The organism is Citrobacter sp. S46_ASV_140 (assembly GCF_018919545.1).
Taxonomy (GTDB): Bacteria; Pseudomonadota; Gammaproteobacteria; order Enterobacterales; family Enterobacteriaceae; genus Citrobacter; species Citrobacter braakii.
Map to the genome: position 1 here is coordinate 1 of NZ_JAHLRC010000031.1, position 44,510 is coordinate 44,510.

The window sequence follows — 44,510 nt, forward strand, 5'->3', positions numbered from 1 at the left end:
GTAGCCAGGATGCTTTCGTCGGCCTGATGAACAGCTATGTGAATGCGCTGGGCCTGAAAAACACCCACTTCCAGACCGTTCATGGTCTCGATGCTGACGGTCAGTACAGCTCGGCTCGCGACATGGCGATGATTGGTCAGGCTCTGATTCGCGACATGGCGATGATTGGTCAGGCTCTGATTCGCGACGTGCCTAACGAATACTCTATCTATAAAGAAAAAGAGTTCACCTTTAACGGCATTCGTCAGTTAAACCGCAACGGCCTGCTGTGGGATAACAGCCTGAATGTCGACGGTATCAAAACCGGTCACACCGATAAGGCTGGCTATAACCTCGTTGCATCCGCAACCGAAGGCCAGATGCGTCTGATCTCCGCCGTTATGGGTGGTCGCACCTATAAAGGCCGAGAAACCGAAAGTAAAAAACTGCTGACCTGGGGCTTCCGTTTCTTCGAAACCGTGAACCCGTTGAAAGTGGGTAAAGAATTTGCCTCAGAACCCGCCTGGTTTGGTAACACCGATCGTGCGTCGTTAGGCGTTGATAAAGACGTCTACCTGACCATTCCGCGCGGCCGCATGAAAGATCTGAAAGCCAGCTATGTGTTGAACACCACTGAACTGCACGCCCCGCTGCAGAAAAACCAGGTTGTCGGCACTATCAACTTCCAGTTGGATGGCAAAACCATTGAACAGCGTCCACTGGTGGTGCTGCAGGAAATCCCTGAAGGCAACTTCTTTGGGAAAATCATTGATTACATTAAATTAATGTTCCATCACTGGTTTGGCTAAAAATCGAACACTTGAAAGTGTGATTTACGTCCCCATATACTAGGTATCCAGATAACTCCCACGCGCAGTGGGAGTTATTATTTTTTGATGTAACGCCGGAGCTGACATGAAAACCAAACTTAACGAACTGCTTGAATTCCCTACTCCATTTACTTACAAAGTAATGGGGCAGGCGTTGCCTGAGCTGGTTGATCAGGTGGTTGAAGTGGTACAGCGCCATGCGCCAGGTGATTACTCTCCGACGGTAAAACCGAGCAGCAAAGGCAACTACCACTCGGTCTCAATCACCATCACTGCTACACACATTGAGCAGGTTGAAACGCTGTACGAAGAATTAGGCAATATCGATATCGTACGCATGGTGCTGTAAAAACCTGTCGGTTACCCGCTGCATCCCCGCTCGGGTAACCCCTCCCCCCTGTGATATACTTTTCCCTCTTTAACATTCTCTACGGAGATGCCGTTTTGTATCAGGATAAAATTCTGGTCCGCCAGCTCGGTCTTCAACCTTACGAGCCAGTCTCTCTGGCCATGCATGAATTTACCGATACCCGTGATGAAAACAGTCATGATGAAATCTGGCTGGTAGAGCATTATCCTGTCTTCACCCAGGGTCAGGCAGGTAAAGCTGAGCACGTATTGATGCCGGGAGATATTCCGGTGATCCAGAGCGATCGTGGCGGTCAGGTGACCTACCACGGGCCAGGCCAACAGGTCATGTATGTGCTGTTGAACCTGAAGCGTCGTAAACTTGGCGTTCGCGAACTGGTTACGCTGCTGGAGCAAACCGTCGTGAATACCCTTGCCGAAATCGGCATTGACGCCCACCCGCGAGCCGATGCGCCTGGCGTATATGTGGGTGAGAAGAAAATCTGTTCTTTGGGATTACGTATCCGTAAAGGATGTTCATTTCACGGCTTAGCGCTCAACGTGGATATGGACTTGTCACCTTTCCTGCGAATCAATCCTTGCGGTTATGCCGGAATGGAGATGGCGAAAGTATCGCAGTGGGATAGCACAGCCACGACCGAGAGCATTCGCCCCCGCCTGCTGGCCAACATCTTCGCGCTATTGGGTAACCCACCGCACGAGTACATCGCGGACTGAAAATACGGTCATACTTTGCCACGGCATATGTTGTGGCAAATGGCACAAAACAACAACTATTTTACATTTTGCCAGCCTGTCAGGCTGCTTTCTGGCCCGTTTCAATGATATACTGCGTATCACTAATTCAAAAATAGTTGATAAATGCAACATTCCCTTGAATTGAAACGCTTTCCTTCGTAATTCGCAACTGGAACACGCAAGCTATGAGTAAACCCATTGTGATGGAACGCGGTGTTAAATACCGCGATGCCGATAAGATGGCTCTTATCCCGGTAAAAAATGTGGCAACAGAGCGTGAAGCCCTGCTGCGTAAACCGGAATGGATGAAAATAAAACTGCCAGCGGACTCCACTCGCATCCAGGGCATCAAAGCGGCAATGCGCAAAAATGGCCTGCACTCTGTCTGCGAAGAAGCTTCCTGCCCTAACCTGGCTGAATGTTTCAATCACGGAACAGCAACCTTTATGATCCTCGGCGCAATCTGTACTCGCCGTTGCCCATTCTGTGACGTTGCCCATGGCCGTCCAGTTGCTCCTGACGCCAACGAGCCGTTAAAACTGGCTCAGACGATTGCAGACATGGCGCTGCGCTATGTCGTGATTACCTCCGTTGACCGCGACGATCTGCGTGACGGCGGCGCTCAGCACTTTGCTGACTGCATCACCGCGATTCGTGAGAAAAGCCCGTCGATTAAAATCGAAACGCTGGTGCCTGACTTCCGTGGTCGTATGGATCGCGCGCTGGATATCCTCACAGCCACGCCGCCGGACGTGTTTAACCACAACCTCGAAAACGTACCGCGTATTTATCGTAATGTACGCCCTGGGGCTGACTACAACTGGTCACTGAAGCTTCTGGAACGCTTCAAGGAAGCACACCCTGAGATTCCGACCAAATCGGGTCTGATGGTGGGTCTGGGTGAAACTAATGCTGAAATCATTGAGGTCATGCGCGACCTGCGTAGCCATGGCGTGACCATGCTGACGCTGGGGCAGTATTTACAGCCAAGCCGCCATCACCTCCCGGTTCAACGCTATGTAAGCCCGGATGAGTTCGATGAGATGAAAGCAGAAGCCATGGCTATGGGCTTTACCCACGCTGCTTGCGGTCCATTCGTGCGCTCTTCATACCATGCTGACATGCAGGCCAAAGGGCTGGAAGTGAAGTAATCGTGTAATACTCACTTACATATCAGCAATAAAAAACCGGCAAATCGCCGGTTTTTTTCATGCAGAGTTTGCAGAATTACTCTTTATGAGAAAGCTTCTCAGCCTGAACGCTACCATCAGCCTCTTTCTTGGCATCGGCATTATCGTCGTTCATTGCTTTCTTGAAGCCCTTGATTGCCGTCCCCAGGTCTCCACCCAGAGTACGTAACTTCTTGGTACCAAACAGCAGAACAACCAGTGCGGCAACCACCAGCAGTTTGGTAATACTAATCTCACCCATAGATACCTTCTTGACTTAAACCAGGCTACATAAAGCGCCATATTAACCTGAGAATATTAACGGCCTTTCGACGCGCGCACACAATAGCAATCTGTAACAAGGTGAATCAAGCCTTGTTTAAAAAAACGTCATAATAATTGCGGTGGCGCAAAGCGTCGGTTACTTAACACCGGAAGTTGTGCCCTGACCTGCCTGACCCGCTCGGCGGAAACCTCGGCCATAATGAGCGCGGGCGTTTCAGCCGCCGCCGCAATAGTCACGCCAAAGGGATCGATGACCCGGCTTTGGCCGATATTCTTGTTGCCGCACTCTCCGGCCGCAACCAGATAACACGTGGCATCCAGCGCTCTTGCCGCCAAAAGCGTGGCCCAGTGATGCTCTTTTAACGCTCCCCGCACCCAAGCCGCAGGTAAAACGAGAATCTCAGCCCCCTGCAACGCGAGCGCCAGCGCCAGCTCAGGGAAGCGCAGGTCATAGCAGGTCATTAGCCCTACTTTTAATCCGCCTACGTCCAGCAGCGGCGCTATGGCGTCCCCTGCATCGACATTACGTGACTCCTGAATCGAAAAGGCGTCATAGAGATGTAATTTAGCGTAATGGGCCACTACCCGACCAGCCCGTAGCGCCACCAGCATGTTAAATGCCCGGCCTGGCACAGAGGGAACATGAATCGTCAGGATTGTCGTCATCTCATTTTGTGCGCTTTCTCGCAACAAACGCGTCAGAAACCCACCTTCCAAAAGCTGAGCTGATTTCACTGACAGGTCAGGGTCTAAATCGTCACGCGCCAGCAATGCCTCCGGTAATACCAGTAGCGACGCCCCCTCTCCTGCAGCCTGAGACATCAGTAAGGCGCAGGTTTCTGCATTTTTTTCCCATGAAGGTCCCACGGCAAATTGCCCTGCTGCAACGAACATATTCCCTCCAGAAAACTTTGTTAAGCTCGCCAACAACAATTATTCAGCGTTACACTCACCCTCTATACAATCAAATAGCAGGATTACGCAGTGTTACAACTCCTTTTAGCGGTTTTTATCGGTGGTGGCACAGGTAGCGTAGCAAGATGGATGTTGAGTATGCGGTTTAACCCGCTGCATCAGGCCATTCCATTCGGTACGCTGGCTGCAAACTTACTTGGCGCATTTATCATTGGTATGGGTCTGGCATGGTTTAATCGCATGACAAATATTGACCCAATGTGGAAGGTGCTGATTACTACTGGCTTTTGCGGGGGACTGACAACGTTTTCCACTTTCTCTGCTGAGGTAGTGTTTTTACTGCAGGAAGGACGCTTTGGTTGGGCTATGGTGAATGTACTGGTTAATCTGTTGGGATCATTCGCGATGACCGCCCTGGCATTCTGGTTGGTTTCTGCCTCTCCCGCACATTGAAGCGAAAAAAACCCGCAATTAAGCGGGTTTTGAATGCTTGCTGTCGTATGCTTACAGAGCGATTACGTTTGCAGCAGAAGGGCCTTTGGCACCGTTAGTGATTTCGAACTCTACACGCTGACCTTCAGCCAGAGTTTTAAAACCATTGGTCTGGATTGCAGAGAAGTGTACGAACACATCTTTGCTGCCATCTTCCGGAGTAATGAAACCGAATCCTTTGGACTCATTAAACCACTTAACGTTACCTTTAATCTTAGACATCAAAATTACCTTTACATGAAAAATAGACACAAATGCTGTGTCGGGTATCAGTACAACAATTGTGGTGCACTTTGTCCAGTCGAACTTTATCAAAAAGTGATAAATGTCGCGTTATTTTTCAGTTAAACTTCCTATCACTATGTTTTTAAAAGACTTTACAATAAACCACCTGACAATACAGGTAGTCCATCAAAACTGGAACCGCATCCACGCAAAGTAGACGTTGCCGTTGTTATACGTTCCAGGAATGTAGGTCATCTGAAACGTTGCCGGACCATAACCAATTGATGCCAGCGGTAACAGCACCGGTACCGGAATGTAGTTCCAGTTATCACGCGCGGTGAAACCGGCGGTAAAGCCGAGACCTGTATGGAAGTTTTCATCAGCCAGCGGTCGCCAGGTTTTTTCCCAGCCATAGCCGCCAATGGGTTCCCATTTATTGTAGGAATCCTTAAACGCCATGATATAAAGTCCGTGCCAGTTACCTTTATCATCCCAACGGGATTGACCAAATCCTGCACCCCACGGCCGTTCATTGTAGCGATCCGTTTTTTCTTTATCGTAGGCAAAACGCGCATGCCAGGTAATAGCAGGTACATACAGATCATAATGTTCCGGCTGCTGCCAGGTTTCACTGACATTATCTTTAAAAGTAGCAAACCAGCCTTTATCTTCAGCAGCAGCCTGGGAAGTGAAAGCTAACTGAATAAAAGTAAATGAAAAAATGAGAAAATATCGTTTAGCGAAAATCACAACTTAATTACCATCCTGGGATTTATTATTAATTTTAGCAAACCCAACCTTAATGTCAGCTTAACAAAAATGCGCAAATAAAAAATCAGAATATTCCTCAGCCTATAAGTTATCCCTTTATTTACTGAGCCATTTCATAGGAACTATTTTCTCTTTATTGCCAATAAATTGTGCTTTCCTGCGGCGAGAGTTAAATAACATCACAATAAATTAACAATAAGTCATCAATATCACCACAAAACACACACACCAACGCTGCGCTTCACAGTTTTTTATTGTGATATTGTTTTTTTAATCGCGATGCTGAAAAAACGGCTTAGCCATCGCTTGAATCCGTATTTTTATTGATTTCAATCAGCAAGAGTTATCGGTTTATTAGGCACATTCTGTCACCACTTTTTACTTTTTTTAGTTTTTTAACTTTCTGGGCAGCAATGCGACAGGGGAAACAATGTTGACATTTATTGAACTCCTTATTGGGGTTGTGGTTATTGTGGGTGTAGCGCGCTACATCATTAAAGGTTATTCCGCGACAGGCGTACTGTTTGTCGGCGGTCTGGTTTTGCTGATTATCAGTGCGTTGATGGGCCATAAAGTTTTGCCGTCTAGCGCAGCAACGACGGGCTATACGGCAACAGACATTGTTGAATATATTAAAATTTTGCTGATGAGCCGTGGCGGCGATCTCGGCATGATGATTATGATGCTGTGTGGTTTTGCCGCCTACATGACGCATATTGGCGCGAATGATATGGTGGTTAAGCTGGCCTCTAAGCCGCTGCAGTATATCAATTCACCTTATCTGCTTATGATTGCCGCCTATTTTGTCGCCTGCCTGATGTCCCTGGCGGTCTCTTCAGCAACCGGTCTGGGCGTATTGCTGATGGCGACATTGTTCCCGATCATGGTTAACGTTGGGATTAGCCGTGGCGCCGCAGCGGCCATTTGCGCCTCCCCAGCCGCTATTATTCTTTCGCCAACATCCGGTGATGTAGTGCTGGCTGCAAAAGCCGCGGAAATGCCGCTGATCGATTTCGCGTTTAAAACCACGTTGCCAATTTCCATTGCCGCCATCATTGCTATGGCGATTGCCCACTTTTTCTGGCAGCGTTATCTGGATAAAAAAGAGAACATTTCTCATGAAATGTTAGATGTGGCTGAAATTACCACTACCGCCCCGTCGTTTTACGCCATCTTGCCATTTACCCCGATCGTTGGCGTCCTGATTTTCGATGGAAAATGGGGCCCACAGCTGCATATCATTACGATTCTGGTGCTGTGCATGCTCATCGCTGCTGTGCTGGAGTTCGTACGAGGATTCAACACCCAGAAGGTTTTCTCGGGTCTGGAAGTCGCCTACCGTGGTATGGCGGATGCCTTTGCTAATGTGGTGATGCTGTTAGTCGCGGCGGGCGTTTTTGCCCAGGGTCTGAGCACAATCGGCTTTATTCAGAGTCTGATTTCTATCGCCACCTCGTTTGGCTCCGCGAGCATTATTCTGATGCTGGTACTGGTGATCCTGACTATGCTGGCGGCAATGACCACGGGGTCCGGTAACGCACCGTTCTATGCCTTCGTTGAGATGATCCCGAAACTGGCGCACTCTTCTGGTATTAACCCGGCTTACCTGGCTATCCCGATGCTGCAGGCATCAAACCTTGGACGCACAATCTCTCCGGTCTCCGGTGTGGTTGTCGCTGTCGCAGGGATGGCAAAGATCTCTCCGTTCGAAGTAGTGAAACGTACCTCGGTTCCGGTTCTGGTTGGACTGCTGGTTGTGATTATCGCAACTGAAGTGATGGTGCCGGCGACGTCCGCCCTGATTGGCGGTTAACGATAACTGTCAGTATCTGACCTTGATACGCAAAATCATTTAAGCTGCATCAAGGCGGCAAGTGAAGACATCCCCAGTACCATAGATAATTATGTGCCTGGGGTTTCTTCACGCAGCCCACAAAGAGGCAGCTTCAAGGATGACGTGAATTAGCCGCCGTGATAAATACGCTGCGGCCTCCCCACCTTACCGTGAATAATCTCCGCAATAATCAAATGACGGCTGGCACAGTACTCCAGGTAGCGCCTGGAGGTGGTACGGCTGATAGTGAGCGCCTGGGCGATCGTTTCCGCAGTATGATGTACCGTCGGATCGGCAAATAATTTCAACACCGCATTCAGCGTTAACGCATCAATTCCGGTCGGCAAATCGCCTTTCGGTTCGCCGCGCGCATAAGCATTAAACATTTCATCAATCTGCTTTTGACTGGCGCTGTCATTACCGGCCAACATGCGTCTGCGCTGTTGATAACGCGTCAGCGTCTGTCCCAGGCGCTCGTAGGCAATGGGTTTAACCAGATAATCAAACGCGCCGCTGCGCACGGCCTCGGAGACCGTTTCCATGTCGCTGGCCGCCGTGGTAAACACCACGCCGCCCGGATAACGCGTCTGGGTTAGTTCATGCAACAACGTAATTCCCTTGCCGTCCGGCAAGTAGTTATCGAGCAGAATCAAACCGGGCTTAAAACGCTCAATCATCATCCTCGCTTGCGCAAGATTACCCGCCAGCCAAATCTGGCTGAAGCCGGGTATATGGCGGATATATTCAGCATGCATTTCCGCCAGTAGCGTTTCATCCTCAACGATCAATAGCGTTAATGGTTCCGTCATTATTTTTTTTCACTTTCGGAAGAAATAAAGAAAATAAGGTGCCGCAGGGGGAGTTATCTTCGAGTGTAATCACCCCGTTACAGCGCCTCACATAACTTGCAATCAGATACAAACCGATGCCATGTTCACCTGGTTCATCGGTACGGGTGCTCACACCCTGTTCAAATATTTTTTCACGCAATGCTTCCGGTACACCGCATCCCTGATCGGCAACTTCGATGATCACGTCATCCCCTTCATCGCTCAAATAGAGTTCGACGATCTTGTTGCCTTGCTGGGTGCGCAAGCTCGCTTCAAATGCATTATCAAGCAGATTGCCAACAATTGCTGCAAACTCTGTGCTATCCAGCCCCTCAGGGAGTTGATGCAGTTGACTGCCAGGAACGATAGTCATAGTGAGGCCCAGTTCACGTGCACGCTGCACCTTGCCAAACAACAGACCGGCTACCTGACGATCGGCAAACGCGCCACGCAGGCTGTCAATCAGTTGCTGTTGCGCCTGCGACTCCCCCTGCACCATTGCCAGCACCCGGTCATACTCTTTCATTTGCAGCAGGCCATTAATGGTCGACATCCAGTTAAGGTGTTCATGACGCAGCGTTCTCAGGCTCTCTACATACTGTTTGATCTGCGTTAATTGCGCATTAAGAGTAGCAATTTCATCTTTACTACGAAAACTGATGATTGCCCCAAGCAGTTCATCGCCGGAGCGAATCGCCTCACGGTTAGCGATAACGCTCAGGCCATTAAAGTTCACCATCGCGTCCTGTCGTTTTTCCGCAATCTGCTGGGTGAAAAAGTCAGTCGGCTGAACCACCTCACTAACCGGTTTTCCAAGCCACTTTCGTCCAGGCGAAGACAGTCCCAGCATTTTCCTCGCGCTGCGGTTTATTGCGGTGATATACCCATCAGGGTCCACGGCGATCAAACCTTCATATACCGAGCTGAATAGCGCTTCCTGCTGACGCACTACCCGCGCAATTTGCTTAGGCTCCATCCCCAACATCTGCCGGCGAATATGGGCGGCAAATAACCAGGAGAGCAGCATAAGTACCAGCAACAGCAGGATAAACACCCCTGCCATTGGGAGTAAAAAATCCGATCGCCAGCTATCGATTTTACTGATCAGATAGCCAATTGAGACCACGCCAATAATTTTGCCATCGTCATCAAAGATGGGCGTTTTGGCGCGCATCGCCATCCCAATCGACCCTTTGCCGGTAATAAAGTAACTTTCCCCTCTTTCCAGCGCGCCGGGTTTAGTGAACTGCATCGGGTAGCCAATTTTTTCCGGATTTGGGTGGTAAAGGCGGACAGAGTTGGTATCCCCGATCACCACATAGTCGAAGTCAGTCCCGCTCTGCAGTTTGTCGGCAATGGTCGCCAGACGCTTGTAATCACGATGCTTCACCGCCGCGATGATACTGTCGTTAGAGGCGATGATTTTGGCCTGGTTCATCGCCATATCGCGGACATGTGTTGCCAGATAATCTTCAAAGCTGGCGGTAAAGTATTGTGCTAACGCGGCGATAATAAAAACAGAAACGACCAAAATAAGCAGAAAGATACGCAATGGAAACGCCAGACTGCGAAAAAAAGGAAACCGTGTTTTATTTTTCTGCTCTGCCATATTTCTTCCTCAGCGACGATACCCGAAACTTATTTCTCATTGTAGTTGTAATAAAAATGTTTTATTTGCAAGTTGCGGTATAAAACAGGATCGTTGCAGATTCCCCACCTTAAATCAATTAAACAAATTAAAACCACACGCTATTTCGGAGTTAAATTAATTAAAAAACTTAAAACCATAAAACACATTAAAACCTTCTAACTTATTGTGAAATAAATCAAAAATTACCTCCAAAATACTCCTTACGATGTATGCAGCAGGGAAAAAAAGAAATACTCCGTAATAAAAAAACATTCCCTTCAATTGCAAACAAGAAGTTATCAGGTTGCTAAACAGAGCAACAAAAACAGAAACCCAGTAACAAATATAGCATCGGGGCTCTATTCACTATGTTCGGTAATAATATATTCACGCAAGTTAAACGCTCAGAAAATAAAAAGATGGCGGCTATCGCGCAATTTCTGAAAGAGAATGATTTGAGCGTTGATACAACTGTCGAAGTATTTATCACCGTCACCCGTGATGACCGCCTGATTGCCTGCGGCGGCATTGCCGGCAATATCATAAAGTGCGTCGCCATCTGCGAATCCGTAAGGGGTGAAGGCTTAGCGCTGACGCTGGCGACCGAGTTAATCAACCTCGCCTATGAGCGCCACTGTACGCACCTCTTCATCTATACCAAAACCGAGTACGAGTCGCTGTTTAAGCAGTGCGGTTTTTCTACGCTGACCAGCGTTCCCGGCATTATGGTGCTGATGGAAAACAGCACCACACGTCTGAAACGCTACGCTGAATCACTGGCGAAACAGCGCCATGAAGGGAAAAAAATTGGCTGTATCGTCATGAACGCCAACCCCTTCACCAACGGACATCGTTTTCTGATCCAACAAGCAGCCGCGCAATGTGACTGGCTGCATCTGTTTTTGGTGAAAGAAGATACCTCGCGTTTTCCGTATGAAGACCGACTGGATCTGGTGCTTAAAGGGACAAAAGACATTCCACGTTTAACCGTTCATCGCGGTTCGGAATACATCATTTCCCGCGCCACATTCCCGTGCTACTTCATCAAAGAGCAGAGCGTTATTAACCACTGCTATACCGAAATAGACCTGAAAATCTTCCGCCAGTATCTGGCCCCGGCTCTTGGCGTCACGCACCGCTTCGTCGGTACCGAGCCGTATTGCACCGTCACCTCCCAGTACAACAACGATATGCGCTACTGGCTGGAGACCCCAACGCTTCCCGCCCCACCGATTGAACTGGTGGAAATTGAGCGGCTGTGCTTCCAGGAGATGCCGATTTCTGCCTCCTGGGTGCGCAAGCTGCTGGTTAAAAAAGATCTCACGGCTATCGCATCCCTGGTCCCTGACGCCACGCTGCACTATCTGCAAAGCATGGTTGAGCGGGCCTCATCGGGTGCGGCAGTCCGCCAAAATACCCCCGCATTAGCAACAGGTGAAAAATGAAAATAAACCAGGCAGCCGTCGCAGGCACACTCGAGTCCGGTGATGTGATGATTCGCATCGCCCCACTCGATTCGCAGGATATTGACCTGCAGGTTAACAGTAGCGTCGAAAAGCAGTTCGGTGATGCCATCCGGGCCACCATTCTGGACGTTCTGTCCCGCTACAACGTACGCGGCGTGCAATTAAATGTTGATGATAAAGGCGCACTGGACTGCATTTTACGTGCGCGACTGGAAGCACTACTGGCCCGCGCTGGCGGTATTCCTGCACTGCCATGGGAGGATTGCCAGTGATTAGTAAATCTTTGCAGCAACGTAAAACCCGTACCCGCCGCAGCATGCTGTTCGTACCGGGCGCCAATGCCGCCATGGTCAGCAACTCGTTCATCTATCCGGCAGATGCGCTGATGTTCGACCTGGAAGACTCCGTCGCGCTGCGCGAGAAAGATACTGCTCGCCGTATGGTGTACCACGCGCTGCAGCATCCGCTGTATCACGACGTTGAAACTATCGTGCGCGTAAACGCCCTCGACTCCGAATGGGGCATTAACGATCTCGAAGCCGTGGTACGCGGCGGCGCTGACATCGTGCGTTTACCGAAGACCGATACCGCGCAGGACGTCATCGACATCGAAAGCGAAATCCTGCGTATCGAGAAAGCCTGTGGCCGTGAGCCCGGCAGTACCGGTCTGTTAGCCGCCATCGAATCGCCGTTAGGCATTACCCGCGCGGTAGAAATTGCCCACGCTTCCGAGCGCCTGATCGGTATTGCACTGGGTGCGGAAGATTATGTGCGTAACCTGCGCACTGAGCGCTCTGCGGAAGGGACTGAACTGCTGTTTGCCCGCTGCTCTATTTTGCAGGCGGCACGCTCTGCCGGCATTCAGGCGTTCGACACCGTTTATTCCGATGCCAACAACGAAGCGGGTTTCCTGCATGAAGCCGCACACATCAAGCAACTGGGTTTTGACGGTAAGTCGCTCATCAACCCGCGCCAGATCGAGCTCCTGCACAACCTGTATGCGCCGACACGCAAAGAGCTGGCTCACGCGCGCCTGGTCGTGGAAGCCGCTGAAGCCGCCGCTCGCGAAGGCCGTGGCGTAGTTTCCCTGAACGGCAAAATGGTCGACAGCCCGGTTATCGAGCGCGCCCTTCTGGTTATCTCCCGTGCAGAACTTTCCGGCATTCGCGAAGAATAAGGCAAAAAAATGACGCAGAAAATCGAACAGTCTCAACGCCAGGATCGCGTGGCGACCTGGAGCCGTCATGCAGAAAGTGAGCTTTCCGCTTATCAGAGCACCGCAAAAGTAGAATTACAGGCGCAAAAACCGCGCGACAAAAAGCTGTGCGCTAACCTGGAAGACGCCATTCGTCGTTCAGGTTTACAGGATGGCATGACCATCTCTTTCCACCACGCTTTTCGCGGTGGCGATCTGACGATTAACCTGGTGATGGACGCCATCGCCAGAATGGGCTTTAAAAATCTGACGCTGGCCTCCAGCTCCCTGAGCGACTGCCATGCTCCGCTGGTTGAGCACATCCGTCAGGGCGTGGTCAGCCGTATTTACACCTCCGGGCTGCGTGGCCCGCTGGCGGAAGAGATCTCCCGTGGCCTGCTGGCCGAGCCTGTGCAGGTCCACTCCCATGGCGGCCGTGTACACCTGGTGCAAAGTGGCGAACTCAGCATTGATGTGGCGTTCCTCGGCGTACCGTCCTGTGACCAGTTTGGTAACGCTAACGGCTATACCGGTAAAGCGTGCTGTGGTTCACTGGGCTATGCCCGCGTCGATGCCGAAAATGCAAAACAGGTTGTCCTGCTGACTGAACAGCTGCTGACCTATCCGCATAACCCGGCCAGCATTACGCAGGATCAAGTGGATCTGATTGTACAGATCGATCAGGTCGGCGATGCGGACAAAATCGGTGCTGATGCGACACGCATGACCACCAACCCGCGAGAACTGTTAATCGCCCGTAGCGCGGCAGACGTCATTGCTAACTCCGGTTACTTCAATGAAGGCTTCTCACTGCAGACAGGAACCGGCGGCGCTTCTCTGGCCGTTACTCGTTTCCTGGAAGACAAGATGCGCAGCCGCGATATCCGTGCTGACTTCGCGCTGGGCGGCATCACCGCTACCATCGTTGACCTGCACGAAAAAGGCCTGATTCGCAAACTGCTGGACGTACAGAGCTTTGACCGTAACGCGGCTGAGTCGCTGGCCCGTAATCCAAACCACATTGAGATCAGTGCCAACCAGTATGCCAACTGGGGCTCAAAAGGCGCCTCCGTCGATCGTCTGGACGTCGTGGTGCTGAGTGCGCTGGAAGTTGATACCAGCTTCAACGTTAACGTACTGACCGGTTCTGACGGCGTACTGCGCGGCGCATCCGGCGGTCACTGCGATACTGCGGTTGCCGCTGCGCTTTCTATCATTGTCGCTCCGCTGGTTCGCGGACGCATCCCGACGCTGGTTGATAACGTCCTGACCTGCGTAACCCCGGGCTCCAGCGTAGACATCCTGGTCACTGACCACGGTATCGCCGTTAACCCTGCGCGTCCGGAACTGGCTGAACGTCTGAAAGAAGCCGGTATGAAAGTGGTGTCCATTGAATGGCTGCGCGAACGTGCACAGCAGCTCACCGGTCAGCCACGCGCTATCGAATTCACCGACCGCGTGATTGCCGTTGTGCGTTACCGCGATGGCTCGGTGATTGACGTTGTGCATCAGGTGAAGGAATAAGCCATGCGCCTGCTCCCTGAACACGCCACCCAAAACGCGGTTTCGATTCCCGAGCTGCTCGCCAGCCGGGATGAGAGACAAGCAAGGCAACATGCCTGGCTGACGCGTCATCACGCGCCACTGGTCTCATTTACCGTGGTCGCACCGGGTCCGATTAAAGACAGCGCATTAACCCGTCGCATCTTTAATCACGGCGTCACCGCCCTGCTCGCGCTGGCGGAAAAATTCGCCTGGATTGTCAGGGAGCAAACGGCGCTGGTTTCTGCCAGCGGTCCGGAAGGTCTTTTGTCTATTGAGGCCCCGGCCCACGATCTCAAGCTCGCCACGATTGAACTTGAGCATTCACATCCGCTGGGACGGCTATGGGACATCGATGTCCTGACCCCTGAAGGGGAAATTCTGTCCCGGCGTCATTTCGCACTCCCAGCCCGCCGCTGTCTGCTGTGCGAGCAAAGCGCTGCCGAATGTGCGCGGGGTAAAACCCACGCGCTTTCCGACTTACTCTCTCAGATGGAGGCTCTGCTGCATGATGCCGATTCCCGCAACATCAACCAATAACGCAGTCCTTCCTCTGGATCTGCCTGACGCTTACGCAACGCTTGCGTGGCGGGCCATGTTGACTGAAGTCAACCTGTCGCCCAAACCAGGTCTGGTGGATCGTATTAACAACGGCGCACATAAAGATATGGCGCTGGAAGATTTTCATCGCAGCGCTGAGGCAATTCAGGCCTGGCTGCCGCGTTTTATTGAATATGGGGCGTTTAGCGCACAGCTGTCGCCCGAAGATGTGTTGAAAGGACTGCGCCCACTGGGCATGGCCTGCGAAGCCGATATGTTTCGCGCCACCGAGGGGGTAAACACCCATAAAGGGAGCATCTTTTCACTGGGGCTGCTGTGTGCCGCCATTGGCCGCCTGCACCAGCTCCAACTGACTGTTACCGCTGAAACCCTTTGCTCTACGGCAGCAACATTTTGCCGTGGCCTGACCGAGCGCGAACTGCGCCAGAACAATCAACAACTCACGGCTGGCCAACGTCTTTATCAGCAACTGGGATTAACCGGCGCACGGGGCGAAGCCGAAGCGGGATACCCGCTAGTCATCCAGCATGCCCTGCCGCACTACCGCGCACTGCTGACTCAGGGCCGCGATCCTGAACTGGCGCTACTCGACACATTATTGCTGCTGATGTCTATCAATGGCGACACCAACGTGGCTTCACGTGGCGGCGCAGAAGGTCTGCGCTGGCTACAGCAGCAGGCTACAACTCTATTGCAGCAAGGGGGGATTCGTACCCCTGCCGATCTCGAATACCTGCGCCAGTTCGACCAACAGTGCATTGAACGCAACCTCAGCCCAGGAGGCTGCGCCGATCTGCTGATCGTCACCTGGTTCTTAGCTCAGATTTCACAAGTTCATCATTATCACAATTAAAGATCCTTTCCGGAGAATCACACACATGTCTTTAGCAAAAGATAAAATATGGAAATTACTGGCCCCATTGGTCGTAATGGGCGTCATGTTTCTTATCCCTGTCCCTGATGGAATGCCCCCGCAAGCCTGGCACTATTTTGCCGTTTTCGTGGCAATGATTGTTGGGATGATCCTGGAGCCAATCCCGGCAACAGCGATAAGCTTTATCGCCGTAACGATCTGCGTCATCGGCAGCAACTATCTGCTGTTTGATGCTTCAGAGCTGGCAGACCCGGCGTTTAAAGCGGGTAAGCAAGCGCTGAAATGGGGTCTGGCAGGCTTCTCCAGCACGACCGTGTGGTTGGTGTTTGGCGCGTTTATCTTCGCGCTGGGCTATGAAGTCACCGGTCTGGGTCGTCGTATCGCGCTGTTCCTGGTAAAATTCATGGGTAAGCGCACCCTGACACTGGGCTACGCGATTGTCATCATCGACATTCTGCTGGCGCCGTTTACACCGTCCAACACCGCGCGTACCGGTGGTACCGTATTCCCGGTTATCAAAAACCTGCCGCCGCTGTTTAAATCATTCCCGAACGATCCGTCCGCGCGCCGTATCGGCGGATATCTGATGTGGATGATGGTAATCAGTACCAGCCTGAGCTCCTCTATGTTCGTTACCGGTGCTGCACCTAACGTGCTGGGTCTGGAATTCGTCAATAAAATTGCCGGTATTCAAATCAGCTGGTTGCAATGGTTCCTCAGCTTCCTGCCGGTTGGTATTATTTTGCTGATCGTTGCTCCGTGGCTGTCCTATGTTCTTTACAAGCCAGAAGTTACTCACAGTGCTGAAGTTGCCGCGTGGGCTGGTGATGAACTGAAAACCATGGGTAAACTGACGCGTAAAGAGCTGACCCTGATCGGTCTGGTTCTGCTCAGCCTGGGTCTGTGGGTCTTTGGCGGTAAACTGATTGATGCGACCGCTGTGGGTCTGCTGGCAGTCTCGCTGATGCTGGCGCTGCACGTTGTCCCGTGGAAAGACATCACCCGTTATAACAGCGCATGGAACACCCTGGTTAACCTCGCCACGCTGGTCGTTATGGCGAATGGTTTAACCCGCTCAGGCTTCATCGACTGGTTCGCCAACACGATGAGCTCGCACCTGGAAGGCTTCTCGCCTAACGCGACCGTGATCGTTCTGGTGCTGGTGTTCTATTTTGCTCACTACCTGTTTGCCAGCCTTTCCGCACACACCGCCACCATGCTGCCGGTTATTCTGGCCGTCGGCAAAGGCATCCCGGGCGTTCCGATGGAACACCTGTGTATCCTGCTGGTACTGTCCATCGGTATCATGGGCTGTCTGACTCCGTATGCAACTGGCCCTGGCGTTATTATCTACGGCTGTGGTTATGTGAAGTCCAAAGACTACTGGCGTCTGGGTGCTATCTTCGGCGTTATCTACATCTCTATGCTTCTGCTGGTCGGCTGGCCGATTCTGGCAATGTGGAGCTAATCATTCGGGTTCCCGCCTGATGAAAATGATGCCAGTCAGCTAAACCTAACTGGCATTTTTTATGATTAAATAGATGATATTCAGAATTTATATAAGTTTCCGAAATCATCATGACATCAACATGGCGTTATTCTTCGCTGCTGGCAGCACTTCTGCTCCCATTTTCTGTAGCTCAGGCCGACGAACTTCAGGCAAAACAGTACGCTGATTTTGACAGCTACGTGCTGGCCCTCTCCTGGCAAACCGGATTTTGTCAGAGCCAACACGAGAGAAATCGTCAAGAGCCCGACGAATGTCGTCTGCAAAAAGAGAGCGCGGATAAAGCAGATTTCCTGACCGTTCACGGTTTATGGCCCAGCCTGCCAAAATCCATCGCCGCCCGTGGAGTAGACAACCGCCGCTGGATGCGCTTTGGCTGCGCGACTCGCCCTATTCCCAACCTGCCTGAAGCGCGCGCCAGCCGTAAATGCGCGGCTCCCGAAACGGGCCTGTCGCTGGAAAGCGCGGCAAAACTCAGTGCCGTAATGCCCGGTGCCGGCGGGAGATCCTGTCTGGAACGTTACGAATATGCCAAACATGGCGCCTGTTTCGGTTTTGATCCCGACGCGTACTTCGGCACGATGGTACGGATGAATAATGAGGTTAAGAACAGCGAGGCTGGCAAATTCCTCGCGGAAAACTACGGCAAAACCGTCAGCCGCAGCGCATTTGACGCCGCCGTCGCTAAAAGCTGGGGCAGAGAGAACGTTAAAGCCGTGAAGCTAAGCTGCCACGGCAATCCGGCCTATCTCACAGAAATCCAGTTGTCCCTGAAAGCCGACACCATTAACCAGACGTTATCCGCACAGTCATTCTTACCGCAACCACATCCGGGTAACTGCGGTAAACAGTTTATTATCGACAAAGTGGGATACTGAAAATAACGACCGGCGCGGCAAGCTGGCGTCGGTCCATATGGTTAGCGTTTTGAACGGGCATCCGGGCGAATTAAATCAAAGCGGTGTGTTTCACTTATCGAATAATACGCCGTTGGCCCGCCCGCACGCAGTACCGGTTTTGCTTTCGCCGTCTGGTAGATGCCGCCTTCCAGTAGCGTTTCATCAATATGAATACCCACCACTTCTCCCAGCACCAGCCAGGTTTCAACAGGCGAACCATCAGCGGTGGTCAGTTGCAGACTTTGCGATAAGCGACACTCAAAATTGACCGGGCTTTGCGCCACCCGCGGCACGCTGACTATCCGACTATCTGCTTTGCTAAGCCCGGCGGCAAAAAACTCATCCTCGCCGTGAGGCAAGCTGGCTGACGTTTCGTTCATCGCACTGGCCAACTCAAGAGTCGTCAGATTCCAGACAAACTCACCGGTGTCGATAATATTCTGCACGCTGTCTTTCCAGCCGCTGCTGGCGAAACCAATAATCGGCGGGTGATAATTAAAGCAGTTAAAGAAACTGTACGGTGCAAGGTTATGCCGACCATCGCTGTCGCGGGAGGCAATCCAGCCAATAGGGCGCGGTCCAATGATGGCATTCAGCGGGTCATGCGGTAAGCCGTGTCCTTGTGATGGTTGATAGAAATACATAGTGTTCTCTGTTGAAGTTAACATCAGCGCAGCACAAATTATGCTTCGCTCATCTCCCTGGAAAAAGAAGATCAGCGTAGAACAATCCGCTAAAGATTACGATTGAATAAAGTTGAGCAGATCGCCGTTGATCTGTTGTTTATGGGTAGTGCAAATGCCATGCGAACCGCCAACATACACCTTCAACTGCGAGTCCGGCAGTATTTGCGCCGCAACCTTTCCGCAGGTTTCAAACGGGACAATCTGATCGTCATCACCATGGATCACCAGCGTCGGGATAGTCATCCTTTTGAGATCCTCACGCAGGTCAGTTTCTGAAAACGCGTGAATACAGTCGTACAACGCTTTGATGGAACCTTGTAAGCCCTGTTCAACAAAGCTTTCACGAACGGCTTTCGACGCATTTACGCCCGGGCGGTTGTAGCCATAAAATGCAGCGGTCAGTTCATAGAAGAAAGCAGCGCGATCGTTTATCACTCCCTCACGGATGCCATCAAACACCTCTTTCGGCACACCATTTGGGTTAAAGTCGGTCTTGATCATTATGGGCGTCACCGCGCCGATTAACACCGCTTTGGCTACCCGCTGCGTTCCATGGCGACCAATGTACCTCGCCACCTCCCCGCCCCCGGTAGAGTGTCCGACATGTACGGCATCTTTAAGATTGAGATGCGCGGTAAGTTCAGCCAGATCGTCAGCATACTGATCCATATTGTGACCATCCCAGGGTTGGGCTGAACGCCCATGCCCACGCCTGTCATGGGCGATCACCCGAAATCCTTTCGACCCGAGGAACAGCATCTGATCCTCAAACGCATCTGCCGTCAGCGGCCAGCCATGGCTAAAGACAATAGGCTGCCCACTTCCCCAATCTTTAAAATGCAAATAGCTGCCGTCTTTCAAGGTAAGTTTGTCGTACTGGCTCATGAGATCTCCTGTCGCGGAACACTGAGTTGTTTGACGCGCCCGCAGCGAGCGCTTAAAAAGCATAATGCAAATTGGAGAACGATCGCGTTTTTCGGCTAAAATCACACCATACGCAACAATATTGATGATTTGCCTGAATGTGAACTAAATCACTTCAAACCAGGGGTAAGTCTCAGTATCATCATAAAAGCTAAACCCTTGCCGCCTGACGGTGAGGGTTTTCTTTTGGGATTATTTACCTGCGCACCCGCAGTATCGACGACATGGAGTAACAAATGTCCAGACCAACTATCATCATTAACGACCTCGATGCGGAACGCATTGACCGCCTGTTGGAGCAACCTGCGTTTGCTGGTTTACCGATTGCCGACGCCCTGAACGCCGAGCTGGATCGTGCCCAAATGTGTTCACCAGAAACCATGCCGCACGATGTCGTGACCATGAACAGCCGCGTGAAATTCCGCAATCTGAGTGATGGCGAAGTCCGTGTGCGTACCCTGGTGTATCCGGCCAATATGACTGACAGCAGCACACAGCTTTCGGTAATGGCACCTGTTGGCGCTGCACTTCTGGGCCTGCGCGTTGGCGACACCATTCACTGGGAACTACCAGGCGGAACCTCAACACACCTCGAAGTCATTGAGCTTGAGTACCAACCTGAAGCTGCGGGCGACTACCTGCGCTAACTCTGTCTTATCAAAGCCACTCGCTTTATCTTACAGGGGATGCATCCGCATCCTCTTTCCGGTTAGTCCTCTGCTCCTGACTCTCACCTTATCTCCTGTTCGCAAAACATAAATCTGTGTCGTGACTGACAGAATCATTTTTAATACTATGCTGATATGTGTTCATGTAATGACAAGGAGAATGTTTATGTACAACACAATCATAATGCCTGTTGATGTATTCGAAATGGAACTGAGCGATAAGGCTATTCGCCATGCAGAATTTCTGGCACAGGAAAACGGGGTTATCCATCTGCTGCATGTGCTGCCAGGCTCAGCAAGCTTAAGCCTGCACCGCTTTGCAGCCGATGTCCGTCGTTTTGAAGAGCATCTACAACATGAAGCGGAAACCCGTCTGCAAACGATGGTCGGTCACTTCAGCATCGATCCTTCCCGTATTAAACAACACGTCCGCTTTGGCAGCGTACGTGACGTCGTCAACGAGTTGGGTGAAGAGTTGAATGCGGATGTGGTCGTCATTGGATCGCGCAACCCATCAATCAGCACTCATCTGCTCGGCTCAAACGCTTCCAGCGTTGTTCGCCACGCTACTCTGCCAGTGCTGGTTGTACGTTAATAGCCTCTAATTTGCTAAAGAAAACCCCTGCCAGGTTTATGCCTGACAGGGGTGACCATGAAAACGTAATGCAGGTTGATATAATAAAGAAAACGCCTCATCTTTCTTTGCTGAAACTAATGGTCAGACTCATTAAATGAATGTGTTATGCGGTTTATTGTTTCAAGAATTGACAATCTGAAAGCGTGGAAATAAAAAACCGCCAGCGGATGGCTGACGGTTTTGGCATTGCAGGTGTGTCTTACTTTTTTTATGCTACAGTCGTGCGAATCAGATAATCAAACGAACTCAATGAGGCCTTCGCGCCTTCACCAGTCGCGATGATGATCTGCTTATACGGCACGGTGGTGCAGTCACCAGCGGCGAAAACCCCCTTCACGCTGGTTTCGCATTTGGCATCGATGATGATTTCACCCATGCGATTACGCTCGACGGCACCTTCCAGCCAGTTGGTGTTTGGCAGCAGACCTATCTGTACAAAGATACCCGCCAGTTCCACACTGTGAACGTCGCCACTCACGCGGTCACGATACTCCAGGCCGGTGACTTTGCTGCCATCGCCTTTCACTTCTGTCGTTTGCGCATTCAGAATAATATCGACGTTTTTCAGACTGCGAAGCTTATTCTGCAGCACCTGGTCAGCCTTCATTTCAGGTGCGAACTCCAGCAGCGTCACATGTTCAACAATGCCTGCCAGATCAATAGCAGCTTCAACACCAGAGTTACCACCACCAATCACCGCAACGCGCTTGCCTTTAAACAGCGGGCCATCGCAGTGCGGGCAGTAGGTTACGCCTTTGGTGCGATACTGATCTTCGCCCGGAACGTTCATGTTGCGCCATTTCGCACCGGTGGCAATGATAATGCTGCGTGCTTTAAGCACCGCGCCGGATGCCGTTTCAATCTGATGTAAACCGCCTTCCTGAGCCGCCGGAACCAGTTTACTTGCGCTCTGGCTGTCGATCACATCAACATCATAGTCATCAACGTGTGCTTTCAGCGCACCCGCCAGTTTCTGGCCTTCGGTTTTCGGTACCGAGATGTAGTTTTCAATATCAACGGTATCAAGAACCTGACCGCCAAAACGTTCGCCCATCAGACCGGTGCGAATACCTTTACGTGCAGAGTACACTGCCGCTGCCGCCCCCGCAGGACCGGAACCGACAATCAGCACGTCATAAGCATCACGTTTGTTCAGCTCTTGTGCCGCACGTTTTTCTGCGCCGCTATCTACTTTCGCCACGATCTCAGTCAGCGTCATACGCCCCTGACCGAACTCTTTGCCGTTCATATACACCGCCGGAACGCCCATCACGTTGCGATCGGTAATTTCGTTCTGGAATGTACCGCCGTCAATCGCCGTATGCTTGATGCGTGGATTCAGTACCGACATCAGGTTCAGCGCCTGTACCACGTCCGGACAGTTATGACAGGAAAGCGAATAATAGGTTTCAAACTCAAAATCACCGTCGAGATCGCGGATCTGCTCCAGCAACGCCTGCGCCTCTTTTGACGGATGACCACCGGTCCACAGCAGCGCCAGCACCAGGGAGGTAAACTCATGGCCCAGCGGAGAACCGGCAAAGCGCGGCCCCTGGTGAGAACCTGGATTGGTGATCAGGAACGATGGCTTGCGTACCGCCAGAGTATTGTCTTCTTTAAAGGTGACTTTTTCTGACAGTTCAGCAATTTCAGTCAGCAGTTCCTTGATTTCTGCCGATTTAGCGCTGTCATCCAGCGTAGCAATCAGCTCAACAGGTTTGGTCAGTTTCTCAAGATAAGCCTTGAGCTGGGTTTTCATATTTGTGTCGAGCATTCTTCTTCCCTCTCTGAAAACATCATCATGCAAGCCGACTTTGCGGGACTGCATTAATGCAACTTGCGTCATGGTGCTGGAATGAAACAGGCGCAAACTTGCGCCTGTGGAATGGCCGGATGCACTGCGTTTATCCGGCCTACAAATTATGCGACTTAAATCTTACCGACCAGATCTAAGGATGGAGCCAGGGTCGCTTCGCCTTCTTTCCATTTCGCCGGGCAAACTTCACCTGGGTGAGAGGCAACGTACTGTGCGGCTTTAATTTTACGCAGCAGGTCAGACGCATCACGGCCGATACCTTCAGCGGTAACTTCGATTGCCTGGATGATACCCTGCGGGTCTACAACGAAGGTTGCGCGGTCAGCCAGACCTTCATCTTCACGCATGTTGTCGAAGTTACGGGTCAGGGCGCCAGTCGGGTCGCCGATCATCGCGTATTTGATTTTCGCGATGGTGTCAGAGCTGCTGTGCCATGCTTTGTGGGTGAAGTGGGTGTCAGTAGATACGGAATAGACATCTACGCCCAGTTTCTGCAGTTCTTCGTAGTGGTCAGCCACATCACCCAGCTCGGTCGGGCAAACGAAAGTAAAGTCAGCCGGGTAGAAGAAGAAGACGCTCCAGCGACCTTCGGTATCTTTCTCGGTTACTTCGATGAACTCACCGTTTTTGAACGCCTGGTTTTTGAAAGGTTTAATTTTGGTATTAATCAAAGACATCTGTACTTCCTCCGTGTTTTCGTTGAGAGATAAGTTAACGAAAATCTCTTCGCAGGGCTAATGCGTTTCCTTTATCAAATCAATAAGCGTTAACTAACAACCCACTCAAACTCATGTTGTGAACCTAAAGATAAAAGTAAAAAAGGCCCCCTTTGCAGGGAGCCTCATTACCCGAGCTACCCGCAGGTAACGTCAGTGCCAGCAGGGCTGGCTATGTGTTGCGCTCTACATTACCTTAACAAAGGTCGTAACAGCGATTGGGATTACATCACCCCACTCAAGAAAGGGCAATCGACAGACGGTCGATCTTACCTATGGCTGCGATAGGTTTTGCAACTTAGCCCCCTTTCCTTCTGATTTTATAAGGAAAATCAATGTTTAAACGTACCTTACTCTTAACCCTGCTTCCTGCCGTGGTGCACGCCGAAGAACTTCCTGCTCCCGTTAAAGCTATTGAGAAACAGGGCATTACTATTCTGAAACCCTTCGACGCGCCCGGTGGAATGAAGGGCTACCTGGGAAAATACCAGGATATGGGCGTTACTATCTATGTTACGCCTGACGGCAAACACGCCATTTCCGGTTATATGTATAACGAAAAAGGCGAAAACCTCAGTAATACGCTGATAGAAAAAGAGATCTACGCCCCTGCCGGGCGCGAAATGTGGCAGCGAATGGAAAAAGCATCCTGGATTCTGGACGGGAAAAAAGAGGCTCCGGTCATTGTCTACGTGTTTGCCGATCCCTTCTGTCCCTATTGCAAACAGTTCTGGCAAAAGGCTCGCCCGTGGGTAGACTCAGGTAAAGTTCAGTTGCGCACAATACTGGTTGGCGTAATTAAACCCGAAAGCCCGGCTACCGCCGCTGCGATTCTGGCCGCAAAAGATCCGGCCAAGACCTGGCATGACTATGAGGCATCCGGTGGGAAAATGAAGCTACAAATCCCGACTTCCGTCTCACCGGAGCAGATGAAAGTGTTGAATATCAATCAAAAGTTGATGGATGATTTAGGCGCCAACGTCACGCCGGCTATCTATTACATGAGTAAAGACGATACGTTACAACAGGAAGTCGGCTTACCGGATAAGGAGAAATTAAACATTATCATGGGTAATAAATAAATGTGAAAAAATGAGTGGTTGTTATCATTCCCATGTCAATCACTCATTTAAATTAACTTTTTTGGTCAAAATTACGCAACATGTGCTATTTTTAGTTTAAATTAATCATTCATTAAGCACACAAACATAAATCACAAGAATATTCACAACTTAAAATATTTCAGAATTAAATTTTTCAAAACATGACCATCACAGGAAGGTATGTATGGCTAACCTCTATGACCTTAAAAAGTTCGATCTCAATCTATTGGTTATCTTTGAGTGTATTTATCAACATTTGAGTATCACTAAAGCTGCCGAAACTTTGTATATCACCCCCTCTGCCGTTAGCCAGTCACTGCAACGGCTACGCACACAATTTAATGACCCACTGTTTATCCGCTCCGGAAAAGGCCTAACGCCAACGATTATGGGGATTAACCTCCATCATCATCTTGAGAAAAACCTCAACAGTCTGGAGCAGACACTAAACATCATGAATAACTCCAGTCTGAAGAAAAAATTCGTTATTTACTGTCCACAACTGCCAACCATTATCAACATCGAGGAAGTTATTCATTTTCTCAGAGAAGACTCGCATGTCGAAATTGAGCACCATAACATACTCATCACTGCTGAAAGTACGGAAAATCTGTTGGCTTACAGAAAAGCAGATTTAGTCATTGCTACCGCTCCAGTGAGTAATCGTTCGATAATATGCTCGCCATTTAAAACTGCTGAAACAATATTAGTTTGCAACAAAAACCATCCGAGAATTAATGGAGAAAGTACGCTTGAAACAATATTAAAAGAACAGTTCACGCAACTTATCTCTGAAGATCCTGGCGTTAAAGAATACTGGCAAAAAACCAGCGCATTGCTGGCTAATCGAGATATTGGCTTCCGCAGCGACTCATTAATAACGATCATTAATATTATTTCAAACACAGATATCATAGGTCTGTTACCAAGAGATGTTTACGAACAATATATCGGCTCATTTAATTTAAAAGAGATCCGTATCGATATCCCCTTACCCAAAATAAATTTATTTTTGATGTATAACAGAGCGTCACTCAACAATACTGGCTTCGTTAATTTAATTAATAAAATAAATGATAAAAATGACCAAAGGACTAACAAGTAGAGCTTTACCTATTCATTTTATATTTTTATGAATGAAGGCAATTCAAAATAACCATGAATGTATTAAAACGTTGCACCTGGAAAAAATTAGCATATCTTATTGTCAGCATTTGTTATTGTTTTAAATAATAATTTTGATATGAGTTTAATATGTCTATTTATAAAATCCCGCTTGATCAAAACGTGCTGGACGCCGCTCTGGAGCGCATAACCTGGGCGCTGGAAACTCTGCCTCGGGTTTGTGTCTCTTTCTCCGGCGGGAAAGATTCAGGACTGATGTTACATCTGACAGCTATGCTTGCACGCCAACTGCATAAAAAAATTGACGTACTATTTATCGACTGGGAAGCCCAGTTTTCCTGCACTATTGATTATGTTGAGGCGCTTCGTGCACGTTATTCTGATGTCATCGAGCGCTTTTATTGGGTGGCTTTACCGCTCACCACCCAGAATTCACTCTCTCAATTTCAGCCAGAATGGCAGTGTTGGGAACCAGGTACTCCGTGGGTTCGCCAGCCTCCCACGGATGCCATAACCGATCCAGAGTATTTCTCCTTCTATCAACCCGGCATGACCTTTGAACAATTTGTTCGCGAGTTCGCTGACTGGTATTCAGAGAAACGTCCAGCCGGCATGATGGTCGGGATCCGCGCCGATGAGTCATATAATCGTTTTGTCGCCATTGCCAATTCGCAAAAGCAGCGCTTTGCCGATGATAAACCCTGGACCACCAGCGCCCCCGGCGGGCATACCTGGTATATTTACCCGATTTATGACTGGAAAACTGCCGATATCTGGACCTGGTTCGCAAAAACCAGAATGTCGTGCAATCCCTTATACAATCTCATGTATCAGGCCGGTGTCCCAACACGTTACATGCGTATTTGTGAGCCCTTTGGCCCGGAACAGCGTCAGGGATTATGGCTATATCACGTCATTGAACCCGAGCGTTGGGCAACCATGTGCGCCCGTGTCAGCGGTGTAAAAAGTGGCGGAATTTATGCCGGTCAGGACAACCATTTTTACGGGCACCGCAAAATATTGAAACCCGAACATTTAAACTGGCAGGAATACGCCATGCTGCTGCTCAACAGCATGCCGGAAAAGACCGCTGAGCATTATCGCAATAAAATCGCCATCTATTTGCAGTGGTATAAGAAAAAGGGCATGGACAATATCCCGCAAACTCAGGAAAAAGATATTGGCTCAGCGGATATTCCGTCATGGCGGCGTATCTGTAAAGTCCTGCTGAATAACGACTACTGGTGCCGGGCGCTGTCATTCAGCCCCACAAAACCCAAAAACTACCAACGTTATAATGAACGCATGAAAATAAAACGCCAGCAATGGGGAATCTTATGCAACACCGACTAACTCAAGAACTCACTGGTTTTCTTTCTGGGCTGTCAGAAGAAGAACGAATTGAAGCAATCAACCAATTCAGAATGGCTATCCACAGCGTCAGCCCTTTTCGTGAAGAGCCAGTAGACTGTGTACTATGGATTAAAAACGAGCATATCTCACCCAATGACTATAACCCCAATAACGTTGCGCCTCCGGAGAAAAAGCTGCTGCAGAAATCCCTCGAAGCAGACGGATTCACGCAGCCCATCGTGGTAGTTCACTCCACGGAGGAAGAATACGAAATTGTCGATGGTTTCCACCGTCATGAGCTAGGTAAAAGCAAACCGTCGCTGAAATCACGCCTGCATGGCTACCTGCCGGTCACCTGTTTACAGCGTGAGCGCCATGAACGCATGGCAGCGACAATTCGTCATAACCGTGCCCGTGGGCGGCATAAAATTCATGCCATGTCGGAAATCGTTCGTGAATTATCGCTACTGGGATGGAGCGCAGAGAAAATCAGTAAAGAGTTAGGCATGGACGACGATGAGGTTTTACGTCTGAAACAAATTAACGGTCTGCAAGAGTTGTTTGCCGACCGTCGCTTCTCCAAAGCCTGGACAGTAAAATAGCTACAGCGCAACCAGACGTTCGGCTGCCGCCAGCAGCGTCGATTCTTGCTTGGCAAAACATAGGCGAATCAGCTTATGCGGGAAAGGATCGGCGCAGAAAACCGACAACGGGATCGCGGCAACGCCTACTTCTTTGGTCAGCCACTGGCAAAACTCAACGTCGTTAAGCGTGGAGACGGCACTGTAATCGACCAGCAGAAAATAGGTGCCTTCACACGGCAAAATTTCCAGCCGGCTGTCACGCAGCGCGTTCACCAACACATCGCGTTTTTTCTGATAAAAGGCTGGCAACTCACGATAGTGTGTTGGATCCTCCCGCAGCATATCCGCCAGCGCCAGCTGAGCCGGCGTATTCACTGAGAACGTCAGATACTGGTGTACCTTGCGTAATTCAGCGCTAATGGCGGCAGGCGCAACGCAGTAACCGACTTTCCAGCCGGTCATATGGTAGGTCTTCCCAAACGATGAAACGGCAACGGCGCGTTCGCGCAGCTGTGAATGCGCCAGCACGCTGGCATGTCCTTGTCCGGCGAAGCAAATGTGCTCATAAACTTCGTCGCTGATGACAAAGATCTCGCGTTCTCTAATCGCCTGCCACAGGGCATCAAAATCGGCGTGATGCCATACGGTGGCGGAAGGATTGTGCGGCGTGTTAAGGATCACCAGTCGGGTGCGTTCGCTGAGTACAGCGCTAAATTCCTGCCAGTCGACGCGAAAAGACGGCGGTTGCAGCGCGATACGTTTAACTACGCCGCCGGATAATTCGACCGCGGGCGCATAGCTGTCGTAGCTCGGGTCAAAACAAATCACCTCATCGCCAGGACGCACCAGCGCCGTAATTGCGGCGAACAGCGCTTCTGTGGCCCCCGCCGTCACGGTCACTTCACTATTCGCATCAGGTTTATAGCCGTACAACTGCGCGGTTTTATCCGCAATGGCTTCGCGCAGCGGCTGTACGCCCGTCATCGGCGCATACTGGTTTGCGCCATGCGCGACGTGATACGCCAGACGTTCCTGCAAAAAGAGTGGCCCGTCAAAATCAGGAAATCCCTGCGAGAGGTTAATGGCCTGATGCTGCTGCGCCAGCGCGCTCATTTGCGTGAAGATAGTGGTGCCAAGATTAGGCAGTTTGCTTTGCGGAATCAGCGGGTTATTACTCATTATTGTTATCCCAGCGGGTGATGTTGTGGTTGAAGCCACTATAGCACGATGCTAGTATTTGGCAATCAAGACGTTCAGACGTCTATATAAAAATAACCTGCATTGACAGGACAGCCAAAAGGACAACACAACATGAGTAATACCGAGATTCGCGTCGTCACCGGCCCGGCCAACTATTTTTCCCATCCCGGCAGCCTGTCAAGACTCAACGATTTTTTCACCGCAGAGCAACTCTCACGCGCCGTCTGGGTGTACGGTGAACGCGCCATCGACGCGGCCCGCCCTTATCTGCCTGAGGCATTTCATCTTGCCGATGCCAGGCACCTGCTGTTTACGGGACATTGCAGCGAAACCGATGTTACTCAACTGGCAAAAGAGTCAGGAGAGAATCGCAGCGTGGTGATTGGTGTGGGCGGCGGGACATTGCTCGACACAGCCAAAGCGCTGGCTCGTCGTCTGGGTCTGCCTTTTGTCGGTATTCCTACTATCGCAGCGACCTGCGCCGCATGGACACCGCTCTCCGTCTGGTACAACGATGCAGGCCAGGCGCTGCATTTCGAAATTTTCGCTGACGCCAATTTCCTCGTGCTGGTCGAGCCAGAGATCGTTCTCAATGCGCCTGAAGAATACTTACTGGCAGGGATCGGCGACACGCTGGCGAAATGGTACGAGGCCGTCGTGCTCGCGCCTGAGCCGGAAAACCTGCCTCTGACCGTACGTCTGGGTATCCATGCTGCGCAGACGATCCGCGACGTCCTGTTGGAAAGCAGCGAGCAGGCGCTGGTCGATAAGCAACAAGGCACGTTGAGCCGCACATTTTGCGATGTGGTGGATGCAATTATTGCCGGAGGCGGCATGGTCGGCGGTCTGGGTGAGCGCTACACCCGCGTGGCGGCGGCGCATTCGGTACATAATGGCCTGACCGTGCTCCCGCAAACGGAGAAGTTTTTACATGGCACCAAAGTGGCGTACGGCATACTGGTGCAAAGCGCGCTGCTGGGACAAGATGATGTGCTGGCGCAGTTAATTACCGCCTATCAGCGCTTCAACCTGCCAACCCGGTTGGCTCAACTGGAAGTGGACATCAACAACCGCGCCGAAATCGACAACGTGATTGCGCACACCCTGCGCCCGGTGGAGTCCATTCATGCGCTGCCGGTAACGTTAACGCCACAGACGCTGCGCGCAGCCTTCGAAAAAGTAGAATCGTTTACGGTGTGATTATGGTGCGGGGATGCCTGATGGCGGCAACGCAGCGAAACCCTGGAGCTTACAAAAGGTAAGTGACCAGGGTGAACACGCCTGCAGCTTGAATGATGAAGTGCATTAACAGCAGCGCGCGCCGCCTTTCCCCCCGTAGCGCGCATCCTGGCGTTCGCGGAAAAATTCTTCGTAGGTCATTGGCGTCAGGTCCGGATGCGTGACGCGCATATGCTCAACATAGTTGTCGTAATCCGGCACACCTATCATTAATCGGGCGGTTTGACCCAAATACTTCCCGGCTTTAGAGAGCGTTTCAAACATAGTGGTTCCCTGTCGAACAAACGCCCTCCCCATTCAGGAGAGGGCTCGTTGGTTAAGAGAATATTAGTGCGCGCCTTTCGCCTGCGCCACGATCTCTTCGACATTCTCAGGCATCGGTTCGTATGGCGTTTCTTTCGACGTAGGTTTGTCCTCTTTCAGTGCTGCCAGTGCAGTTTTGATGGAGAACAGACCTAGCACCACAACGACTACCATGAAGAAGATAGTGAGACCCGCATCCAGGCGGTTGTTAAACACCAACTGCGTCAGCTGCGACTGAGTGTACTGCGCCGGAATATTACCGCTGTCGATCATCGCCTGGAACTTGTTAGCGATGGCGAGGAAGCCAATTTTCGCATCCGGGCTAAACGCTTTCTGCCAGCCGGCGGTCAGGGTACAAATCAGCAGCCAGGCCGTTGGCACCAGCGCCACCCACGCGTAGCGCTGACGTTTCATCTTGAACAGCACCACCGCGCAAAGCATCAACGCCATACCGGCCAGCATCTGGTTGGCGATACCAAACAGTGGCCACAGGGTATTAATACCACCCAATGGATCCACCACGCCCTGGTGCAAGAAGTAACCCCAGGCCAGCACGCACAGCGCCGTTGCCAGCAGGTTCGCAGGCAGCGAATCGGTACGTTTCAGACCCGGTGACACCACGCCCAGCAGATCCTGCAGCATAAAGCGTGCGGCGCGCGTACCGGCGTCTACCGCCGTCAGAATAAACAGGGCTTCAAAGAGAATGGCGAAGTGATACCAGAACGCCACATCCATCATGCCACCCAGCGCACCATGCAGAATATACGCCATGCCCACTGCCAGCGTCGGCGCACCGCCTGCGCGGGAGATAATGGATTGTTCGCCGACATCGTTCGCAATCTGATGCAGCGTATCAGGCGTGATAACAAAGCCCCAACTGCTCACAACCTGTGCCGCTGACGCAACCACATCGGTGGTTCCGGCAGGTGCCAGTACAGCCATCGGGCTGTTCATCGCAAAGTAGACGCCCGGGTCGATAACGCAGGCCGCCACCAGCGCCATAATGGCGACAAAGGATTCCATCAGCATCCCGCCGTAGCCAATAAAACAGGCCTGACCTTCATTCGCCAGCATCTTCGGCGTGGTGCCGGAGGCAATCAGCGCGTGGAAACCAGAGACCGCACCGCAGGCGATGGTAATAAACAGGAACGGGAACAGGTTACCGCTCCAGACCGGGCCTGTACCGTCAACAAACTTGGTCAGCGCAGGCATGGTCAGCGTCGGACGCATGATCAGAATCCCTACCGCCAGACCAACAATGGTACCGATTTTCAGGAAGGTAGAGAGATAATCACGCGGCGCCAGCAGCAACCACACCGGCAATACGGCGGCGACAAAGCCGTATCCCACCAGCATCCAGGTCAACTGTACGCCGGTAAAGTCAAAGTACGGTGCCCAGGTCGGGCTTTCAGCCACCCAGCCGCCGGAAATAATAGCAAACACCAGGAATACCAGACCGATGACCGACACTTCACCAATGCGGCCCGGGCGCAGATAACGCAGGTAAATCCCCATGAAGATCGCCAGCGGGATAGTAAAGGCGACGGTGTAGGTTCCCCACGGGCTGTGGGTCAGCGCTTTCACGACGATCATCGCCAGTACCGCGAGGATAATCACCATGATCATAAAACAGGCCACCAGCGCAATGACGCCCGCCGTTGGGCCCATCTCTTCTTTCACCAGTTCGCCAAGGGAACGACCATCGCGACGGGTAGAAACAAACAGCACCATAAAGTCCTGCACCGCCCCCGCCAGTACCACCCCGGCAAGCAGCCAGATCATACCCGGCAGATAGCCCATTTGCGCCGCCAGCACCGGTCCAACTAATGGACCCGCTCCAGCAATCGCCGCGAAATGGTGGCCAAACAGCACTTTTTTATCGGTAGGAACATAGTCCAGACCATCGTTATGACGCACAGCTGGCGTCATACGCGTCGGGTCCAGCGCCAGTACATTTTTCGCGATGTACAGGCCGTAGAAACGGTAAGCGATAAGGTAGACACAGACCGACGCCACGACTATCCACAACGCGTTGATCTGTTCGCCACGATTTAATGCGATATAGCCGAGGGCAAATGCTCCCATAACGGAGAGCACTGTCCAGACGAGGTACTTCCCTGATTTATTCATACTTGGTTTTCCGTTGTCCTGGTCAGAGAGATGTTACATTTTGTTTCTATAACATCTTTTCTGAATTTAACAACCTGACAACCATGTAAACCCGAAGTATCACTGAGTATTTACATTGCATTGTTAACTGGATCACTTCATTTAGCCGTTAACCCTGCAATTTCATTTTACTTTGTCGGGCGACTCACCCCATCACCGCAGTGCCTAAACGACAGGTGCAACAGCGTCGTCCCTGCTCATCAAAGATGACGATTTCCCAGCTTTGACTCTGACGCCCGAGGTGCAGCGGCTGGCAAACGCCGCGCACTTTCCCCTGCGCAACCGCCCGATGGTGCGTGGCGTTCAGTTCCGTACCCACCACACACTGCCCGTCGCGAGTCATCAGATAACCCGCCATCGAACCCAATGTTTCCGCCAGGGCCGCCGACGCGCCGCCGTGCAGTAGGCCAAACGGCTGATGCGTCCGGCTATCCACCGGCATTTCGGCTTCCAGCACATCATCCCCCAGTCGGGTATAGACCATGCCTAAATGCGCCACCATCGTGTTCTGACTGGTGGCATTCAGTTCATCCAGCGTTAAATGACGTTTCCAGATCATCGTCATGCCCCCAGCGTGGAGCCGCCGTCCACCACGATATCCTGAAGCGTAATGTGGCTCGCCAGATCGGAAGCGAGGAATAAAATCGTGTTAGCGATTTCCTGTGGACGAGCGATTTTCCCCAGCGGAATGCCGAGCTTAAACTGCTCGCCAAACCCACGAATGCGCTGTTGCTCCGCGTCATCGCTGACCCACAACGTACGCTGCATGTCGGTGTCGGTCGAGCCTGGCGAAACCACATTGCAACGCACACCGCTGCCTGCCAGTTCAAGTCCGACGGTCAGTGCCAGGTTTTTCAGCGCGGCTTTTGACGCACCGTATGCGCTCATACCGATACGCGGCGTGTGCGCCGCATCCGACGCGACGGTCACGATTGCCCCGCCCTGCTGGCGACGAAACTGCGCCATCGTCTGCTGAAACAGATTGAACGCCCCACCAACGTTAACCGCAAACGTCTGCTGCCACTCCTCAATGCTCAGCGCATCGGTGGCCCCCATACGCAAAATACCCGCCGCATTGACCAACACATCCAACCGCTCGCGCGTTTGCAGGACGCGCTGACACACCTCAGCCACCTGTTCAGCATTCGCCACATCCAGCACTTCGGTGGCAAACGGGTAGTTATCCTGAGAAAATTCACGATCGAATCCTGTCACCTCAGCACCCGCTTTCACAAACGCCAGCGCCGTGGTGTAGCCAATTCCTTTTCCCGCGCCGCTTACCCAGACGGTTTTCCCTGCGAAGTCAAATCCAGACATTACTTCACCTCGCGAGAGAGCAGCGTCCACCAGGCGTCAATGGTCGGGTTTTTCGCCAGCATCACGAAGTCAATATCGCCATGAACCTTACGCCAGCGCGCCGCCAGCGCCATCATGCGCACAGAATCCAGTCCGTAGTCGATCAGGTTTTCGTCATCCATCGGCTCTTCGGACTCATCGAGCAGCGGCAGAATAACGCTGCGTAACGCATCTTTGCTGGCCGGTACCGGCGTCGGTAATAATTCCTGAGTCATCACCACACGCCCGGAGCGTCCCGCCACGTATTTCAGCGACATCAGATGTTCGTCACGGCTAAAGTCTGCCAACGCATCGGCAACCATAAACGGCTTGATGTCGCGCATAAAGGCGTCTGTTGCGGTGGTCATACAGCCAATATGCGCATACACGCCGGTAATGATCAGTTGATTACGTCCGGTTTCCTTAAGCATCTGTTCCAGCGGGGAGCGATGAAATGCGCTGTAACGCCATTTCACCAGAATGGTATCCGCTTCATCCGGCGCCAGCGCCTCTACGATTTTTTGCTGTTCCGGCGAACGCGTCAGTCCCGGTCCCCACATATCATTGAGCAGTGCGCGGTCTTCATCACTCTGTTCTTTCGGCTGAGCGGTGTAATACACCGGAATGTTATGCTCTTTGCAGTACTGACGCAGTGCGGCGATGTTAGCGACGACCTGCTCCATCATCGGGCAGTTATCGCCCCAAAAGCCGATAAAATAGTCCTGCATGTCGTGGATCAGCAGCGCGGCGCGTTCGGGGTCAAACGCCCAGTCCACTTTGTTCACCGGAACATCAAGCGCCGTGGGTAGCGCATAAGCCTGCAGTTTAGGAATTGCCATCTCTTATTCTCCTTCAGGCCAGTGAACGTGATGCCAGCCACTGACGTAATTGTTTTTTATCTACTTTCCCAACCGGAGTCAGCGGTAACGACTCAACGCACTCCACGCGGTCAGGTAATTTAAATTCCGCTACGCCCTGTTCGCGTAGAAAACGACGCACCTGCACCGCTCGCAGCGGCTCTTTTACCACCAACCAGGCACAGCTTTTCTCGCCCATCAGTTCGTCATCCATACTGACCAGCGCTGCATGGATCACCATCGGGTGGCGCAGCAGCAGGTTTTCAATCTCTTCTGCAGCGATCTTCTCCCCACCGCGGTTGATCTGATCCTTCTCGCGTCCCTGGACGGTGATGTAGCCATCTCGATCGATGGCGATCAGATCGCCGGAGCAGTAAAAACCGTTGGCGTCAAAGGCGCTGGCATTGTGCTCAGGACTGTTGAAGTAGCCGCGGAAGGTGTATGGGCCACGCGTCATCAGGCGCCCGGTTTCTCCCTGGGCTAAAGGGTTGCCGTCAGCGTCTGCTACCCAGACTTCATCATCGGGACACATCGGGCGGCCCTGGGTATTGATGATGCGTTCAGGGCTGTCGTCCAGACGGGTGTAGTTCACCAGCCCTTCCGCCATGCCGAAGACCTGCTGCAGCTGGCAGCCAATCTCCGCCGGAATACGCGCCGCAAGCGAGGCGGAAAGCCGTGCCCCACCGACCTGTAGCAGCGTCAGCGAAGCCAATTGCGCATTGCTCCCCCACTCCGCAATTGCTTGCAGCCACAGGCTCACCGCTGGCGGCACCAGCGCCGTGACGTTAACCTGATGCTGTTCAATCAGAGGGAAGCACAGGGTGGCGCTCGGGTCAGCCGCCAGCACGACGGTGCCGCCAGCCAGGAATACCCCCAACGCGCCAGGTGAACTCATCGCGTAGTTATGCGCCGCCGGGATCGCGCATAAATAACGCGTTTCCCCGGTGAAGCGGCAAATCTCATTGCTGCGACGCACGCTGTAGTAGTAATCGTTATGGGTACGAGGAATCAGCTTTGGCGTCCCGGTAGTCCCGCCAGAAAGCTGGAAATAGGCCACCTCATCAGCAGGCGATGGCGTGGCGGAAAAATCAGTCGCAGGCTGGCTTATCGCCGTTTGCAGATTGTGTTCGCCTTCATCATTGCGCAGTTGCACCACGCGCACTGAATTGTGTTCAGCCACAAAAGCGTTAAGAAAATCGTCTCCGCTAAACAACGCATGCTGACGATCGGCAATCAGCAGCGCCGGTTCGATCTGTTTGGCATAGGCGTTAAGTTCGTTTCGCTGATGGCTGAATAATGCCAGCACCGGGGCTACGCCCAGCTTGAGCAGCGCAAAGAAAGTGATATACAACTCAGCCACGTTGCCCAGTTGTACCAGCGCGGTTTCGCCGGGTTTGATCCCCTGACGGCGCAGGCTGCAGGCGAGATTGTCAGTGGCCTGATTCAGTTGGCGATAGCTCAGGTGGCGTTCGCCATCGATCACCGCCGTATGGTCGCTGTCGGCGTGACGGGTCAGAATGTCGGTCAGCGGCAAATCCTGCCAGTAACCTTTTTCACGATAGCGGCGGGCAAACTCCTCCGGCCAACGGGTGAAAGGAATACTCATTATCGCTCCTTAGAGGCCTGGTCAATAAGGCTCTTAATGCAGTCCAAAAACATTCAACATCGTGGAGAGTTTGGCTCCCGTTTCACGCCATTCCGCAACCGGGGACGAAGCCGGAACAATCCCGGCACCGGCAAAGAAACGTACCTGATTACGCAGCAGCTTCGCACAGCGGATCGTCACCACCCATTCGCCGTTACCTTGGGCATCACACCAGCCGACAATGCCACCGAACAGTTCGCGATCGAACGGCTCCAGCTCGGCGATAAGTTTGCGCGCAACCTGATGCGGGAAGCCGCTCAGCGCAGGCGTCGGATGCAGCAGGCACGCGAGCGTCAGGGCGTTTTCTTGCGCGTTGGCTTTACCTTCAAACGGCGTGCCGAGGTGCCAGAGCGTAGGCGTGGTGACCAGTTGCGGAGAAGAAGGGAGTTGCAGTTCACGGCTGCGATCGCGCAGGACATTTTTCATGGCCTGCGTCACCAGTTCGTGCTCATGGCGATCCTTTTCGGACGCCAGCAGGCGGATGCCCGCCTCACGGTCCAGCACATCGTCCGGTTGACGACGTGCCGAGCCTGCCAGCGGTAATGAGCTGAAACGATCGCCTTCTTTGCGTAACAGCAGTTCCGGACTGGCGCCAATCAATACGCCACCGTCTTCAAGGGGAACGTGAAAGTTGTAGCTCGCCGGATTTTGCGCCACCAGGCGCTCCAGCAGCGCCCCGCTGTCAATATTGGCATCAGCGGTGATATCGATCAGGCGTGACAACACCACTTTGTCGACTTCCGGGGTTGCCGTCAGCGCAGCCGCGCGAGCGACCATATCTTCAAAGAAGTTCTGTTCCGGGATCGATTTACGTTCAACAACGTTCAGCGACTGATACGCGTTAAAGTAACGAGATGATTGCTGCTTCGCCGTTCGGGAGAACGTCTGCCACGACTGGGGAATAAACAGCGATGACGGCTGGCGGGTGTCAAAAGGAATCGCCCCGACCATGATGGGGTTAGCGATACCCTGCGCTTTGGCATCAGCAAACAGCGCATGCATTTTTTGTTGGAAAGGGCTGTCTGGCGAATCGCCATCAATTGCCGGTTCCGCATAGCGGGCGAAGCATCCTGACGTCGTAAAACTACGGTACGGCGACATAAAGAAAAAACTGTCGGGAGCGAGCGTCGGCATAGTCTGCGTTTTTTCCTCGGCCAGTGACGTTTCCATATCATCCTCCAAAAATGATAAAAGCTCTAATAATGATTATCATTTATATTTTCGGTCGCTAACCTAAAAGCAAAGCGGCGGTATGTCAACTCTTGTGGCAGCACAATGTGCGACTTTGGCTTGCATCCTTGTCCACTAACAATGAAAATGAGAAGCATTACTTATACTGATAACAGGATGCTGATTCGTGAGTCTCCCCTCTTTTTGCCGCACCGTGCTCTTACTGGCAGGTTTGTCTATTTCAGGAATTTCTTCAGGTTATGCCGCCGACTGGCCGCGTCAGGTTACCGACAGTCGTGGTACGCATACGCTGGAACATAAGCCGCAGCGAATTGTCTCCACCAGCGTCACCCTCACCGGCTCGCTGCTGGCAATTGATGCCCCGGTCATCGCCAGCGGCGCTACTACGCCGAACAATCGTATCGGCGATGCACAGGGCTTTTTACGCCAGTGGAGCGAAGTGGCAAAGGCGCGCAAACTGAGCCGCCTGTATATCGGCGAACCGAGCGCTGAGGCCGTGGCGGCGCAAATGCCGGATCTGATTCTGATCAGCGCCACCGGGGGAGATTCAGCCCTCGCGCTATACGATCAGTTGTCCACCATTGCGCCAACGCTAATCATTAATTACGACGACAAAAGCTGGCAGGCGCTGCTGACGCAGTTAGGTGAAATTACCGGTCAGGAGCAACAGGCGGCTGCGCGTATTGCCGAGTTTGATAAGCAACTGCAGGCGGTCAAGCAGCGTATTACCCTGCCGCCGCAACCGGTCAGCGCGCTGGTGTACACCGCTGCAGCGCACAGCGCCAACCTGTGGACGCCTGAGTCGGCGCAGGGCAAGCTGATGGAGCAGTTAGGTTTCACCCTGGCACCGCTGCCTGCCGGATTGCACACCAGCCAGAGTCAGGGCAAACGCCACGATATCATCCAGCTTGGCGGTGAGAACCTGGCGGCTGGCCTGAACGGCGAAGCGCTGTTCCTGTTCGCTGGCGACAACAAAGATGCCGACGCCATTTATGCTAATCCGCTGCTGGCGCATCTGCCTGCCGTGCAGAATAAACGTGTTTACGCCCTGGGTACGGAAACCTTCCGTCTCGACTACTACAGCGCGACCCTGCTGCTGCAACGTCTGTCAGCTCTCTTTTAATCGCCAGCGCCGGATACGGCTAACGCCTTATCCGGCCTACAAACCGTAGAAGACAACGCTATCCGGCATTCACGGGCATTTGTTGGAATCGGCGCACGTCTCCCAGCAACAGCAGCAGTAGCAGACCGACAATCACCAGCCCAAACCCACTTACGCTTGCCGAAGCAACCGGTGTCATCATCGCCCCCAACCCCCCTAACAGCGCCGCGCCGATCGCATCTCCTGTTACGTTCTGCGCAGTCCACAAACCGTTAATTCGCCCGAGCATCGCTTCTGGCGTCTGCGTCTGTAACAGGGTGTACTGCAACAAAGAGCTGACCGCACTCAGCCAGCCGAACAGCGCCAGGCAGACAACGCCAAGCTCCCAGACCGGCATCAACCCAAACAGACCGATAGCCAGGAACGAAGCCACGGTCGATACCAGCATGATCAGTCCCGGACGCACGCTGTGCGCCAGTTGCCCGCTGGTCAACGCGCCCACCGCCGCGCCAAGAGGAATGGCCGCATACAGCAGACCTATTTGCGCACTCGACATTTGCCAGTTAATCGCCAACGCGGGATACAACACGCGCACGGCGCTCGCCATAGTCAACAGACCGCCAAGCAGCGCAATGCCGCCAATCAGCGGGCTGGCAAGCAGAAAGCGAAATGCTGCCAGCAGCGATTTTAGCGGATGCTCGCGCGGCTGCGGCGGAGGCGGCAGCGCGGGAAGGCTCAGCAACGGCAGCAAGGTAATGAAAGTGCCCGCCGCCGCCAGACCGTAGTTCCACGCCACGCCACCGGTCGCGAGCAATACCCCGCCAAGCATCGGCGAAATAACCGAACCCAGACGTACCGTCAGCATGGTAATCGCCCCGGCCTGCATCAAATTCTCCCGGCCAACCAGCGCCGGTGTTGCCGCCAGCAACGCGGTCACGCCCAGCGAGGCAAAGAAACCGTCCCATAAGCCAAGCAAATAAATCGCCAGTAACGACGGTTCGGGCAGCAGCGCATTCAGACACAGACCAATAAAGCCGATTCCGCAGGTTCCACGAGCCAACAGGATCACTTTTTTACGCTCATAGCGGTCGGCCAGCACCCCGCCCACCATCAGACCAATAAACATTGCGCTGCCGGTCAACGTCACTGACAAACCTACCTGCCAGGTCGACTGGGTCATCATCTGGATCTGTACCGGAACCGCCACGCCGAGTAGCCCCAGAGAGACAATGGAAATAAAACGGGCGAGGAAGACGGCGCGAAATGCAGGGTGGGTCTTTAACAGGCTGAGATTGAGCAGCCAGGATTGTCGATTCATTACAGAGCCTTACCAGGTACTTTTTCAATATCCATTCGATGGCTGCACATGCTAACATATCCAAATAAGATCGATAACGATAATTACTATCATTATCAGGGAAGTTGATATGTCATGCTCTGTTTCCGCGACACGTGCCTTCGCCGTGCCCGGACTATTGTTATTACTTGTTCTCACCACGGTATTAAGTCTGGTTATTGGCGCCAAGTCGCTACCGGCCTCCGTGGTGCTGGATGCACTTACCAGCAGTTGTCAAAGCGCTGATTGCACCATCGTGCTGGACGCGCGACTGCCGCGCACGCTGGCGGGACTGCTCGCCGGTGGGGCGCTGGGTCTGGCTGGTGCATTAATGCAAACGCTCACGCGTAACCCTCTCGCCGATCCCGGCATTCTGGGCGTTAACTCCGGTGCCAGCTTCGCTATTGTGCTGGGAGCCGCGCTGTTCGGCTTTTCCTCTGCGCAAGAACAACTGCTGATGGCCTTTTCCGGGGCACTGGCCGCGTCGCTTATAGTGGCATTTACCGGCAGCCAGGGCGGCGGGCAGTTAAGCCCGGTGCGTCTGACGCTGGCGGGCGTTGCGCTGGGCGCGGTGCTGGAAGGATTATCCACCGGAATCGCCCTGCTCAACCCGGATGTCTACGATCAGTTGCGTTTCTGGCAGGCCGGTTCATTGGATATCCGCAGCCTGCAAACGCTGAAGGTCGTCCTGGTGCCGGTACTGATTGCCGCGGCTGTCGCGTTGTTCCTTAGCCGCGCCCTGAATAGCCTGAACCTCGGGAGCGACACCGCCACCGCGCTTGGCAGCAAAGTCGCTCGCACGCAGTTTATTGGCCTGTTGGTGATTACCGTACTGTGCGGCAGTGCGACCGCGATTGTCGGCCCTATCGCCTTTATCGGCCTGATGATGCCGCATATGGCGCGCTGGCTGGTGGGGGCAGATCACCGTTGGTCGCTGCCCGTTACCCTGCTGGCAACCCCCTCTCTGTTGCTAATTGCCGATATCATCGGTCGCCTGATTGTCCCCGGTGAACTGCGCGTTTCAGTGGTCAGCGCATTTATCGGCGCGCCGGTGCTTATCTTTCTGGTACGCCGGAAACCGCGCGGGGGTGGCGCATGATGCACCTCTCCCGCCGCCTGATAGTCAGCAGCCTGCTGCTGGTTGTAGGTTGTCTCGCCGTTGGCTTATGGAGCCTGCGTAGCGGCGTCGTGACGCTGGAAACCCAGCAAATTATTGCCGCTCTGCTTGGCGATGCGCCGCGCAGTATTACGCTGGTGGTGACCGAATGGCGTTTGCCACGCGTGCTGATGGCGCTATTGATTGGCGCGGCGCTCGGCGTGAGCGGTGCAATATTCCAGTCGCTGATGCGCAACCCGCTGGGCAGCCCGGATGTGATGGGTTTCAATACCGGTGCCTGGAGCGGTGTGCTGGTGGCAATGGTGCTGTTCGGACAGCATCTCACCGCTATCGCGCTTGCGGCCATGGTTGGCGGGGTCCTGACGTCTCTGGTGGTCTGGGCGCTCGCCTGGCGCAATGGTATCGACACCTTTCGGCTGATTATTATTGGGATCGGCATACGCGCCATGCTGGTTGCGTTCAACACCTGGCTACTGCTGAAGGCATCATTAGAAACCGCGCTGACCGCCGGACTGTGGAACGCCGGATCGCTCAATGGCCTGACCTGGGCCAAAACCTGGCCTTCTGCCCCACTGATTATCCTTATGCTGGTGTGCGCCACGCTGCTGGTGCGCCGGATGCGTTTACTGGAAATGGGTGATGACAGCGCCTGTGCGCTTGGCGTCAGCGTAGAGCGCTCACGTCTGATGATGATGCTGGTTGCGGTTGTACTGACCGCTGCCGCCACCGCGCTGGCTGGCCCTATCTCGTTTATTGCCCTTGTCGCCCCACATATCGCGCGGCGGATTAGCGGCACATCGCGCTGGGGATTAACCCTGTCGGCGCTGTGTGGCGCGTTGCTGCTGTTGATGGCGGATTTATGCGCCCAACAGCTGTTTATGCCTTATCAGCTTCCGGTGGGCGTTGTCACCGTAAGCCTCGGCGGTATTTATCTTATCGTCTTGTTAATTCAGGAGTCCCGCAAAAAATGATCGAATCAGTAGCCCGTTTGCGTGGCGACCAGTTAACGCTGGGTTATGGCAAATTTACCGTAGCGGAAAACCTCAATGTGTCGATTCCAGACGGTCACTTCACCGCGATTATCGGGCCAAACGGCTGCGGAAAATCAACGCTACTGCGCACGCTTAGTCGTCTGATGACGCCCGCGCACGGTAAGGTCTGGCTCGACGGCGAGCATATCCAGCACTATGCCAGCAAAGAGGTTGCTCGCAGAATAGGTTTGTTGGCGCAGAACGCCACCACGCCGGGTGATATTACGGTACAGGAGCTGGTTGCCCGTGGGCGCTACCCGCACCAGCCATTGTTTACCCGCTGGCGAAATGAGGATGAAATCGCGGTCTCAAACGCAATGCAGGCGACGGGAATCACTCATCTTGCGTCACAAAGTGTGGATACCCTTTCCGGTGGACAACGCCAGCGCGCATGGATTGCGATGGTGCTGGCGCAGGAAACGTCGATTATGCTGCTCGACGAACCTACCACCTGGCTGGATATCAGCCATCAGATCGATCTACTGGAGCTGCTGAGTGAGCTAAACCGGGAGAAAGGGTATACGCTGGCCGCCGTTCTGCACGATCTTAATCAGGCGTGTCGCTATGCAACGCATCTGATTGCGCTGCGTGACGGAAAAATTGTTGCCGAGGGTGCGCCGAAGGAGATCGTCACAGCGCAGCTTATTGAAAAAATCTATGGTCTGCGCTGTATGATTATCGACGATCCGGTTGCCGGAACGCCGTTAGTGGTGCCGCTTGGGCGTACACCGAAAATTCATACCCAGTCATCTCTATAGGGATGACTACACGGGTCAGCGTTTAACACGCTGACCCGATGACGTTTATTGGATATTTTAGAGCAGGTCACGCATGACTGGCCCAATCTTCTCAAACGCTTCAGGAGTTATGATATCAACATGCGCGCAATCCTGACGATATACATCCAGACTGGATATCCACGGTGACCAACTGCGTTCAGGACTGACCCCCGGCACTAAGGTGCGCTCAGCAACGAACAGCGTGGCGTGACCAGCAAACGGCGCGCTGTGTGCCGTGGTGAGCAGGCGAACCGCATCGGCGTAGTTACCTTCGATAGCATTAAATAAGGCCTCTGACGCATTCCCCTGCTGCGCTGCCAGAAACGCTTCACGTTCACGCTCGATCTCGGCCAGTACCGCGGGATCCAACCCATTAGCCTCCTTTTCCTGCCAGTTTTGCGTTTCCGGCGGCCAGGTATCCAGCAGCCCCAGGAATGCAACTGTCTCTCCTCTGGCATGTAAGCGTGCGGCGATTCCCTGCGCCAACGTCCCCCCCAGCGAGTAGCCTAATAAATAATAGGGACCATGAGGCTGCTGGCTGAGCAGCGTTGCCAGGTGATGTTCGCATACCGCATCAAGGTTTTCCGCCGTCTGCATAGGGCCATCCGGTCGCGGCGACTGAATGCCAATAATCGACCACTGCGGGCTGAGGTAACGCGACAGCACGCTAAACTGCCAGGCGAAACCCGACGCCGGATGGAAGCAAAACAGCGTTGGGCCATGACTTTCACGCAGCGGCAGCAGCGTCTCGAATCCCAGACGCTGCGACTGTTCATCATCATTGCTCTCCAGCAGTGCACTCAGTTGTTCAACAGTAGAAGCCACCATTATCTGCCCAGGCGTTACCTGACGCTCAAAAATCCGGCTCAACTGCGCTGCCAGCTTCATCGCCAGCAGCGAATGTCCGCCAAGCGCAAAGAAGTCAGCCTCTACGTCATTAACCTCGCAATCCAGCAAAGCCGCAAAAGACTGCGCAATGGCGGTTTCAGTCCCTGCTCGCGGCGCACGTCCTGACGTACGCGACGTCAACTGCGGCATCGGCAGCGCTTTACGATCCAGTTTACCGTTTGCACTCAGCGGCAGCTCCGCCAGTTGCAACAATACCGTCGGCACCATATGCGCAGGCAGTTTTTCACGCAGAGTTTCTCGCAATGCAGACGTATCCAGCGGTAACCCCGATTGCGACACCAGATACCCCACCAACTGTCGTGCATCGCCGCCTGTCGCCGCCGCCTGGTTGAATACGCAGGCGTGGGCAACGGCATGTTCGACATCTGGCAGTTGCTGCATCACCCGATCAATCTCACCGAGCTCAATGCGCTGTCCGCGAATTTTAAGCTGGTCATCGCTGCGCCCGAGGTATTCCACTGCGCCATTCTCCAGCCAGCGCGCCACATCCCCGGTACGGTACATGCGTTCACCAGGGTTAAATGGATCGGCGATAAAGCGGCTCGCGGTTAGATCCGCTCGCCCCAGGTATCCT

Annotated in this window: 44 protein-coding genes and 1 pseudogene; 25 read left to right on the forward strand and 20 right to left on the reverse strand. The window is 52.8% G+C overall.

The genetic code is table 11. The features are described from left to right. The 4 genes and pseudogenes from KQJ19_RS10580 to lipA all read left to right on the forward strand — a co-directional run. Window positions 1–788 (forward strand): annotated as a pseudogene (locus KQJ19_RS10580) (serine-type D-Ala-D-Ala carboxypeptidase); the annotation flags it as partial. A 106-nt stretch (window positions 789–894) separates the two neighbouring features. After that, window positions 895–1,158, forward strand: a complete 264-nt coding sequence (gene ybeD, locus KQJ19_RS10585) for a DUF493 family protein YbeD (RefSeq protein WP_003022706.1) — start codon at window positions 895–897, stop codon at window positions 1,156–1,158. Window positions 1,159–1,253: 95 nt separating this feature from the next. Next, on the forward strand, window positions 1,254–1,895 hold the full coding sequence (gene lipB / locus KQJ19_RS10590) for a lipoyl(octanoyl) transferase LipB (protein ID WP_016152231.1): 642 nt from the start codon (window positions 1,254–1,256) through the stop codon (window positions 1,893–1,895). A 206-nt stretch (window positions 1,896–2,101) separates the two neighbouring features. Further along, complete coding sequence (gene lipA / locus KQJ19_RS10595) at window positions 2,102–3,067, forward strand: lipoyl synthase (protein WP_003022702.1); 966 nt, start codon at window positions 2,102–2,104, stop codon at window positions 3,065–3,067. Window positions 3,068–3,143: 76 nt separating this feature from the next. Here the strand turns inward: lipA and tatE are convergent, their stop codons facing one another. Together tatE and KQJ19_RS10605 are read right to left on the reverse strand one after the other, a co-directional pair. Continuing rightward, entirely contained in the window at window positions 3,144–3,347 is a 204-nt protein-coding gene (tatE, locus tag KQJ19_RS10600) for a twin-arginine translocase subunit TatE (RefSeq protein ID WP_016152230.1), read from the reverse strand. Window positions 3,348–3,475: 128 nt separating this feature from the next. After that, on the reverse strand, window positions 3,476–4,264 hold the full coding sequence (locus KQJ19_RS10605; protein WP_216403643.1) for a deaminated glutathione amidase: 789 nt from the start codon (window positions 4,262–4,264) through the stop codon (window positions 3,476–3,478). 90 nt (window positions 4,265–4,354) lie between these two features. Here KQJ19_RS10605 and crcB point away from each other — a divergent pair, with 90 nt between their 5' ends. Continuing rightward, the gene (gene crcB / locus KQJ19_RS10610) at window positions 4,355–4,738 is read left to right on the forward strand and encodes a fluoride efflux transporter CrcB (protein ID WP_003831281.1); all 384 of its coding nucleotides are present in this window, start codon (window positions 4,355–4,357) and stop codon (window positions 4,736–4,738) included. A gap of 51 nt (window positions 4,739–4,789) precedes the next feature. On the opposite strand, the gene cspE is transcribed toward crcB, so the two are convergent. Both cspE and pagP read right to left on the reverse strand, forming a co-directional pair. Next, complete coding sequence (cspE, locus tag KQJ19_RS10615) at window positions 4,790–4,999, reverse strand: transcription antiterminator/RNA stability regulator CspE (protein WP_000034825.1); 210 nt, start codon at window positions 4,997–4,999, stop codon at window positions 4,790–4,792. Window positions 5,000–5,188: 189 nt separating this feature from the next. Next, the gene (gene pagP, locus KQJ19_RS10620) at window positions 5,189–5,752 is read right to left on the reverse strand and encodes a lipid IV(A) palmitoyltransferase PagP (protein ID WP_210590548.1); all 564 of its coding nucleotides are present in this window, start codon (window positions 5,750–5,752) and stop codon (window positions 5,189–5,191) included. Window positions 5,753–6,203: 451 nt separating this feature from the next. Here pagP and dcuC point away from each other — a divergent pair, with 451 nt between their 5' ends. Further along, on the forward strand, window positions 6,204–7,586 hold the full coding sequence (dcuC, locus tag KQJ19_RS10625) for an anaerobic C4-dicarboxylate transporter DcuC (protein ID WP_047501759.1): 1,383 nt from the start codon (window positions 6,204–6,206) through the stop codon (window positions 7,584–7,586). A gap of 149 nt (window positions 7,587–7,735) precedes the next feature. Here dcuC and dpiA read toward each other — a convergent pair whose 3' ends face one another. Together dpiA and dpiB are read right to left on the reverse strand one after the other, a co-directional pair. Then, on the reverse strand, window positions 7,736–8,416 hold the full coding sequence (gene dpiA / locus KQJ19_RS10630) for a two-component response regulator DpiA (RefSeq protein ID WP_016152226.1): 681 nt from the start codon (window positions 8,414–8,416) through the stop codon (window positions 7,736–7,738). Continuing rightward, window positions 8,385–10,046, reverse strand: a complete 1,662-nt coding sequence (gene dpiB, locus KQJ19_RS10635; protein WP_046274583.1) for a sensor histidine kinase DpiB — start codon at window positions 10,044–10,046, stop codon at window positions 8,385–8,387. Before dpiB ends, dpiA begins: the two co-directional genes overlap by 32 nt. 389 nt (window positions 10,047–10,435) lie before the next feature. Here dpiB and citC point away from each other — a divergent pair, with 389 nt between their 5' ends. The 8 genes from citC (at window position 10,436) to rna (ending at window position 18,090) form a co-directional block, all read left to right on the forward strand. After that, window positions 10,436–11,512 carry a [citrate (pro-3S)-lyase] ligase gene (gene citC / locus KQJ19_RS10640; protein WP_016152224.1) on the forward strand — a complete coding sequence of 359 codons (1,077 nt, stop codon included), beginning with the start codon at window positions 10,436–10,438 and terminating at the stop codon, window positions 11,510–11,512. Further along, window positions 11,509–11,805, forward strand: a complete 297-nt coding sequence (gene citD, locus KQJ19_RS10645) for a citrate lyase acyl carrier protein (protein ID WP_003831276.1) — start codon at window positions 11,509–11,511, stop codon at window positions 11,803–11,805. Before citC ends, citD begins: the two co-directional genes overlap by 4 nt. After that, window positions 11,802–12,710: an aldolase/citrate lyase family protein gene (locus KQJ19_RS10650; protein ID WP_216403644.1), complete on the forward strand. Its 909-nt coding sequence runs from the start codon at window positions 11,802–11,804 to the stop codon at window positions 12,708–12,710. The genes citD and KQJ19_RS10650 overlap by 4 nt, the downstream gene beginning before the upstream one ends. A 9-nt stretch (window positions 12,711–12,719) precedes the next feature. Next, window positions 12,720–14,252, forward strand: coding sequence for a citrate lyase subunit alpha (citF, locus tag KQJ19_RS10655; RefSeq protein ID WP_016152222.1), 1,533 nt, complete (start codon window positions 12,720–12,722; stop codon window positions 14,250–14,252). 3 nt (window positions 14,253–14,255) lie between these two features. Next, a complete protein-coding gene (citX, locus tag KQJ19_RS10660; RefSeq protein ID WP_103766005.1) occupies window positions 14,256–14,810 on the forward strand; it encodes a citrate lyase holo-[acyl-carrier protein] synthase in 555 nt (184 codons plus the stop codon). Continuing rightward, window positions 14,779–15,684, forward strand: coding sequence for a triphosphoribosyl-dephospho-CoA synthase CitG (gene citG, locus KQJ19_RS10665; protein WP_016152220.1), 906 nt, complete (start codon window positions 14,779–14,781; stop codon window positions 15,682–15,684). The genes citX and citG overlap by 32 nt, the downstream gene beginning before the upstream one ends. Window positions 15,685–15,709: 25 nt before the next feature. Further along, window positions 15,710–17,173, forward strand: a complete 1,464-nt coding sequence (gene citT, locus KQJ19_RS10670; RefSeq protein ID WP_016152219.1) for a citrate/succinate antiporter CitT — start codon at window positions 15,710–15,712, stop codon at window positions 17,171–17,173. 110 nt (window positions 17,174–17,283) lie between these two features. Then, window positions 17,284–18,090: a ribonuclease I gene (gene rna, locus KQJ19_RS10675; protein ID WP_103766003.1), complete on the forward strand. Its 807-nt coding sequence runs from the start codon at window positions 17,284–17,286 to the stop codon at window positions 18,088–18,090. A 41-nt stretch (window positions 18,091–18,131) separates the two neighbouring features. On the opposite strand, the gene KQJ19_RS10680 is transcribed toward rna, so the two are convergent. Both KQJ19_RS10680 and KQJ19_RS10685 read right to left on the reverse strand, forming a co-directional pair. Then, window positions 18,132–18,755 carry a flavin reductase family protein gene (locus tag KQJ19_RS10680; protein WP_047359504.1) on the reverse strand — a complete coding sequence of 208 codons (624 nt, stop codon included), beginning with the start codon at window positions 18,753–18,755 and terminating at the stop codon, window positions 18,132–18,134. Window positions 18,756–18,851: 96 nt separating this feature from the next. After that, window positions 18,852–19,682 (reverse strand): alpha/beta hydrolase, encoded by an 831-nt coding sequence (locus KQJ19_RS10685; protein ID WP_141874962.1) that lies wholly within the window; start codon window positions 19,680–19,682, stop codon window positions 18,852–18,854. A gap of 275 nt (window positions 19,683–19,957) precedes the next feature. Here KQJ19_RS10685 and rnk point away from each other — a divergent pair, with 275 nt between their 5' ends. Both rnk and uspG read left to right on the forward strand, forming a co-directional pair. Further along, entirely contained in the window at window positions 19,958–20,368 is a 411-nt protein-coding gene (rnk, locus tag KQJ19_RS10690) for a nucleoside diphosphate kinase regulator (protein ID WP_005120853.1), read from the forward strand. Window positions 20,369–20,555: 187 nt separating this feature from the next. Further along, on the forward strand, window positions 20,556–20,984 hold the full coding sequence (uspG, locus tag KQJ19_RS10695) for a universal stress protein UspG (protein ID WP_016152215.1): 429 nt from the start codon (window positions 20,556–20,558) through the stop codon (window positions 20,982–20,984). 250 nt (window positions 20,985–21,234) lie between these two features. On the opposite strand, the gene ahpF is transcribed toward uspG, so the two are convergent. Next, window positions 21,235–22,800 carry an alkyl hydroperoxide reductase subunit F gene (gene ahpF / locus KQJ19_RS10700; RefSeq protein ID WP_016152210.1) on the reverse strand — a complete coding sequence of 522 codons (1,566 nt, stop codon included), beginning with the start codon at window positions 22,798–22,800 and terminating at the stop codon, window positions 21,235–21,237. Between the two features lie 155 nt (window positions 22,801–22,955). Beyond that, on the reverse strand, window positions 22,956–23,519 hold the full coding sequence (gene ahpC, locus KQJ19_RS10705; protein ID WP_004859485.1) for an alkyl hydroperoxide reductase subunit C: 564 nt from the start codon (window positions 23,517–23,519) through the stop codon (window positions 22,956–22,958). A 374-nt stretch (window positions 23,520–23,893) separates the two neighbouring features. Here ahpC and dsbG point away from each other — a divergent pair, with 374 nt between their 5' ends. The 4 genes from dsbG to KQJ19_RS10725 all read left to right on the forward strand — a co-directional run bounded on the left by dsbG (window position 23,894) and on the right by KQJ19_RS10725 (window position 27,741). Further along, on the forward strand, window positions 23,894–24,640 hold the full coding sequence (gene dsbG, locus KQJ19_RS10710) for a thiol:disulfide interchange protein DsbG (protein ID WP_216403645.1): 747 nt from the start codon (window positions 23,894–23,896) through the stop codon (window positions 24,638–24,640). Between the two features lie 205 nt (window positions 24,641–24,845). Then, a complete protein-coding gene (locus tag KQJ19_RS10715; RefSeq protein ID WP_049282450.1) occupies window positions 24,846–25,766 on the forward strand; it encodes a LysR family transcriptional regulator in 921 nt (306 codons plus the stop codon). A 149-nt stretch (window positions 25,767–25,915) separates the two neighbouring features. Then, complete coding sequence (locus KQJ19_RS10720) at window positions 25,916–27,139, forward strand: phosphoadenosine phosphosulfate reductase (protein WP_049282451.1); 1,224 nt, start codon at window positions 25,916–25,918, stop codon at window positions 27,137–27,139. Continuing rightward, window positions 27,124–27,741 (forward strand): ParB/RepB/Spo0J family partition protein, encoded by a 618-nt coding sequence (locus tag KQJ19_RS10725; RefSeq protein WP_047501774.1) that lies wholly within the window; start codon window positions 27,124–27,126, stop codon window positions 27,739–27,741. The genes KQJ19_RS10720 and KQJ19_RS10725 overlap by 16 nt, the downstream gene beginning before the upstream one ends. Here the strand turns inward: KQJ19_RS10725 and KQJ19_RS10730 are convergent, their stop codons facing one another. Further along, window positions 27,742–28,902, reverse strand: coding sequence for a pyridoxal phosphate-dependent aminotransferase (locus KQJ19_RS10730; protein WP_141874960.1), 1,161 nt, complete (start codon window positions 28,900–28,902; stop codon window positions 27,742–27,744). It abuts the gene before it with no gap. A 132-nt stretch (window positions 28,903–29,034) separates the two neighbouring features. Here KQJ19_RS10730 and KQJ19_RS10735 point away from each other — a divergent pair, with 132 nt between their 5' ends. Beyond that, on the forward strand, window positions 29,035–30,123 hold the full coding sequence (locus tag KQJ19_RS10735; protein WP_016152204.1) for an oxidoreductase: 1,089 nt from the start codon (window positions 29,035–29,037) through the stop codon (window positions 30,121–30,123). Window positions 30,124–30,228: 105 nt separating this feature from the next. Here KQJ19_RS10735 and KQJ19_RS10740 read toward each other — a convergent pair whose 3' ends face one another. The 7 genes from KQJ19_RS10740 to entC all read right to left on the reverse strand — a co-directional run bounded on the left by KQJ19_RS10740 (window position 30,229) and on the right by entC (window position 37,641). Further along, entirely contained in the window at window positions 30,229–30,426 is a 198-nt protein-coding gene (locus KQJ19_RS10740) for a YbdD/YjiX family protein (protein ID WP_019076244.1), read from the reverse strand. A 63-nt stretch (window positions 30,427–30,489) separates the two neighbouring features. Continuing rightward, complete coding sequence (gene cstA / locus KQJ19_RS10745) at window positions 30,490–32,595, reverse strand: pyruvate/proton symporter CstA (RefSeq protein ID WP_016152202.1); 2,106 nt, start codon at window positions 32,593–32,595, stop codon at window positions 30,490–30,492. Window positions 32,596–32,779: 184 nt separating this feature from the next. Further along, window positions 32,780–33,193 (reverse strand): proofreading thioesterase EntH, encoded by a 414-nt coding sequence (gene entH / locus KQJ19_RS10750; protein ID WP_029139447.1) that lies wholly within the window; start codon window positions 33,191–33,193, stop codon window positions 32,780–32,782. 2 nt (window positions 33,194–33,195) lie between these two features. Next, window positions 33,196–33,951, reverse strand: coding sequence for a 2,3-dihydro-2,3-dihydroxybenzoate dehydrogenase EntA (gene entA, locus KQJ19_RS10755; RefSeq protein WP_047501778.1), 756 nt, complete (start codon window positions 33,949–33,951; stop codon window positions 33,196–33,198). Further along, window positions 33,951–34,808 carry an isochorismatase gene (locus KQJ19_RS10760; protein WP_019076241.1) on the reverse strand — a complete coding sequence of 286 codons (858 nt, stop codon included), beginning with the start codon at window positions 34,806–34,808 and terminating at the stop codon, window positions 33,951–33,953. The genes entA and KQJ19_RS10760 overlap by 1 nt, the downstream gene beginning before the upstream one ends. A 13-nt stretch (window positions 34,809–34,821) precedes the next feature. Continuing rightward, window positions 34,822–36,432, reverse strand: a complete 1,611-nt coding sequence (gene entE, locus KQJ19_RS10765; RefSeq protein WP_151222867.1) for a (2,3-dihydroxybenzoyl)adenylate synthase EntE — start codon at window positions 36,430–36,432, stop codon at window positions 34,822–34,824. A gap of 33 nt (window positions 36,433–36,465) precedes the next feature. After that, a complete protein-coding gene (entC, locus tag KQJ19_RS10770) occupies window positions 36,466–37,641 on the reverse strand; it encodes an isochorismate synthase EntC (RefSeq protein WP_216403646.1) in 1,176 nt (391 codons plus the stop codon). Window positions 37,642–37,828: 187 nt separating this feature from the next. Here entC and fepB point away from each other — a divergent pair, with 187 nt between their 5' ends. Beyond that, window positions 37,829–38,785, forward strand: a complete 957-nt coding sequence (gene fepB / locus KQJ19_RS10775) for a Fe2+-enterobactin ABC transporter substrate-binding protein (protein ID WP_016155944.1) — start codon at window positions 37,829–37,831, stop codon at window positions 38,783–38,785. A 58-nt stretch (window positions 38,786–38,843) separates the two neighbouring features. On the opposite strand, the gene entS is transcribed toward fepB, so the two are convergent. Further along, window positions 38,844–40,082 (reverse strand): enterobactin transporter EntS, encoded by a 1,239-nt coding sequence (gene entS / locus KQJ19_RS10780; protein WP_216403647.1) that lies wholly within the window; start codon window positions 40,080–40,082, stop codon window positions 38,844–38,846. A 109-nt stretch (window positions 40,083–40,191) separates the two neighbouring features. On the opposite strand from entS, the gene fepD reads away from it, so the two are divergent. Genes fepD through fepC form a run of 3 tightly spaced genes read left to right on the forward strand, consistent with a single transcriptional unit; the run spans window position 40,192 to window position 43,006 of the window. Next, window positions 40,192–41,199: a Fe(3+)-siderophore ABC transporter permease gene (fepD, locus tag KQJ19_RS10785; protein WP_216403648.1), complete on the forward strand. Its 1,008-nt coding sequence runs from the start codon at window positions 40,192–40,194 to the stop codon at window positions 41,197–41,199. Then, entirely contained in the window at window positions 41,196–42,188 is a 993-nt protein-coding gene (gene fepG / locus KQJ19_RS10790; RefSeq protein ID WP_016152193.1) for an iron-enterobactin ABC transporter permease, read from the forward strand. The genes fepD and fepG overlap by 4 nt, the downstream gene beginning before the upstream one ends. Next, window positions 42,185–43,006 carry an iron-enterobactin ABC transporter ATP-binding protein gene (gene fepC / locus KQJ19_RS10795; RefSeq protein WP_016152192.1) on the forward strand — a complete coding sequence of 274 codons (822 nt, stop codon included), beginning with the start codon at window positions 42,185–42,187 and terminating at the stop codon, window positions 43,004–43,006. The genes fepG and fepC overlap by 4 nt, the downstream gene beginning before the upstream one ends. A 57-nt stretch (window positions 43,007–43,063) precedes the next feature. On the opposite strand, the gene KQJ19_RS10800 is transcribed toward fepC, so the two are convergent. Beyond that, window positions 43,064–44,510: thioesterase domain-containing protein (locus tag KQJ19_RS10800; RefSeq protein ID WP_216403649.1), on the reverse strand; the 1,447-nt coding region annotated here is incomplete at its 5' end.

What these genes read in the sequence shown, in the direction of transcription:
- ybeD (WP_003022706.1), top strand. Translation starts at nt 895, where the DNA reads ATGAAAACCAAACTTAACGAACTGCTTGAATTCCCTACTCCATTTACT.
- lipA (WP_003022702.1), top strand. Translation starts at nt 2,102, where the DNA reads ATGAGTAAACCCATTGTGATGGAACGCGGTGTTAAATACCGCGATGCC.
- tatE (WP_016152230.1), bottom strand. Translation starts at nt 3,347, where the DNA reads ATGGGTGAGATTAGTATTACCAAACTGCTGGTGGTTGCCGCACTGGTT.
- KQJ19_RS10605 (WP_216403643.1), bottom strand. Translation starts at nt 4,264, where the DNA reads ATGTTCGTTGCAGCAGGGCAATTTGCCGTGGGACCTTCATGGGAAAAA.
- cspE (WP_000034825.1), bottom strand. Translation starts at nt 4,999, where the DNA reads ATGTCTAAGATTAAAGGTAACGTTAAGTGGTTTAATGAGTCCAAAGGA.
- dcuC (WP_047501759.1), top strand. Translation starts at nt 6,204, where the DNA reads ATGTTGACATTTATTGAACTCCTTATTGGGGTTGTGGTTATTGTGGGT.
- dpiA (WP_016152226.1), bottom strand. Translation starts at nt 8,416, where the DNA reads ATGACGGAACCATTAACGCTATTGATCGTTGAGGATGAAACGCTACTG.
- dpiB (WP_046274583.1), bottom strand. Translation starts at nt 10,046, where the DNA reads ATGGCAGAGCAGAAAAATAAAACACGGTTTCCTTTTTTTCGCAGTCTG.
- citC (WP_016152224.1), top strand. Translation starts at nt 10,436, where the DNA reads ATGTTCGGTAATAATATATTCACGCAAGTTAAACGCTCAGAAAATAAA.
- citD (WP_003831276.1), top strand. Translation starts at nt 11,509, where the DNA reads ATGAAAATAAACCAGGCAGCCGTCGCAGGCACACTCGAGTCCGGTGAT.
- citF (WP_016152222.1), top strand. Translation starts at nt 12,720, where the DNA reads ATGACGCAGAAAATCGAACAGTCTCAACGCCAGGATCGCGTGGCGACC.
- citX (WP_103766005.1), top strand. Translation starts at nt 14,256, where the DNA reads ATGCGCCTGCTCCCTGAACACGCCACCCAAAACGCGGTTTCGATTCCC.
- citG (WP_016152220.1), top strand. Translation starts at nt 14,779, where the DNA reads ATGATGCCGATTCCCGCAACATCAACCAATAACGCAGTCCTTCCTCTG.
- citT (WP_016152219.1), top strand. Translation starts at nt 15,710, where the DNA reads ATGTCTTTAGCAAAAGATAAAATATGGAAATTACTGGCCCCATTGGTC.
- rna (WP_103766003.1), top strand. Translation starts at nt 17,284, where the DNA reads ATGACATCAACATGGCGTTATTCTTCGCTGCTGGCAGCACTTCTGCTC.
- KQJ19_RS10680 (WP_047359504.1), bottom strand. Translation starts at nt 18,755, where the DNA reads ATGTATTTCTATCAACCATCACAAGGACACGGCTTACCGCATGACCCG.
- KQJ19_RS10685 (WP_141874962.1), bottom strand. Translation starts at nt 19,682, where the DNA reads ATGAGCCAGTACGACAAACTTACCTTGAAAGACGGCAGCTATTTGCAT.
- rnk (WP_005120853.1), top strand. Translation starts at nt 19,958, where the DNA reads ATGTCCAGACCAACTATCATCATTAACGACCTCGATGCGGAACGCATT.
- uspG (WP_016152215.1), top strand. Translation starts at nt 20,556, where the DNA reads ATGTACAACACAATCATAATGCCTGTTGATGTATTCGAAATGGAACTG.
- ahpF (WP_016152210.1), bottom strand. Translation starts at nt 22,800, where the DNA reads ATGCTCGACACAAATATGAAAACCCAGCTCAAGGCTTATCTTGAGAAA.
- ahpC (WP_004859485.1), bottom strand. Translation starts at nt 23,519, where the DNA reads ATGTCTTTGATTAATACCAAAATTAAACCTTTCAAAAACCAGGCGTTC.
- dsbG (WP_216403645.1), top strand. Translation starts at nt 23,894, where the DNA reads ATGTTTAAACGTACCTTACTCTTAACCCTGCTTCCTGCCGTGGTGCAC.
- KQJ19_RS10715 (WP_049282450.1), top strand. Translation starts at nt 24,846, where the DNA reads ATGGCTAACCTCTATGACCTTAAAAAGTTCGATCTCAATCTATTGGTT.
- KQJ19_RS10720 (WP_049282451.1), top strand. Translation starts at nt 25,916, where the DNA reads ATGTCTATTTATAAAATCCCGCTTGATCAAAACGTGCTGGACGCCGCT.
- KQJ19_RS10725 (WP_047501774.1), top strand. Translation starts at nt 27,124, where the DNA reads ATGCAACACCGACTAACTCAAGAACTCACTGGTTTTCTTTCTGGGCTG.
- KQJ19_RS10730 (WP_141874960.1), bottom strand. Translation starts at nt 28,902, where the DNA reads ATGAGTAATAACCCGCTGATTCCGCAAAGCAAACTGCCTAATCTTGGC.
- KQJ19_RS10735 (WP_016152204.1), top strand. Translation starts at nt 29,035, where the DNA reads ATGAGTAATACCGAGATTCGCGTCGTCACCGGCCCGGCCAACTATTTT.
- KQJ19_RS10740 (WP_019076244.1), bottom strand. Translation starts at nt 30,426, where the DNA reads ATGTTTGAAACGCTCTCTAAAGCCGGGAAGTATTTGGGTCAAACCGCC.
- cstA (WP_016152202.1), bottom strand. Translation starts at nt 32,595, where the DNA reads ATGAATAAATCAGGGAAGTACCTCGTCTGGACAGTGCTCTCCGTTATG.
- entH (WP_029139447.1), bottom strand. Translation starts at nt 33,193, where the DNA reads ATGATCTGGAAACGTCATTTAACGCTGGATGAACTGAATGCCACCAGT.
- entA (WP_047501778.1), bottom strand. Translation starts at nt 33,951, where the DNA reads ATGTCTGGATTTGACTTCGCAGGGAAAACCGTCTGGGTAAGCGGCGCG.
- KQJ19_RS10760 (WP_019076241.1), bottom strand. Translation starts at nt 34,808, where the DNA reads ATGGCAATTCCTAAACTGCAGGCTTATGCGCTACCCACGGCGCTTGAT.
- entE (WP_151222867.1), bottom strand. Translation starts at nt 36,432, where the DNA reads ATGAGTATTCCTTTCACCCGTTGGCCGGAGGAGTTTGCCCGCCGCTAT.
- entC (WP_216403646.1), bottom strand. Translation starts at nt 37,641, where the DNA reads ATGGAAACGTCACTGGCCGAGGAAAAAACGCAGACTATGCCGACGCTC.
- entS (WP_216403647.1), bottom strand. Translation starts at nt 40,082, where the DNA reads ATGAATCGACAATCCTGGCTGCTCAATCTCAGCCTGTTAAAGACCCAC.
- fepD (WP_216403648.1), top strand. Translation starts at nt 40,192, where the DNA reads ATGTCATGCTCTGTTTCCGCGACACGTGCCTTCGCCGTGCCCGGACTA.
- fepG (WP_016152193.1), top strand. Translation starts at nt 41,196, where the DNA reads ATGATGCACCTCTCCCGCCGCCTGATAGTCAGCAGCCTGCTGCTGGTT.
- fepC (WP_016152192.1), top strand. Translation starts at nt 42,185, where the DNA reads ATGATCGAATCAGTAGCCCGTTTGCGTGGCGACCAGTTAACGCTGGGT.